Annotated in this window: 44 protein-coding genes and 1 rRNA gene (1 of these 45 running past the window's edge); 17 read left to right on the top strand and 28 right to left on the bottom strand. The window is 53.1% G+C overall.

Annotated features, from left to right (window positions below):
• The 3 genes from IK012_RS04880 to IK012_RS04870 all read right to left on the bottom strand — a co-directional run.
• On the bottom strand, positions 1–1,050 hold the 5' portion of the coding sequence (locus IK012_RS04880) for a hypothetical protein (RefSeq protein ID WP_290951308.1). It extends 63 nt beyond the left edge of the window; the window shows 1,050 of its 1,113 coding nt (coding positions 1–1,050); it begins with the start codon at positions 1,048–1,050; its stop codon lies beyond the left edge, outside the window.
• 28 nt (positions 1,051–1,078) lie between these two features.
• Complete coding sequence (locus IK012_RS04875; RefSeq protein ID WP_290951305.1) at positions 1,079–2,317, bottom strand: hypothetical protein; 1,239 nt, start codon at positions 2,315–2,317, stop codon at positions 1,079–1,081.
• A gap of 136 nt (positions 2,318–2,453) precedes the next feature.
• Positions 2,454–3,953 (bottom strand): hypothetical protein, encoded by a 1,500-nt coding sequence (locus tag IK012_RS04870; protein ID WP_290951302.1) that lies wholly within the window; start codon positions 3,951–3,953, stop codon positions 2,454–2,456.
• A 197-nt stretch (positions 3,954–4,150) separates the two neighbouring features.
• On the opposite strand from IK012_RS04870, the gene IK012_RS04865 reads away from it, so the two are divergent.
• Together IK012_RS04865 and IK012_RS04860 are read left to right on the top strand one after the other, a co-directional pair.
• Positions 4,151–5,197 (top strand): porin family protein, encoded by a 1,047-nt coding sequence (locus tag IK012_RS04865; protein ID WP_290951299.1) that lies wholly within the window; start codon positions 4,151–4,153, stop codon positions 5,195–5,197.
• Between the two features lie 130 nt (positions 5,198–5,327).
• Positions 5,328–6,155 (top strand): outer membrane beta-barrel protein, encoded by an 828-nt coding sequence (locus IK012_RS04860; protein WP_290951296.1) that lies wholly within the window; start codon positions 5,328–5,330, stop codon positions 6,153–6,155.
• Positions 6,156–6,366: 211 nt separating this feature from the next.
• On the opposite strand, the gene IK012_RS04855 is transcribed toward IK012_RS04860, so the two are convergent.
• From IK012_RS04855 to IK012_RS04835, 5 genes are all read right to left on the bottom strand, one after another.
• Positions 6,367–9,408 (bottom strand): spermine synthase, encoded by a 3,042-nt coding sequence (locus IK012_RS04855; RefSeq protein WP_290951294.1) that lies wholly within the window; start codon positions 9,406–9,408, stop codon positions 6,367–6,369.
• A 90-nt stretch (positions 9,409–9,498) separates the two neighbouring features.
• The gene (locus IK012_RS04850; RefSeq protein WP_290951291.1) at positions 9,499–9,870 is read right to left on the bottom strand and encodes a P-II family nitrogen regulator; all 372 of its coding nucleotides are present in this window, start codon (positions 9,868–9,870) and stop codon (positions 9,499–9,501) included.
• Positions 9,867–10,292 carry a hypothetical protein gene (locus IK012_RS04845; protein ID WP_290951289.1) on the bottom strand — a complete coding sequence of 142 codons (426 nt, stop codon included), beginning with the start codon at positions 10,290–10,292 and terminating at the stop codon, positions 9,867–9,869. The genes IK012_RS04850 and IK012_RS04845 overlap by 4 nt, the downstream gene beginning before the upstream one ends.
• Positions 10,293–10,300: 8 nt before the next feature.
• Positions 10,301–11,833, bottom strand: coding sequence for a DUF1538 domain-containing protein (locus IK012_RS04840; RefSeq protein WP_290951286.1), 1,533 nt, complete (start codon positions 11,831–11,833; stop codon positions 10,301–10,303).
• A complete protein-coding gene (locus IK012_RS04835) occupies positions 11,833–13,062 on the bottom strand; it encodes an FKBP-type peptidyl-prolyl cis-trans isomerase (protein WP_290951283.1) in 1,230 nt (409 codons plus the stop codon). The genes IK012_RS04840 and IK012_RS04835 overlap by 1 nt, the downstream gene beginning before the upstream one ends.
• Before the next feature lie 85 nt (positions 13,063–13,147).
• Between IK012_RS04835 and IK012_RS04830 the strand changes: the two genes are divergently transcribed.
• Both IK012_RS04830 and IK012_RS04825 read left to right on the top strand, forming a co-directional pair.
• The gene (locus IK012_RS04830) at positions 13,148–13,714 is read left to right on the top strand and encodes a hypothetical protein (RefSeq protein WP_290951280.1); all 567 of its coding nucleotides are present in this window, start codon (positions 13,148–13,150) and stop codon (positions 13,712–13,714) included.
• Entirely contained in the window at positions 13,707–15,890 is a 2,184-nt protein-coding gene (locus tag IK012_RS04825; RefSeq protein WP_290951276.1) for a PorV/PorQ family protein, read from the top strand. Before IK012_RS04830 ends, IK012_RS04825 begins: the two co-directional genes overlap by 8 nt.
• A gap of 46 nt (positions 15,891–15,936) precedes the next feature.
• On the opposite strand, the gene rsmG is transcribed toward IK012_RS04825, so the two are convergent.
• The gene (rsmG, locus tag IK012_RS04820; RefSeq protein WP_290951274.1) at positions 15,937–16,713 is read right to left on the bottom strand and encodes a 16S rRNA (guanine(527)-N(7))-methyltransferase RsmG; all 777 of its coding nucleotides are present in this window, start codon (positions 16,711–16,713) and stop codon (positions 15,937–15,939) included.
• 98 nt (positions 16,714–16,811) lie between these two features.
• Between rsmG and IK012_RS04815 the strand changes: the two genes are divergently transcribed.
• The 3 genes from IK012_RS04815 (at position 16,812) to IK012_RS04805 (ending at position 19,706) form a co-directional block, all read left to right on the top strand.
• Complete coding sequence (locus IK012_RS04815) at positions 16,812–18,416, top strand: hypothetical protein (protein WP_290951271.1); 1,605 nt, start codon at positions 16,812–16,814, stop codon at positions 18,414–18,416.
• A gap of 220 nt (positions 18,417–18,636) precedes the next feature.
• Complete coding sequence (locus IK012_RS04810; protein WP_173379903.1) at positions 18,637–19,029, top strand: hypothetical protein; 393 nt, start codon at positions 18,637–18,639, stop codon at positions 19,027–19,029.
• A gap of 17 nt (positions 19,030–19,046) precedes the next feature.
• A complete protein-coding gene (locus tag IK012_RS04805) occupies positions 19,047–19,706 on the top strand; it encodes an epoxyqueuosine reductase QueH (protein ID WP_290951266.1) in 660 nt (219 codons plus the stop codon).
• Here IK012_RS04805 and IK012_RS04800 read toward each other — a convergent pair.
• Genes IK012_RS04800 through IK012_RS04790 form a run of 3 tightly spaced genes read right to left on the bottom strand, consistent with a single transcriptional unit; the run spans position 19,703 to position 22,315 of the window.
• The gene (locus IK012_RS04800; RefSeq protein WP_290951264.1) at positions 19,703–20,464 is read right to left on the bottom strand and encodes an outer membrane beta-barrel protein; all 762 of its coding nucleotides are present in this window, start codon (positions 20,462–20,464) and stop codon (positions 19,703–19,705) included. The genes IK012_RS04805 and IK012_RS04800 overlap by 4 nt on opposite strands.
• A 29-nt stretch (positions 20,465–20,493) precedes the next feature.
• Positions 20,494–21,492, bottom strand: coding sequence for a hypothetical protein (locus tag IK012_RS04795; protein ID WP_290951261.1), 999 nt, complete (start codon positions 21,490–21,492; stop codon positions 20,494–20,496).
• Entirely contained in the window at positions 21,485–22,315 is an 831-nt protein-coding gene (locus IK012_RS04790) for a TIGR02147 family protein (RefSeq protein ID WP_290951259.1), read from the bottom strand. The genes IK012_RS04795 and IK012_RS04790 overlap by 8 nt, the downstream gene beginning before the upstream one ends.
• A gap of 193 nt (positions 22,316–22,508) precedes the next feature.
• Here IK012_RS04790 and IK012_RS04785 point away from each other — a divergent pair, with 193 nt between their 5' ends.
• Positions 22,509–24,593 carry a YgiQ family radical SAM protein gene (locus IK012_RS04785; RefSeq protein ID WP_173380034.1) on the top strand — a complete coding sequence of 695 codons (2,085 nt, stop codon included), beginning with the start codon at positions 22,509–22,511 and terminating at the stop codon, positions 24,591–24,593.
• 66 nt (positions 24,594–24,659) lie between these two features.
• Here the strand turns inward: IK012_RS04785 and glgA are convergent, their stop codons facing one another.
• The 3 genes from glgA to IK012_RS04770 all read right to left on the bottom strand — a co-directional run bounded on the left by glgA (position 24,660) and on the right by IK012_RS04770 (position 27,596).
• Positions 24,660–25,889 (bottom strand): glycogen synthase, encoded by a 1,230-nt coding sequence (gene glgA, locus IK012_RS04780; RefSeq protein WP_290951255.1) that lies wholly within the window; start codon positions 25,887–25,889, stop codon positions 24,660–24,662.
• A gap of 29 nt (positions 25,890–25,918) precedes the next feature.
• Complete coding sequence (folE, locus tag IK012_RS04775; RefSeq protein ID WP_290951252.1) at positions 25,919–26,491, bottom strand: GTP cyclohydrolase I FolE; 573 nt, start codon at positions 26,489–26,491, stop codon at positions 25,919–25,921.
• Between the two features lie 187 nt (positions 26,492–26,678).
• On the bottom strand, positions 26,679–27,596 hold the full coding sequence (locus tag IK012_RS04770) for a nuclease-related domain-containing protein (protein WP_290951249.1): 918 nt from the start codon (positions 27,594–27,596) through the stop codon (positions 26,679–26,681).
• A gap of 127 nt (positions 27,597–27,723) precedes the next feature.
• Here IK012_RS04770 and IK012_RS04765 point away from each other — a divergent pair, with 127 nt between their 5' ends.
• Positions 27,724–28,323: an alpha/beta hydrolase gene (locus tag IK012_RS04765; RefSeq protein WP_290951246.1), complete on the top strand. Its 600-nt coding sequence runs from the start codon at positions 27,724–27,726 to the stop codon at positions 28,321–28,323.
• On the opposite strand, the gene IK012_RS04760 is transcribed toward IK012_RS04765, so the two are convergent.
• The 3 genes from IK012_RS04760 to IK012_RS04750 are packed head-to-tail and all read right to left on the bottom strand — an operon-like array spanning position 28,316 to position 31,281.
• Positions 28,316–28,906, bottom strand: coding sequence for a nitroreductase (locus IK012_RS04760; protein ID WP_290951243.1), 591 nt, complete (start codon positions 28,904–28,906; stop codon positions 28,316–28,318). The two genes, IK012_RS04765 and IK012_RS04760, sit on opposite strands and share 8 nt — an antisense overlap.
• A 59-nt stretch (positions 28,907–28,965) precedes the next feature.
• On the bottom strand, positions 28,966–30,324 hold the full coding sequence (argA, locus tag IK012_RS04755; RefSeq protein WP_290951239.1) for an amino-acid N-acetyltransferase: 1,359 nt from the start codon (positions 30,322–30,324) through the stop codon (positions 28,966–28,968).
• A gap of 33 nt (positions 30,325–30,357) precedes the next feature.
• Complete coding sequence (locus IK012_RS04750; RefSeq protein WP_290951236.1) at positions 30,358–31,281, bottom strand: FKBP-type peptidyl-prolyl cis-trans isomerase; 924 nt, start codon at positions 31,279–31,281, stop codon at positions 30,358–30,360.
• A 257-nt stretch (positions 31,282–31,538) separates the two neighbouring features.
• On the opposite strand from IK012_RS04750, the gene IK012_RS04745 reads away from it, so the two are divergent.
• Both IK012_RS04745 and folD read left to right on the top strand, forming a co-directional pair.
• Positions 31,539–31,781, top strand: a complete 243-nt coding sequence (locus IK012_RS04745; protein WP_173380312.1) for a hypothetical protein — start codon at positions 31,539–31,541, stop codon at positions 31,779–31,781.
• Between the two features lie 103 nt (positions 31,782–31,884).
• A complete protein-coding gene (gene folD, locus IK012_RS04740; RefSeq protein ID WP_290951230.1) occupies positions 31,885–32,724 on the top strand; it encodes a bifunctional methylenetetrahydrofolate dehydrogenase/methenyltetrahydrofolate cyclohydrolase FolD in 840 nt (279 codons plus the stop codon).
• A 48-nt stretch (positions 32,725–32,772) separates the two neighbouring features.
• Here the strand turns inward: folD and IK012_RS04735 are convergent, their stop codons facing one another.
• On the bottom strand, positions 32,773–33,120 hold the full coding sequence (locus tag IK012_RS04735; RefSeq protein ID WP_290951227.1) for a hypothetical protein: 348 nt from the start codon (positions 33,118–33,120) through the stop codon (positions 32,773–32,775).
• Between the two features lie 33 nt (positions 33,121–33,153).
• Positions 33,154–33,393, bottom strand: coding sequence for a hypothetical protein (locus IK012_RS04730; protein ID WP_290951225.1), 240 nt, complete (start codon positions 33,391–33,393; stop codon positions 33,154–33,156).
• Between the two features lie 69 nt (positions 33,394–33,462).
• Between IK012_RS04730 and IK012_RS04725 the strand changes: the two genes are divergently transcribed.
• From IK012_RS04725 to recD, 5 genes are read left to right on the top strand one after another with little or no spacing between them, the layout of a single operon-like run.
• Positions 33,463–34,242 (top strand): hypothetical protein, encoded by a 780-nt coding sequence (locus IK012_RS04725; protein WP_290951223.1) that lies wholly within the window; start codon positions 33,463–33,465, stop codon positions 34,240–34,242.
• A 40-nt stretch (positions 34,243–34,282) separates the two neighbouring features.
• Positions 34,283–34,453 (top strand): hypothetical protein, encoded by a 171-nt coding sequence (locus IK012_RS04720; protein ID WP_290951220.1) that lies wholly within the window; start codon positions 34,283–34,285, stop codon positions 34,451–34,453.
• A 24-nt stretch (positions 34,454–34,477) separates the two neighbouring features.
• Positions 34,478–37,864 (top strand): exodeoxyribonuclease V subunit gamma, encoded by a 3,387-nt coding sequence (locus IK012_RS04715; RefSeq protein ID WP_290951217.1) that lies wholly within the window; start codon positions 34,478–34,480, stop codon positions 37,862–37,864.
• Positions 37,857–41,273 carry an exodeoxyribonuclease V subunit beta gene (locus tag IK012_RS04710; RefSeq protein WP_290951214.1) on the top strand — a complete coding sequence of 1,139 codons (3,417 nt, stop codon included), beginning with the start codon at positions 37,857–37,859 and terminating at the stop codon, positions 41,271–41,273. The genes IK012_RS04715 and IK012_RS04710 overlap by 8 nt, the downstream gene beginning before the upstream one ends.
• Positions 41,273–43,105, top strand: a complete 1,833-nt coding sequence (gene recD / locus IK012_RS04705; protein WP_290951211.1) for an exodeoxyribonuclease V subunit alpha — start codon at positions 41,273–41,275, stop codon at positions 43,103–43,105. Before IK012_RS04710 ends, recD begins: the two co-directional genes overlap by 1 nt.
• Positions 43,106–43,283: 178 nt before the next feature.
• Here recD and glmM read toward each other — a convergent pair whose 3' ends face one another.
• The 4 genes from glmM to IK012_RS04685 all read right to left on the bottom strand — a co-directional run bounded on the left by glmM (position 43,284) and on the right by IK012_RS04685 (position 48,274).
• Positions 43,284–44,624 carry a phosphoglucosamine mutase gene (gene glmM / locus IK012_RS04700; protein WP_290951208.1) on the bottom strand — a complete coding sequence of 447 codons (1,341 nt, stop codon included), beginning with the start codon at positions 44,622–44,624 and terminating at the stop codon, positions 43,284–43,286.
• A gap of 69 nt (positions 44,625–44,693) precedes the next feature.
• Complete coding sequence (locus IK012_RS04695; protein ID WP_290951205.1) at positions 44,694–45,029, bottom strand: cupin domain-containing protein; 336 nt, start codon at positions 45,027–45,029, stop codon at positions 44,694–44,696.
• A 94-nt stretch (positions 45,030–45,123) separates the two neighbouring features.
• On the bottom strand, positions 45,124–46,263 hold the full coding sequence (locus IK012_RS04690; RefSeq protein ID WP_290951202.1) for an alpha/beta hydrolase: 1,140 nt from the start codon (positions 46,261–46,263) through the stop codon (positions 45,124–45,126).
• A gap of 19 nt (positions 46,264–46,282) precedes the next feature.
• Positions 46,283–48,274 (bottom strand): hypothetical protein, encoded by a 1,992-nt coding sequence (locus IK012_RS04685; protein ID WP_290951199.1) that lies wholly within the window; start codon positions 48,272–48,274, stop codon positions 46,283–46,285.
• A gap of 99 nt (positions 48,275–48,373) precedes the next feature.
• Between IK012_RS04685 and IK012_RS04680 the strand changes: the two genes are divergently transcribed.
• The gene (locus IK012_RS04680) at positions 48,374–50,296 is read left to right on the top strand and encodes an ABC-F family ATP-binding cassette domain-containing protein (RefSeq protein WP_290951198.1); all 1,923 of its coding nucleotides are present in this window, start codon (positions 48,374–48,376) and stop codon (positions 50,294–50,296) included.
• A gap of 166 nt (positions 50,297–50,462) precedes the next feature.
• Here IK012_RS04680 and IK012_RS04675 read toward each other — a convergent pair whose 3' ends face one another.
• The 4 genes from IK012_RS04675 to rrf form a co-directional block, all read right to left on the bottom strand.
• Entirely contained in the window at positions 50,463–50,597 is a 135-nt protein-coding gene (locus IK012_RS04675) for a hypothetical protein (protein ID WP_290951195.1), read from the bottom strand.
• 13 nt (positions 50,598–50,610) lie between these two features.
• On the bottom strand, positions 50,611–56,445 hold the full coding sequence (locus tag IK012_RS04670) for a hypothetical protein (RefSeq protein ID WP_290951193.1): 5,835 nt from the start codon (positions 56,443–56,445) through the stop codon (positions 50,611–50,613).
• A gap of 189 nt (positions 56,446–56,634) precedes the next feature.
• Complete coding sequence (locus IK012_RS04665) at positions 56,635–57,258, bottom strand: hypothetical protein (RefSeq protein WP_290951190.1); 624 nt, start codon at positions 57,256–57,258, stop codon at positions 56,635–56,637.
• A gap of 315 nt (positions 57,259–57,573) precedes the next feature.
• Positions 57,574–57,671 (bottom strand): 5S ribosomal RNA (gene rrf, locus IK012_RS04660); the annotation flags it as partial.

Below are 57,671 nucleotides of genomic sequence, written 5' to 3'. Positions count from 1 at the left end.
AAGTTCGCTAACCTTACACGATTCTCCTGTTTTTCTCCACTCTCCGACCTCAAAGTAAGATCCATACCTGTACGTGTAATAATCCCTTTTGAATATACTTTTGGCAGCAGATTGATAGAAGATGCCATCATCTGACTCAGGGGATTCCGGATAGCAGCATAGATAACCACCATCACTAGCCGGACCGCAATATTCGCGAACCGCAATTTGCTCTGCCGTCTCAGACAGCATAACCCAACTCCCTGCAGTACACATCGCATAGCACGTATTTGAAGAATTTATCGACGTCATGGAGTCAATTTTTCCGGCGTCACACTGGGTGCACGCTTCTTTGGGCTCCGAACAGACATCATATTCCCGAACAACATCCTTGCATTCGGAATCGCTATAACTCGCTTTTCGTACCCATCCATAAGACGTCGTAAAAACAGAGAGGAAGCTTTTCTTTACACCCATGGAATCTGTGGCTATGCAGCATTCATCGCCATCTTTGGGATTGATTATGTTGCAATAGTTCAAATCCATATAGTTCCAAGTTCCCTGCTCACATTTGTAGCGACTATATTCTGCACAACGGCCCTTGGTTTCGAAAGTGCATACCGAATCGACAAGCCCTTCGTGTTCGGAGTTACATTTTTTTAGTTGCAATATAAGAGTTTCATCAATGTAGGGATCTTCATAATCAAAAATTGCTTTCGCATTAGCGGGAATATCCTTTGCGGAGACGACGGACCATTTATTGTGTTTGCACTTATAAATACAGTCTCCTTCCACATCCGCTTTATAATCAGAATCGATATAGAAGGCCCCATCCATTTCCAACGATTCATCACATTCATACGGAGGTCCATCAGGATGCTGGGCGTTGCAATAAGCGGCATCTCGAGCATTAAGCTCAGCAAACCTTTCGTCAACAGGACCTTCCGATGAGTCTGTAAGACCTTCCGACACTGTTCCAGACGAGGAGTCGGTGCATGCGCCAAGCGCGAACATCATGGAAACGGCAAGCGAACTCATCACAAAAGCGGAACTACAACGAACCAACTTCATACTGAAGCCTCCCTTGACTATTTAAAATCTACTCTGCCGCAGCCTTCTCTTCATACCGGTTCCAGAGGTATTCCACTAAGACAACCTCACCGGAAACGCATTGATAGAGCCTTTCTGGCTGATCAAAGGCATAAAACGTTCTCTGCGTCATCCCCTCTGTTTCCGCACAGCACCATGTGGATCCCCCACAGGGCAAGCTGTCTAGATTAACCTCATCTTCATGCTTGTCATCAAGAGTTTCCTTTGTCCAGGAACCATCTTCGCGATACCGGTAGTGATTGACAGAGTAACAAAAATCGTAGACATGCGATTCCAAATTTCCCATATCTCTGTTAAAATCACAATATTCGAGCAACCCATCCGCACGGTCACCGACCTTGGCGTCTTTGGGCAAATCCAGCTTGTCGTATTCCTCGTCCGTCAGGCCTTCCTTTCGGGGATCCGTGTATTGCCGCGGAACAAGGCTTGTCGGCAGCCATGCCGTGCCGGCGCAGTAATAATATTCCTCGCCCTTTTTAGCATACGGACGTTTCCAATACATATCATCGCGCACTGTACAAAAACCTAATTCGGGATCAAAAGTACCCTCGGTCCACCTGCCGACATCCGTATCAACGCTATCGTACCGGAAATAATATTTTTTACCGGACAGTTCAAAAGAACACGTATCTCCAACGGACTCTTTCCCCGTAGCGCAATAGTAATCCTCCATGCTCATTTCCGCCCACTTTTCGCCCATGCACTCATAAAAAATTGCATCGTTGGTTAAGGTAAGCTGTTCCCTTGCACCCTTGTTCTCTTCATTGCATTCTTTGTCCGGGCCTGCAGGGCAATCCGTTTCTTCCCAAGCGCCTTCGCCAGCATACTTGTAGCACGTCCAGGAACTTTTGCCGAACTGGGAACCGGCAAAATGCGTTTGCACACGACAAATTCCACCCTTAGATACCCCGGCGGTATCGCAAAGAACCGATGCCGGTTTTTCTGTCCAAGCACCCGTTTCACACCGGTAATACTTATAGCTGAAACCATACTTGGCATTGCCATCTTCTCTCGTCTCAATAGCGCCTTCCTTGTCGCATGCTTCCGGATCAGACGAAGATTCCGGTGCAGACGAAGATACCGGCGCAGTCACCGAGGAAGACGAATCGGCAGGTTCATCGTTACCTACCGATGTGGAATCATCGCAAGCGGCAAGGGAAAAGACGAGCCCGCAAGCAGCCACACTGGCTAAAGAAAACAACACACTTTTTTTCGATGCATCAGACATAGTACTCTCCTAATGTAAGCAAGGATTTATACAATGAATATACAAATTTATCCACATGGGAAAAAATTATTTTTTTTCGTATGAAAGCCCCGCAGTGCGGGGCCAGCTGCAAAGGAACCTCGTTTTAAGGCAACTTCTATTCCGTGCGGCCGAAATTGTAGCCAACAAGGGCGTCATCACAATAAATGAGTTCCCTAACGGCTCCGTTTACGTTGACTGTGTCGTATCGAATGCTGGTGCGTCTGTAGATTCTTCCCGGATCTCTCGACTCAGGCAAAAATCTAAATTCCGCGCCTTCCGTTCCGGGTGCGCATTCAAGATTATAATGCATGGCCGGATCATTTGTGAATTCTTCGTCCGTTTCCAGCGTCCAGGAGCCACTCTCACGATAGCGATAATAATTTTTCGACATGCAGTAGTCATACATCTCGTAACGCCACTCACTCGGCCCACCCAGTGGTAGTTCCACATTATCAAAACAATTTTCCAGCAGGCCGCCGACACGGTCCCCTACCGAAGCCTCGGACGGCAAGTCCAGCACATCGTATTCCTCGTCGGTCAACCCCTCTTTACGCGGGTCCGTATATTGATGCGGAACAAGATGAGCAGGTTTCCAATCTCCATACACACAGGTATAATATTCGTCGCCATGTTTTTTATACAGATACGGGCCATAATCCTCCGGGCAGTAGCCGAATTCAGGGTCAACGCTAGACTGCATCCAATTGCCTGAGTAATAGTAATAGGTAAACAAATCCGGTTTGGTAGTCACCGATTCGCTCATAATCCAATGGGACCTTTCTACCGCATTTTCATCCGGTTTGAACGAGCACGTATCGCCATCAGAATTGTTTCCCGTAGTACAATAGTAATCAATATCATTTAGATGATTCCACTCGCCACTGGAGCACTTGAAATATAGCGTAATCGCATCCGGCTCCGCACCAAAAACGAATTTTTCCTTCGCACCCTCATTTTCGGCGGTACATTCCTTGGGCATCTGGAAACCGGGACCATATTCCCATATCACCCCTTGTGTAGACATCTGGCGGGTCATGAATTCTTCCCAAACGCCGTCAGCTGAGTAAATGAGGTAAACATCGTGAAGATATTGAGTCGATTTTGCAATAACGCAAATGGTCCCCACAGTTTTTTCCCTCGCATTACAACGATCCCGAGCGTCAGCTTCCTTCCAGGCACCGTTGCCTTCATACACATAGTACCTCCACACGCCATCGCCAGAGCTCATCCAACTGGACGTTCCGACTTTTACTTTGCAAATATCGCCTACCTTGACTCCATCCGTGTTGCAGTTTACACTTGCGTCCGTTTCGTACCAGATTCCTTTCTTGCACTTGTAGTAGTACGTCTCATAGCCGTACTTGCTATTTCCGCCTTTTAGCGAATCAATGCGGCCCTCGTTTCCGGAACCGCATACTGGGAAATTCTCCAGTTTATCTAATTCCTCATCGTAAAAACTTAAATGTTTTTCATTTACCGGATATTTGTCGAAAACAGCCTTACTGCTGGCTCCGACCACAACGTCGCAAGCGGTCAGAGAAAATGCCAGCCCGAAGGTCGCCGCACAGGCCGTTCCGAGCGAGAATGAATGTTTTTTTGCCAAGAATCCCGACATAACGCTCCTCCTACAAACGCGTTTATGCTTCAAGAAACAACTTTCTTATGGGTAAAGCCCTCATTTTGGTAATTAAAATACCTAATTCGAATAAAGGAAGGCAACAAAACTGCATGTTTGTAAGAAAAATGTGCGAAAACACGGCCGATTTTGCATTTTCCACTTGCTCTTCGCGCTATTTTTTATAAATTCAAGATATGAAACTGCTTAGGGTACTTACCGCCATCTTTTTTTCGGGGATAGTCTGCTCCGCCCTCGCTCAGGACGAGTACCCCGCCGAAGTCGATTCTGCCTGGATTGCATCCCAGAACGGGGGCAGCACGGAACTGAACGACGGGAACAACGAAGAGACCCCCGCTTGTATCGGGGACGGCTGTGACGGGACAGAAACAGCTGCGACCTCCGAAACCGGAACGGCAGCCTCTGCCGAAAGCGATACCACGACTGCCGCCAAGGAAAAAACAGCCGAAAACGACAGCGACGAAGAGGACTGCACCCCGGCAGACTCGCTCCTGCCTGAATGCAGGGACGACAAGAGCGTCAGCAGGTACGACGACGACGATGACGACACCTACGACCGCTACGCCAACGAGAACGCGGAACTCAGCCGCGCAAGCCGTGAAGGCTTTTCCAACGGGTTCACGCTCGGTTTCCGGTTCGGCGGCGGTTTCAACACGCTCCTCCTGGGCGAAAGAACGGAAAACTGGAGACTCGGATACGAGGCCTCGGCCGCAATTGTCGCACAAACCAAAGTCGGCATCCCCGAACTGTCACTCTCCGTCGGGCTCCAGTTCAGCTACTTCCGCTACCGCTACGAGGCCAATGACGATTTCGAATATGACGATTACAGCGAGAAGGATGAAGCCCAGCTCAACGTGATTCTTTTCGAAGTCCCCGCCATATTCAAGTATGCCCTCGAAAGCAACGACATCACAGTCGGCATCGGATTAGACCTGGGAATCAAGCTCGCCGGGTCCTCCAATTTTGACCAAACTATCAGTACCAGTACGACGACGGAACACATCTCGTCAAAGGACGATCCGCTCCCCTCGGCTGGTGTCGAACTCAGTGCCATCGTGGAAATAGGCTACCTCGTGAACAGGAACTTCTCCGTTGACCTGCGGTTCCTGCAGAGATTCACGAATCTCCTGAACAACGACGTAGTCGAAGTCTCCGAAATCGCGCTCAAGAAAGCATCGCTGTACGGGTTACACGTGACCCTCGGGCTGTCGCTTTACCTCTAGCACCGAAAAACGCGAAAAAAAGGCATAAAAAGTTCCGTTATCAGGTAAAAATATATTTGCCACATCCTTTTTGCGGCAAATATATTTATAATAAGAAAGGTGTTTAACTTTCTTTTGTTATAATTCAAACATGAACCTGAGAATTGTACCCTTCATGGCCGCGGCCCTGCTCGCCGCAACAACGCCTTCCCTCGCAGACGAGTTTGACGATTTCGACAACGACGAAACGACCTCTTCTACCGACAACGGCAGTGCGGTGGAGTATGACGGTTCGGCAGCAAGCGAGTTTGCCGACGACGAGGAGTATGCAGCCGAATACGCCCAGTACAAGAAGGAAAAGACTTCCAAGGCCGAAATCAACAAGCAGCGTACCGAAGGGTTCGCGCGTACTATCCTGCTCGGCGTGCACGCAAGCGCCGGTACAAACACGTTCATCGGTCACGAAACCGAAGGATGGGGACTCGGATACCAGGGTTCCGCAGGCTTGCTGATGCAGCTGCCGCTCGGGGTCAAGAACTTGAACATTGTTCCCGAAGTGATATTCACCTACCGTCATTACCGCTACGCGGCCGAGACGGACTTCGGCAATGACGATGCGTCAATCGACATCATGATGTTCGAAATCCCGCTCATCGTTCGCTACACGTTTGTCGACAACAACATTTTCCTGGGCCTCGGCCTGAACCTCGGCCTCAAGCTCTCCGGATCGTCGGAATTCAACCAGGATGTAGGCGAAAAAATCACGCGCAGCAATACCATCCCCACGACGAGCTTCGAAATGGGTGCGGCTCTAGATCTCGGTTACATGGTGACCCGCTGGGTGCAGATGAACATCCGCATCGTGCAAGGCTTCACGAACCTGCTGGACAAGATCCTGATTTCCGGCGGCGAGAACGCCTTCAGGGAATCGAACTTCCTGACGACATACGCTACCGTAGGCTTCACAATCCTATTCTAGCAAATACAAAAATTTCGACCGAAAATCAAAAGCGCGGGCACAAACCCGCGCGATTTTTTTAGCCTAAAGAGCCCGAGAGCCCGACCCAGGTCGAGCCCGGTTTAAATCGAGCCCGCTTCCGTGAGCCGGAGGCGACCCGTCGTAACGGGTCGTCGAAGGCGAGAGCGAGCGCAGACCAGAAAAGCCACACCAGACTCTAGCGCGAGCGGTCTTATTTCCGGATGGAACCGCGGCGCAGCTTCACGATTTCGCGTTCGATGAGGAACTTCTCTACCGGGAAGAAACTTTCGTGGTTCTTGATGGCATCCTGGTAGAGAGCGTTTGCGAGCTCGGATTCACCCGCGAGGAGCGAGATGAGCAGCACGTTCCTGAGGAAGAACTCGTCCATTTCCTTGATTTCGTACTTCTCGTAGAAATCCGCCACGAGGCGCGCCGCCGTCGGGTAGTCCTTGACGCGGGCGACTTCGAGGATGTTGAACTCGTCGGTGAACGAGGCCGGGAAGGCGCCCACTTCCACGAGGTCGCGGACGCGGTTGTACACCTCGTTGCTGTCGCGGGCCTCCATCGGCACCCCGCGGATCCATTCTATATATTCCATGCGGAACTTAATCCATTCCGGCGAACGTTCCGCCACCATGAAGTGCATCGCGGGCCTTGTCGTGTCGGCGACCGCGACGCTGTCCGCCGTAGAATCGGCCGGAGCGGAGGACGCTTCCTGGGCCTGCGCGGCCTGGCGTTCGGCATTCGCGGTGACCGCGGAATCCACCTGGGCTTTCACCTTGTCGAGATAGGCCAGCAGGGCGAGCTTGCGGTACGGGTCGCCGTCACCCTGCATCATCTGCTTCACGCGGAACGGGCGGCGGAGTTCATTTTCTGCGGAGTCGAGGTATTCGGGCCAGCACACTTCGCAGCTGTCGAACACCTGCACGATATGCGCCTGCGAATGCACGAAGCGCGCCTCTTCAGCCTTGTTGTCTACGATGGGCGTGAAAATGCTGTTCGGGGCCACGCCGTCGAGGAGCGACTTCACCATCTTCGACGTGAAGAGGAAGTTCTGCTCGCCGAAGAAATCCGAATCGCGGTGGATACGCTTGAATTCCTTCACGAGGACGGAGTCGGTGCTGAAGCGCCCGATGCCCTTCTGGTACACGGGTTCGTCGCTCGCGATGATGATGATGTCCGGTTCCTCGGGCGCCTTGTAGAGGCTCACGTACGGGAAGGCGACGTCGAGCGCCTTCAAGATGTTGAGGAACAGCTGGTCGTTGAACTCGTACGTCTGGATCCACTGCACCCAGAGTCCGCCCGGTTTGATGTAACGGCGCATCTTGGTATAGAACTCGTGACTGAACAGGCTCGCCACGCCGGAGACCCACGGGTTAGAAGGCACGCTGATCATCAGGTCGTACTTGCGGCGGTTCGTGAGGAAGAAGGTCTGCGCATCGTCGATGTAAATATGAATACGCGGGTCATCGTATCCGCGGGAGTTCCACGGGTAGAAGCCCTTCGCGAGGTCCATCATCTCCTGCTCGATTTCCACGCAGTCGAAATCCTTCAGCAGCGGGTCGGCGAGCAGGTAATGCGCCCCCATGCCGCTCCCGAATCCGACCATCGCGGCATCGTAGGGTTCCGTCTTCATGGCCATCGGCATGAACGCGGTCGCGGCCTGCGTGAGCTCGTCGCCCTCGATGGGGTTCTCGCGGTTCTTGCCCAGGCTGGCATCGGCCTTGCCGTTCGTCTTGATATAATAATGCACTTCGGATTCGTGGAAACTGATGGTAGCGGTCTTGCCGTCGCGCACTATGATTTTTTCGTCCGGGTGGAGGTTCTTGTAGGCACGGAAGGCGCCCGAGGTAATCAAGTGCGGGTCGAACCCAATGAAGATGGAAGGCAAAATCATGAACGCGCATATCACGTAGAACGGCACGCTATAGCGGAAGCGCTTGCGGTAGATGACAAGCAGCGCAAAGCCTATTGCGAAGTCGAGAACGGCGGCCAGCACGAGGGCGCCCTTGAGCTGCAGGAACGGAAGCAGCAGAAGACCGCCACCCGCGGAACCGATGATGGAGCCGACGGTGTTCCAGCCATAAACTTTTCCAATCGGGGCTTCGCTCTTGAAGGCGCGCGTGAGGATAATCGTAATCAGCGGGAGCGTCATGCCCGCGAAGAAACTCGTGGGCACCATCCACAGCACGGAAAGCGCATACTTGAACAGGCTCCAGCACACATACCCGTCGTTCGTCGGGTTGAATATCTGGTTCGCCTCGTTCATCATGCCCCAGAAAGGCTTGTGGAAGTAAAGCGTGCACAGCGCGAAGAACGCCATGAGGATCTGCGCCATCGAAAGCACGACGAGCGAATCCTTCTTCAAAAGCTTGCCGCTCACGGCACTGCCTATGGCAAGCCCGAGGATGAACGCCGAAAGCATCTGGTCGAAGCTGTGGCTCGAGGAACCCATCAAAAGACTGAGCAGGCGGATCCAGACAATCTCGTAGATGAACGAGGTAAGGCCCGTGATGGCGGCAATCCAGAACCAGGTGGACTTCGGGGGCATCGCGAGCTTGTGTTCCGCCGCGTAGTCCTCGTTCAGCGGCTCCTGTTCGGCGCCCTCGCCCGCAGACGCTTCCTCGTCCTCTTCGCGGGTAGGCGACGTCATGAACCCGATAAAGCCGAACACCATCGCAAGCAAGAAGTTGATGGAGGCTGCTACACACAAAGTAATGTGATTCCCGAGTTCGGGAATGAGCATGTAGCTTGTCACCAAAATGCCGATGGCAGACCCGAGACTGTTCGTGAAGTAGAGCATCGGGAGCGAAACTTCGGCGCCGCTCTTGCGCATGAGACCGGCGGCAATGAAGGGGAACGTCATGCCCACCGCAATCGCAATCGGGAGCGTAGAGCCCGTCGCAAGTACGACCTTCGCGATTTCGGCGCCGGTGAACCCGAGGCCCGCCACCCAGTCGCTATCGAAGAAGAAACCCGTGAGCAGATTGTAGAGCGGGTGGTACGCCACACCGCCTATGCCGATGGCAAGTTCCACCGCGGCATACCCGAGCAGCGGCCGCTTGACCTTTTCGACCATCTTGCCCGCAATAAAGCTGCCGATGGCAAGGCCGCCCATGTAGATGCAGAGCGTGAGCACCTGGCCGTAGCTTGAATGCCCGAGAAAGAGTTTGAGGTATCGGGCCCACGAGCCTTCGTAAATGAGGCCCGCAAATCCGGAGAGGGCAAACAGGAAATAGACCAAAGCGTTCATAAACAAACAATATAGTAAACGATTTCGTTTGTTCGCTTTGCGAAAGTATCGATGCAATTAATGGCGGAGCAAAAGTCCGCGAGGAACCGCTTATTTCGCGTCGGCCTTCTTGGGAGCCTTCTCGGCTTCGGGCTTGACATCGGCCTTCCACGGCGTAAGCCCGACCACGTTCTCCACGGGAATCGAGAACGCGATGCCCTGCCCCATGGTATCGAGGCCGGCCTTCTGGTAGAGCGCATGCAGAACGGCGTCCTTGATTTTCGCGTCCACGAGAATCATGACGATTTCCTTTTCGGGCTGGATGGCGATATGGAAAAACGATTCCGCCTCCTTGTTCGCAGTCCCGCGGGCATTCAAGATGGTACCGCCACGCGCGCCGGCGTCCTTAGCCGCTTCCATCACGGTTTCCGAGAACCCGTTGTTCACAATGCACAAGATGACTTCGTGGTTAACTGCGCTCATGCTTCGTTCCTCCGTACCGCGTCGCGGTTGTCGCTCAGGAAGTTGAAAATGGACTTGCCGATAATGCTCGCCATCGGGATGGTGTAGGCGATGCCCTTGCCACCGACGATGGTATTGAATTTTTCCTCGATGCTGTCAAGCGCAGAACGGAGCTTGTCCTCGCCGATAATGCTGAAGATTACGGCACGGTCCGAATCCGCGAGGCCCATCGCCGTCGCAATCTCGCGTGGCGCGGTGCCCTTCCCGAAAACCACCATCTGCATGTTCACGCCGAAGGACTGGATATGGTCCATATAGAAATCGGCCTTCGCGCGGTTCACGATGGTCACGAGAATCTTGAGACGGTTCATGGTAACACGCGAACGCCCGCTCGCCTTCCCGTAAAACCTTCTCGCAATTCCTGTCCTTTTTGCTTCTGCCATATTCCAACCTACACAAAATCTATAATCTGTTCGTCGTCGGCATCCTGGATACGGCGCATCATCAGGCGGTTTTTAATCTTCTTCGACGCAATCGCCTTGAAGCCCAGCACCTGGATGGTGATAAGCGGGGTCATCGCGACCATCGCCACAATGCCGAACGCGTAGCTCAGTATGGAATCGCCGCCATCATGGATTACGGAGCACGCCCCGATGGCAAGCGGCAAAATAAAACTCGAAGTCAACGGCCCGCTCGCGACTCCGCCGGAGTCGAACGCGATCGCGGTATAAAGCTTGGGAACAAAGAACGAAAGCCCGAGCGAAATGAAATAGCCCGGAATGAGGTAGTAGACCAGCGGGAATCCGTAGAAGATGCGAAGCATCGAAAGCCCGATGGAAATGCCGACACCCACGGAAAGCGCGACAAGCATGGAGCGCTTGGTGACAAGCCCGCCGGTGATTTCTTCGACCTGCTTGTTGAGCACGTGGACCGCAGGCTCCGCGAGCACGACCACCATGCCGATGACAAAACCCGAAACAACCAGGAGCCGCGGGATTTTCGCGAGGGCGCACCCGAGCTCGAACCCGATGGGCATGAAGCCGACCTTCACCGCCGTGAGGAAGATGACGAGCCCGACAAACGTATAGCAAATGCCGAACGACATCTGGGCGATCTTGGCCCGCGAAATCTTGAGCGCGACAAACTGCAGGGCCAAAAAGAACACGATGATGAGCCCGAGGGCGATGAGCACTTCCTTCGCGACGCCCGCGACAGTCGGGATGAAATTTTCACCGAGGAAAGCATCGATGGAATAGCTCGATTCCACAAGGCGGTAAGTGAGCTCACCCTTCGAGAAGAGCACGAGCCCCATGAGCGCGATGATAGGCCCGATGGAGCAGAGCGCAATAAGCCCGAAGCTGTTCTCGTTCGCGTTCTTGCCGCCGATGGCGCCGGCGACACCGACGCCGAGTGCCATGATGAACGGCACCGTGATGGGGCCGGTCGTCACGCCGCCGGAATCGAAGGCGAGCGGCACGAACTGGGCCTTGCCGAACGTGAGCATGAGCATGCCGAACATGAACAGCACCATGTAGAAGAAGATGATGATGGTCGAAAGGTCCTTCTTCCAGACGATCTTCACGATGGCAAGGAGCAAGAAGAGTCCCACCCCGATACCCACCGTCACGATAAGCAGCATGGGTTCGACGGCGTTCTTCACCTGGTCGGCCAGTACCGAGAGGTCAGGTTCGGCCACCGTGATGAGCACGCCCATCATAAAGCATACAGAAAGGAGCAGCAGCACCTTGCGCGACTTGGTAAGGCCCGAACCCACATGTTCGCCCATCGGGGTCATGGCAAGGTCGGCGCCCAAATTAAAAAGCCCAATGCCCACCACAAGGAGCACCGCGCTCACGGCAAATACAATGAGTTCCCTGGCCGTAAAATCAACAAGAGGCGTAAACGAGAGTACCAGCACGATGAGCGTCACCGGCAAGACTGAAGCAAACGCCTCCCTCAGTTTTTCGGCCAGAATTTTGAGCATTATTCGCCCAGATACTCCACTGCAAATATGAGAGTTGCACCGCCCGGGATGGGGCCCGCGCCGCGGCTGCCGTACCCGAGTCCAGGCGGAATGATCAAGATACGCTTTTCACCCGGAAGCATGCCCGCCACGCCGAGGTCCCAGCCGCGGATGACACGACCACCGCCCAGAGGGAATGCAAACGCCTGGTCGCGGTCGCGCGAACTGTCGAACTTGTAGCCGTTCGTGAGCCAGCCCGTGTAATGCACCTTCACGTTAGCACCGGCCTTGGCGGGTTCGCCTTCGCCCTGCTGGATAATCGCATAGCGGAGACCTTCGGAACCATGTTCAAACGTGAGCGTCGTCGTGTCGGGGAAGAAGTCCATCTTGGCAGCGATTTCGGGGTCGATCATCGATTCCACGAGTTCGATGCGGAACACGAGCGTGGAGTTCGGCGGAATCATCGTGAACGCGCTCGCGCCATAACCCATGGAGGGGCTCACGCGCAGCCAGCGCACGCCGCCTTCGCGCATCCCGTCGAGGCCCGCTTCCCAGCCCTTGATCATCTTGCCCGCGCCAAGCACGACTTCGAACGGCTTGCCCAGATCCTTGGAACTGCCGAACTTGCGGCCCGAGACGAGCCAGCCGGTGTAGTGCACCTTGAGGTTCGTGCCCTGGGTGGCAGGCTTGCCCGTACCGGCCTTCTCGTCGAACACCTTGAGGCCCTTGCCCTTGTCCTGCCATTTTAGTTTATTCAAATCCTTGGGGAAAACGTCCGGTTCCATGGGCTTTTCGGCCGCGACAAGTTCCACCTCGAAATACAAATCGGAATACGGAGGGATGCCTTCGAGCGAGTTCTCGCCGTACGCCATCACATAGGGAATCGTGAGCTTGCGGATTTCGCCCACCTTCATTCCCACAATACCCTTGTCCCAGCCGGCAATCACCTGGCCCACGCCAATCGTGAATTCGAGCGGTTCTCCGGTTGCATAGGTATCGGCAAACGGCGTGAGAGTATCAGCATCGGCAGCGGCAGCGGAATCCTGCTTCGCCTTCTCGGCGGATTCGGCGGGCGCAGCGGCCTTCAGACTATCGAACTTTACAATGTCTGTATAGAGATAGCCCTTGTAATGCACCTTGATAAGTTGCCCCGAACGGATTTCGTCGCCATCGCCCGTTTTTACCACTTCTACATTGAAAGGGATGGCCCATACCACGCTGGAAAACAACAGAACAAGAAAAATCTTCATTTTTAACATAAAAACTCCTACCCCACAAGATAGAAAATGCTAGTTTTTGAGAAAAGAGGAATTCTAATATAGAACGGAAAAGATTATGCTATCAGTCATCATTGTCATAGTTATCATCATCCTGTCCGTCATCCTCGCAGGAATTGGAGCCTATGTGGTCATCCATAGCGCTGACGAAAAAGAGGAAGTCAAGCCGGTCATCGACGTGTCCGGCAAGTACGCCGTAGTCGTCCGCCCGGCCCGAGAATCCCTCACGGCGGTAAAACCCTCCGACAATTCCATCCGCGCATGGCTCGAAACGCAAGAGCAGCTCACCCCCGAGCAGCGGAAGGAATATCTCGACAACTGGAAAGCAGCTATCGAGGAAACCATCAAGACTATTGACGAAGGTGACCAGAACGGCACCGTCACCTACAGGATCGAACTCGGCCCGAAGGGCAAGCAATACGTGAAGTTCGTCCCCGAAGAAAATTTCATCACCCGCGAACAAATCCGGAACCACGCGGAAATCCTCCCGCCGTACGTGCTCGGCTGCGACTGCAAGCTCTTGCCTAAGCAGCCCTGGGAGAACCCGAGTAAATCCGGATGGAAAGCGGTCATACCTAATCACGGAAACACCTATGACGTCCCCGACTGGAGGCAGCTTGCGTAAGACTCTACTCTCGTTACTTTTTTTACCCGCCATATCACTTGCCGCAGGTTCGGCAATCATCACCCTCGAAATGCCCGTTGGCGCACGCCAGTTGGGCATGGGCGAAGTCGGCGCAGCGCTTGCCGACGATGCCTCCGCTATGTATTATAACCCAGCCGGACTCGCCTTCGGGCCCCTCGCCGACGAATGGAAGATGTCCTACGCCGCCGACGGCAAGAAGGCTCCGCACTTCACGCAGATGGCGAGCCGTTCCAAGAACGGGTTCTTCTCCAAGAGCGAACTCTGGGCCGGTACGGTCAACGGCATCCTGAAATACGACAGCGAACAGTGGGTGGACTACCACACCGTGACCCTGCAGGGCAACGCGAAGATCAGGGACGCCGTGCGCGTATTCGCGGGCACCGAACGCGGGCTCGACGAATACACCCGCCAGGTCAAGAAGTTCAACGACATCAAGAATGCCGACGACGAATCGCACGTGGTGGAAGTGAAAATCCCGTGGAACCTCGTGGTGAAGGATACCATCACCGCCATCCTCTACGAAGACCGCACCGAAAAGCTCTGGGTCGGTACCCCGAAGGCTCTCTACCGCTTCGACGGCAAGGCCTGGAAGAGCTACGAAAGCGAACTCGGCTCCCACCGCATCACCGCCCTCGCCAACCAGGGCGCCTCGCTCTGGATCGGTACGGACAACGGCCTGTTCCTGTACCGCAACGGGCAGTTCGAACAGAAAGGCAAGGTGCTCCCGAGCCAGAAGATGAACGCGCTCGTGTGGTCCGAGGAACGCAGGGAACTCTATGTCGCGGTCGACGGCGCGGGCATCGCAAGGCTCGTACCCAAGAAGAGCGTGAACGACAAGGACCGCTGGAGCCTCTTCACCGAAGAAGACGGCATCATGGACCTGCACCCGACGGCACTCACCGTAGACAGTTCCTCGCACGTATGGGCGGCGCACAAGGGCGGCCTCAGCCACTTCAACCTGCGCAAGTGGGAACAGGTGAAATTCGAAGGCAACGTGGTGAACGACCTCTCGGTGGACCAGAAGGGACACATCTGGATCGCGACAGACAAGGGCGTATGGCGCCACCTGCCCGACTACGCCACCGCCAGCGGACGCAAGGCCGAACTTGAACGCGGAGTCGCCGAACAGGAAGGCAGCGTCAAGAAGGACGACGAATGGCTGCACTTCCATTCGGGCAACGGACTTTCGTCGAACAAGGTATGGAAGGTTTTGCCGCAGGGCAACGACGTGTGGTTCAGCACCGCGAACGGCATGGAACTCTACAAGGACGCCGACTACCAGCTCGTCGCGTTCTACGAAAAGCTCCTGCCCATCTTGAACATTCCTGACCTCTACCACCTCTTCGGTGGCATGACCATCCCCGTCGCCGAATGGGGAACCCTCGGATTCTTCGTGAACTTCGTGAGCTTCGGTTCCACCGTCGTCTCGGGCGATATCGAAGCCGAGGACCTCGTCGCCTACAACAGTTCCGAAATCGTGGGCGGTCTCAGCTACGGCACGCGCTTCCCGAACAACTGGGGCCTCGGCCTCTCCATCAAGCTGTTCTATTCCGACCTGAGCTCCGGTGCAGCAGTGGGCGAAGAAGAAGCGACCACCTTCGGTTACGCGTTCGACATCGGCATCTTGAAGAAGGACCTCTTCATCGACAAGTTGAACTTCGCCCTCGTTCTCGCGAACATCGGCCCAAGCGTCTACTACGTCGACAAGACCATCGAAGACCCGATTCCGCTCACCTGGCGCGTGGGACTTTCTTACGAAATCCTCTCTCTCGCCGACTACAAGCTCACCATCGCCGCCGACTACAACCGCGAAGTCGTGTACGATGACGACAAGGGCGATCCGGAACCCTTCTACATCAGCTGCTGGAAGTCCATCGGACATCCAGAACGCGGCGGGCACGGATTCACCGCGTTCAAGAACTCCCTGCTGCAGGGCGTGTTCAACGTCGGTACTGAATTTATTTACGCGAACACCGTCGCTATCCGTCTCGGTTACCTCTACGACCAGACCGGCAAGCGCAACGAAGCCGATTTCGGTATCGGGTTCATGATTTCGGACATGCTGCAGTTCGACCTCGCCACCATCATGGACGTGGGCGACAACGACGGCGTGCGCGACGGCCAGATGCGTTTCGGCGCGCTGTTCAAGTTCTAAGGATTAAAGAAAAGTCGCCCTTTGCGGCGACCTCAAAACAGAGTCTTTATTCGACGCGCTCTAAGATAATTAGGGCGCGTTCTTGCGTACTGTTCGGGATGGTGTAGAAATGCTTCCCGACGAACTTGTAGCCGAAGTCCTCGGGATGGAACGTCTTCAGTTCGTCGGCCACGGCCGGGCCCTTCATGAAGAACACGCGGCCACCGACCTTCAAGGAATTCGCGAGGCGCGGGAGCGTCTTTTCCATCAATTCGAATGCGCGGCTGATGACTCCGTCCACCGGGATATCCATGCTCCTGCTCGTGACCTTGTGGCCGAACACGTCGATACCCTTTAGGCCCATCTTCTCGATGACCATGTTGAGGAAGTTGATGCGGTTCGGACGCGGCTCGCACAGGGTAAGGCGGATACGCGGATTCACCAGCTTCAACGGGATTCCCGGGAAGCCGGCGCCGCTCCCCACGTCGATCATGCGGGAGGGCCATTCCGGAACGAACGCGTTGATGAGCGTGCAGTCCGCATAGTGGCGTTCCACCATCGTCTCGAAAGCGTTCAAGCGCGTGAGGTCCTGGTCGTCGTTGTTGGCGCGCAGCAGCTGATGGAATTCCCAGATCTGCTTCAGGGTCGATTCCTGGAGTTCCACGCCGTAGTAATGCAACAGCTTGTCGAGGCCCTCGAGCGAGGGCTTCACGCGCTTCCCGTTAAAGAGCGGGAATTCGGTGCGCGGATTTTTCAGGTGCGGTACGAACGACTTGCCCAGCGCGTCTGCGGCGCGGGCGGGAGCGTGTCCCGACGGTTTCTTGGACCAGGAAGACTTAGCCATACCCCAAATTTAAAAAAGAAAAGAAAAAAAGTCATCAAACGGCATATTTTGCCCGCGAAACCGTCTTTATAGATAGAGACACCTAACGCAGGGAAAATATGGGCAAGAGACTTTTCTTGATAGCGCTGCTTGCGGCAGCGCGGGCACTGACAGCGGAACTTACCGAGGCCAGGATATTCGAATGGTGGGACGACGGCATCGTCACCCCGGAAGAGGCGGACGAGATGCTCGCGCTGATGGACGAAGGCGACATGCGGGAGGCGTGCGCCCTGGCGGAAGTTTACGCCGGCGAGGCATGCGACGTTTTTTCCGGACCCGCGCTCGATTCCGTGCGGAAGCATTACAGCGGGCACTACATCGCGAAACTGCGGTTCGATTCCTCGGGCGCGCTCTCGGCACAGCGCCACGATTTCGAGTTCGAATTCCGCAGGCTCACCCTCAAGCTCGGCGCGCAGGAACTCCTCACCTACAAAAGCAAGCGGGGCGAAGCGCACTTCGGGCAAATCTCCACGCGGGAACTGCATTCCGAAATCCCGCTCGACACCCTCTGGGGCGCAGCAATCGCATACGCGCTCGGCAAATTCAGGCTTTCGGCGATGCTCGATACCTCCAGGGCGGCAAACTTCGGGCTTGCCGCCGGACCGTTCTCCAAATTCTCGGCACAGGCGGCGTTCTGGGCCGGCGCAGGCACTATTCCCGCAACAAGTACGAACGTCGCAACAAGCCCCGCAGCAACCACGGGCCCTGCGGAAAATGCGGGCACGAACCCCGCGTCAGGTGCAGACCCTGCGGCAGACGCAAGCGCGAACGCCGCGGGAGACTCCGCGCAAGTCCTTCCCGCAGCCGCGCCGCAACCATCAGCAAGCCTCACGCTCGTCGCCCCCTCGGGAAAAATCTCCGCGTGGTACCAGGCCGGACAATCCTTCCCGCTGGTGCGATTCTCGTTCCAGGGCCGGGACGCCGCCTTCTCGTGGAGCACCACCGGCTACATCCACGGGGATTCCGTCCCGGCCCCCGCACGGCTAAGCCCGAGCATCCTCAAGAACAGTTTCTGGTCCACGCAGAACGTCTCGTTCCGCGCGAAGGAATTCTTCGACACCAAAGCCACGGCCAGCGCTCGGGTCACGAAGCCCCTGCATTCCGACAGCATCTCCGGGAGGCTCTCCCTGGACATCGCCGGCGGGCCGGAATTTGCGCGCCCCGCCCTGAAATTCACATGCGTCGAGGCGGCAAGCGAATGCGACCAGGCCCTATACCAGGCAAACTTCTCCTCGTCGCACGCCTTCGGGCAGACAACCGCGACGCTTTCCGGCGGGGCGCGCACCCGACACGAGCGCTCCGAGCATTCCTGGCAGGCGCCGCGTCTCGAAATCGCCATCGCGCTCACCGAGAAGGCCGCGCTGTCTTTATCCAGCAACAAGGCGCAGTCTTTTACCAGCAATAAAGCGCGGTCTTCAATTAACAATAAAACTCTGTCTTCCTCAAGCAAAAAAGCGCCGTCCTCAACTGGCAACCGCAGGAACTCCTTCCGCATATCGTTCGTCGCCCCGGAGGCCCGTCCCGACAAAAAGATGCAAATCCGCACCGAAACACGCATCTACGGGGACCACCTCGAGTTTTCGCTCACGGCCGCCTTCCAGCGCTCCGAAAAAACGAATTTTCACCCCACGCACGCGCAAGTAACCACCGGCTTTTTCTTCTGAAATCACCAAAACTACCGATTTTGAACGAAAAACGGCAATTCCTGTATACACTGTTGTTCACGGGTGTAAACAAGAAAACCACGTTTTTTTCCGTCGGCGCCCCCCTAAATAGGTATCTTATAGGTACCCAAACACTCCCAGACCCCTTTAGGTTACCTCCTTTACCTAAAGGGGTTATTTTTATTGTCATCCTCGCGCTTTAATTCTAGATTTGTCGCATATGATTATCGCGACCATCATCGGAGCCGTTTTCTTTTTCCCGTCCATCGCCCTGAACGTGGCACTCGCATTCGGCGCCCCGCTCGGCATGTACGCCATGAACGGACGCAACAAGGTGGTGCCCAAGGAAGTGCGCAAGGCGTTCATCGTCCCCATCTGCATGCAATTTGTCGCGATGTTCGTGCTGCTCAGCGCGGGCCACATCATTCCCGAAGTCATCCCGTTCGCCATCACGCGCATCCTCGCCTTCTTCTTTTCCCTCTACCTCACGTTCTATACCGCGACGGTACTCTTCAGCACGAGCCGCAAGGAACGCATGGTGATGGGATTTTTCGCGATCGTCTCGACGGTCTGCTTCTGGATAACCGCGTTCGGATCGCTCGACTGGACTTAGCGAAAAGGACCCGCAAGATGCCCGAAGCGTACCACAATTACCAGCGCGATCTAGGTTACATCATCCGGTGGAACCAGCGCAAGGGAATCGTCCCCACGCTCCTGATGCACGCCTGCTGCGGGCCATGCAGCACCTACTGCATCGAATACCTCTCGCAGTTCTTCAAGATAACGATTTTCTACTACAACCCGAACATCGCCCCCGCCGAAGAATACGCGCACCGCGTCGCCGAAATCAAGCGCTTCGTTGCCACATTCAAGACGAAGTACCCGGTGGAATTCATCGAAGGTCTGTACGAACCCAAGAAGTTCTACGACATCGCGCGCGGGCTCGAAGACGAGAACGAAGGCGGCAAGCGCTGCCGCAAATGCTTCGAGCTGCGGCTCGGCGAAACGGCAAGACTCGCGAAAGAAATGGGGTTCGACTACTTCACCACCACGCTCACCATCAGCCCAAAGAAAGACGAACAGGTATTGAACGTGGTCGCCAAGGAACAAGGCGAAATCTACGGCGTCAAGGCGCTCCCCAGCGACTTCAAGCGCAAAGGCGGCAACAAGCGTTCCATCGAGCTCTCCGCCGAATACAACCTCTACCGCCAAAACTACTGCGGCTGCGCCTATTCAAAACGCGAAGCCGAAGAGCGCGAAGCCAAGAAGAACGAAGGCGCCACGCCCTAGAACCAGTACCCGATTCCGAACTGCACTTTCATCAGCTTGTAGTAGGAACCGCCCATATACTCGTTCGATCCCTCCACCTTCCTATAGCTTGTCTCTTGCGTCTCCATGTCATAATGCCATTCGTATTCCTCGGCATGAGCCGTAAGAGTTTTCTTGTCATCATCAACGACATCCGTAAACTGGAACGACACGCGTAAATCTATGGAAAGCCCGAAATCGAATATGTGTCCGAGCCCTGCGGCAAAGCCCGTTCCAAATCGCTTATCCTTGTAACCGCGCTTGGTGCGGTATTTTTCGGGCAAAATGTATTCTTCATCCACCCTCAGCAGGATATCGAAAACAGGACCGAGTTCAAGAAACAGGGCAGGCGTGCGCCACTGCGCCATCAAGGGGATTTCAAGATAAAACAAGGAAATCTCGTCGTTGCCTTTCCAGTTCCCGCCACACGGTTCGCCATCGATGCTCGCACAGGGAATGCCGATTTCACCATAAGTGTAAAAGTTGCGGTAATCCAGCCCGACTTCGGCATGTACGTAAAAATATTCGGAAAAACCGTAAGCCATATCCAACGAGAACACGCCTCCCCGTCCAGAAATATCAGGATACGGACCCCAATGAGCATCGGTATAGAGAGTAGAAATCTGCGCACCCAGGCGAGTGCCCAGTTCAAGGGACCCTCCATCCGTTTTTTCAGCCGCGCCAGCCGCCATGTACAGACAAACTAACGTTAACGAAGTTATTTTTATCAGACATTTCATTTTTTCTCCTTCTTTATATCATGTCAAAATCAATCGTTCTGTTCGCGACCGAGGATGCCGTCGATGCATTTCTCGAATTCGTCGGAATTCTGCCGCACGAACTCAAGCGCCCCCGAATCCTGTTTGCGCAGGTAATCCGCATTTTCGACAGAGCAGACTTCTTCCGAAACGTCGTCGTTCCTGAAATACGTGCCGACGCAGTTCGTATTGCCGGATTTCAGCGACACCGCCACGCTGTCCCTGTACCGGGCGAATTCCACTTGCAATTCGAAAGCGCGCCCGTCGAATTCGAAATTCACGCTCCGGTTCGTCTTTTCCTGAACTTTAACTCCAGATTCCTCTAGCCAATTCGTCCAAGCATAACGGTAGAATACGTCCCCGATATCAATCGATGCCGACGGGCTTTCCAAGAAGTCGAACAATTCGCGGACAAAATACGTCGTGATATAGTCGTAATTTACACGATCGTCGATACGGATTTCGACAGAGCTTTCATAGAACTTGAAATACTTGTCAAAGCCGTCATCGTAGCACTGCATTTTTCCCTCGGCATACTGGCACTGGGTCAGCCTCCATATCCCTTCCAGCGAACCCGGGGTTCCGCCAACCAATATCACCGACACGTCGAACGTGTCCTGGTTGGCTTCGAACCTGTCCGGGATGCGCGTATACGTGAGCAAAAGCGTATCTTCGCGGAAACTATAGGCGTAAGTCCTTTCGTTCACGTAATAAAAGTCACCGTCCCATGCATACCCGCCGTTATCCTTGAGGCACCCGCCGAAGATTTCCAAAATTATCGTGACCGAATCGTGTTCGCTGTCCACATCAATTTTGCCGGACTGTACAAAGCGTGCGGCCTTGAATTCGGGTTCCAGAGTCGCCACGACAGACATGGGCTCTTCGTCACAGGCATCGCCAAAGCGGAACCAATCCTCGGTAAAACCGACGCAACCGGAAAACACCAGGCACATGGCGACCAAAACATTGGACAACACTTTCTTATTCTGAATAAACTTTATTCTAGACATCTTTTTCTCCAAGGGGCCTGCTGAGCGGGAATAGATGTAAATTTAATCGATATATGCGGTCGTAATCCTGAACATCCGAGACAATGGCGGCGATTTTACGGCGGAAGGCATCCAGTTCCACGGCAATGCGGTTGAAGGTATGTTCGTCGGCACCTACGGTCAAGCCCGAAATACGACGTTCCTCGGGTTCGAACGCGTCCACCGCATCGGCGGCAAGGTAGGCGTACTGCTTCTGCATGGAACGGACTGCCGAAGGAATCGCCGCGGAACACCCGGAAACACCCTTGTCCGTCTGCACGTAACTGCCATCGGGCCTGCGGATAAGCAGACCCATGCGCACCATGAGTTCGAGCGAGTTGCGGACCTCCCCGGCAGAGATTTCGGGCACGCATACCTTCCCGATATCCGAGGGTTTGGCCCCCTTCATAATCGGCGCTAGTTCGCGCACCACCGAGTTTGCCCATGAACTGAAATAGCTGAAAGCCTCAGTTCCCAAAATGCGGACCCCGTTCTCCTTCGCCAGGGCCCGCATTCGGGAATAAGCGTTCATGCGGACTGTATCATCCGGCGCATCACAGAATTCCACCATCAGACAAAAGTAATCTGCATGGAACCCCGCGAGCCCCATCGCCGGAGCGACCTTGGCTGCACCGATCTTGGAGAGCCTGGTCTTGCCGTCACAAACGAGCTTAAGGTAACCCGAAGACGAAAAACCAGCAAGTTTCGCGAACTCGCGCCACGAGAAAACGGAAGTCCTCTTCCGCTCTTCGTAGAAATCCCGCAAATAAAGGCGGTAATCTTCGTATTCCGTTATCGGTTTCATGTCCATGAAATAATATAGGTTTTCCATGAAACGATATTCGCAAAATTTTAACGTATTCGAACGATTTTTTAAATTTTTCGCATTTTTGCATGTTTTTATGAAACACAGCGTTTCATATAGGGCCATACCGCAGTCGCCACGTGCGCCAGGAACTTCCGCCGGAAAGGGGACATCATTTTCTATTTTTGTATTTATGTACGATCCACGATTCCTCCCCATATGCAAGGAAGACCTAGACGAACTCGGCTGGGATTACGTGGACGTAATCATCATCAGCGCCGACGCCTACGTGGACCATCCGTGTTTCGGGCACGCCGTGGTCGGGCGACTCTTTGAACACGAGGGCTTGCGCGTCGCGATTTTGCCGCAACCCAACTGGCGCGATGATTTGCGAGATTTCAAGAAGCTCGGACGCCCCCGCATGTTCTTCGCCATCTCGAGCGGCATGGACAGCATGGTGAATCACTACACCGCCGCGAAGCGCCTGCGTAGCGACGACGCGTTCACTCCGGGCAACAAGGCGGGATTCCGCCCCGACTATGCGACTTACACTTACGCGAAAATTCTGAAGCAGCTCTATCCCGACGTGCCGCTGATGATCGGCGGGCTGGAATCGAGTCTGCGCCGCGTGACACATTACGACTACTGGAGCGACAGGCTCAAGCCGAGCATCTTGTTCGACACGCAGGCAGACCTTCTCGTGTACGGCATGGGCGAAAAACCGCTCAAGGAAATGATTCGCCTCCTCAAGAAGGGCGTGCCGTTCTCCAGCCTGAATTCCATCCCGCAAACGGCCTACCTGGCGCCCAAGGGGAACGTCCCGAAGAACAACCACTGGGAAGACCTGCGCCTCGCAAGCTACGAGGAATGCCTCGAAAGCAAGCGCACGCAGATGGAGAACTGCCGCAAAGTGGACATCGAATGCAACAAGTGGTTCCAGCGCCGCATTTTGCAGGATGTGGGCGAACAGACCGTGGTGATAAACCCCGCGTACCCGCCGCTCGAATACGGCGAGCTCGACGAGAGTTTTGAATACCCCTACGCGCGCGAACCGCACCCGCGTTACAAGAAGCGCGGCAACGTGCCCGCGTTCGACATGATCAAGTTCAGCATCAACACGCACCGCGGTTGCTTTGGCGGTTGCAGTTTTTGCGCCATCAACGCGCATCAGGGCAAATTCATCGCGAGCCGCAGCCGCGAAAGCATTCTGCGCGAAGTAGATTTGATTACCAAGATGGACGGTTTCGCCGGCACCATCACCGACTTGGGCGGCCCGAGCGCCAACATGTACAACATGCGCGGCCGCGACCAGAGCCGTTGCCAGAAGTGCGCACGAGCCAGTTGCCTCACGCCCAAGATTTGCGACAACATGGACACGCACCACAAAGAAATTTTGGAGCTCTACCGCGAAGTGCGCAACCACCCGAAGGTGAAGCACCTGTTTATCGGGAGCGGTGTGCGTTACGACATGTTGCTGCAAGAAACCGACGACGAAGAACTGCGCAAGGACCACGAGGAATACGCCCGCGAACTCATCGACTACCACGTGAGCGGCCGCCTGAAAGTCGCGCCGGAACACACGAGCGACGAAGTGCTCAAGCTCATGCGCAAGCCGAGCTTCACGCTGTTCCACAAGTTCAAGGAATTCTTCGACGACGAATGCAAGCGCATCGGAAAGCGCCAGCAGATCATCCCGTACTTCATCAGCAGCCACCCCGGATGCACCGAGGCCGACATGGCCGAACTCGCACTCGAGACGAAGCAACTCGGGTTCCAGCTGGAACAGGTGCAGGACTTCACGCCGACCCCGATGACCATCGCGACGGAAATGTTCTATTCCGAACTGTCGCCCGACGGAAAACCGCTCTACGTGGCGAAAACGCCGGAGCAGAAGCGGAGCCAGAGGCAGTTCTTCTTCTGGTACATTCCGGAGAACCGCCCGCAAATCCGCGCGACGCTGGAACGCTTGAAACTCGGAAAAATCGGGCGTCTGCTATTGAGCCGCAGCGCCAAGGCCGAGGGCAAGGAATTCTTCCCGAGCAAGGAACGCGAAAACAACGCCGAATACCGCGAACGCGAACAGCAGAAGCGCCACGAACGCAGCACCGCGCTGATCCCGAAAAAGGAAAAGCCGCGCTGGACCGAGGAAGAACGCGAAAAATTCCGCAGGGAGCGCGAAGAACGCGCCGAGCGCCAGCGCCGGGCGAAGGACCCCGCGTTCAATTACGGGCCCAAGAAGAAGGTCCGCTTCGGCAAGAAAAACCCCTGGGGCAAATAACCCTACAAAAGCAAACGGGCCGCCGCTCAACCGCGACGACCCGAAATTTTTTTGCAGCGAATTCGACTAGCGCTTGCCTTCGCGCTTGTAGCGTTCGATGCATTCCTGGTAGAAGTCGAACGTCTGCTTGGCAATGGACTTCCAGCTGAACACGTCGATAGCGCGCTTGCGGCTCACCTCGCCCATCTTCTTCGCCAGTTCCGGATTCGCGAGCACCTTGTTTAACTTGTTGGCAAAATCGGTCTGGAAGGCCTTCGGGTCGGCCGGTTCAAAATCCGTCTCGGACTTCGCCTTGAGCGGCACCAGGAATCCGGTTTCGCCGTCCACGATAATCTCGGGAATGCCGCCCACCGCAGAACCCACCACCGGGGTACCGCAGCTCATCGCTTCGAGGTTGATGATACCGAACGGCTCGTACAGAGAAGGCGTCGCAAACACGGTCGCATGGCTGTAGAGCACGCGGAGTTCCTCGTGCGGGATAGCTTCCTGAATCCACACCACGCCATCGCGGGTCGCCTGCACGCCCTCAATGAGGTTCTTGCATTCATCGGCAAGTTCGATCGTGTCGGGAGCGCCCGCGCAGAGCACCACCTGGGCGCCCTTGTCAATCTGCGGAATCGCCTGGATAAGCTGGCTAATGCCCTTCTGGCGCGTAATGCGGCCCACGAACAGCACGTACGGGCGCTTGGGATCCACGCCCCACTTGGTCAGGATGCTCTCGTCGAATGTCGGCGCGTAGAAGTCCGGGTCGATACCGTTGTAGATAACCTTCACGCGGTCCTCGGGCACGCCGTAGAGTTTCATCACGTCGCGCTTCATGCCCTCGCTCACCGCGATCACGCCGTCGGCAGCCTCGTAGGCCGTGCGTTCAATCCAGCAGCTCATGGCATAACCGCCGTTGCCCAGCTGTTCCGCCTTCCACGGGCGGTGCGGTTCCAGCGAATGCGTCGTGAGAATCAGCGGGCACTGCAGAAGCCTGCTCGCGAGCACGCCGCCAAAATGGCTGTACCAGGTGTGGCAATGAATCACGTCGATGTCGTCAAGTTCGGCAGCCCACTGGATGTTGATATCGAGCGGCTTGAAAATCTTCTGGAACCGGTCGTCCTTGGGATCGAGGCCCAGCTTGCGCGAGAAACCGAGAGCGCGGATGTTGTCTTCATCGACATCCTGGTCACCAAAGCAACGGGCCTCGACATGGCAAAGTTTCGCAAGTTCCTGCGTCAGGAACTTCACGTGGATGCCAGCGCCGCCGTAAATATCCGGCGGAAACTCATTGGTAAGAATAGCAGCGTTCATACAACAAATCTCCGGTTACACCATTAAATTTACTTTTTCGAGGAATTGATGGTCGCCATGAATTCCGCGCGGGTCTTCTCATCAGTCTTGAAACGCCCCAGAAGCTGGGTCGTGACCATCGTCGCGCCGGGTTTCTTCACGCCGCGCATCGTCATGCACATGTGGCTCGCCTCGAGCACCACGGCGACACCCCTCGGGTTCAGTTCCTTCTGGATGAGTTCAGCGATCTGGCGCGTCATGCGTTCCTGGATTTGCGGGAAGCGCGCGTAGTATTCCACCACCCTCGGGATCTTGGAAAGCCCAACGACGCAGTCGCCCGGAATGTACGCCACGTGGGCGCGGCCCGTGAACGGCAAAAAGTGATGTTCGCACATGCTCGCGAATTCGATATTCGGGACGACAATCATCTCGTCGTACTTCTCGTGGAAACGCGTCTTCAGGATGTCCTCGGCGCGGGTTTCACCCGAAAGGCCCGTCATGAGTTCGGCATACATCTTCGCAACACGCTTCGGCGTATCGACAAGCCCCTCGCGGTCCGGATTCTCGCCCATGCCTTCCAGAATCAACCGGAAGCCGTCTTCCATTTTCTTAAAATCCATCATGCGAGCAATTATAAAAAAATATCAGGAGGCAGGCAACGAACATGCCAATAGTTCTGCAGTGGACAACGAGTTCTAGTGCTACAGCTTAAACCGCAGAATCAGGAATCTGCATATCAGGCAAAATATCTTCAGCTATTTCCGTTCCATTCACAGGCGAAAAATCGTCAATTTTTTGTCCCGGTTATTCCTAGCATAATTTGCCATAATTATCGCATTGTTCACAGCCAACAACAAATGTTTCTTTATACTTATGAATTTTAAGTTCACCTCGGCATTTTTTGCACTCGAAATTCATTTTTCTTACTGAGCCACATTCTTTACAAATTAATTCATATTGTTTTGAAGTTCCATTGTATTGAATGGCATACGCTTTTTTGCAAACATCGCAAATTGGAATTTTCACTTCTTCTATTTTGCGATACACTGGTTTTACATGATGTAAACCGACAATATACTGAATCGTCTTTCCTACATCTTCATCAGGCAGAACATAACCTGGTTCTCGATCCAATAGAAGATTTTTTACAGTGTCTCTTTTTTTGTAAGAATCATAAATCTCAAGAATTCTATTTGGAATCAAATCTGCCTTCAATACATTCTTACAGTAATCCTCGTTTTCAGAGCAATAATCAATTATCCCCGAATCCGAAATAGCAACCAGCGTATAAATCGGCAAATTCAAAAAACCACCTTGCATATGCAAAAATTTTTGTCTCAACTCCAGGCGTTTTTCTTGCAGAACCTTTCTCAACGCATCACCCTGCATTTCCGCCTGTTTCATTGGACTTTTCATTCCAACCCATTTTTTCTCTGTTTGCCTATAGCAACTCCACTGTAAGTGCTGATCAAATTTCAAGTGAGAATTGCAGGTTTTCGATTCTACTATGACAAAACAGTATTTGGTTACGACAAGATGGTCTATTTGAAAATAGCTCTTACCATCAACAGTCTTTATATAGAGATTATTCAGAACATGAATTTCTTGATTATCAAAAAATTTTCGGTTCAAATAAAAGGCCATTTGTTTTTCAGATTCATACCCTTTTTTTTGATTTTTATCTAAAAACTCAATATTCACCAAAGGCTCAAGGTCTTTATCTATCATAATATTATCCTTTGCAGCTCAATCATTCACTTTTTAAATATATCTTTTAATAAAGTTAATTGAACAATAAAGCTATTTTTCTTTCGAATATTTTAGTTGTAATGACAACCACACAAGAGTTTTCAAAATGAAAAACCTCGTTATTTACATCCATGGGAAAGGCGGCAACGCGGACGAAGCGCTGCATTATAAAAGCTTGTTCCCAGATTGCGATGTGATTGGTTTCGATTACAAGTCAAACACGCCTTGGGACGCAAAGAAAGAATTCTCGGACTATTTCGATTCCGTCGCAAACGGCTACGACGAAGTCTACCTCATCGCCAACAGCATCGGCGCATTCTTTTCGATGAACGCGCTGGCCGAGAAGCCCATCAAAAAGGCCTTCTTCATTTCGCCGATGGTCAACCTGGAAAAATTGATTTGCGACATGATGATGTGGGCCGGCATCTCCGAAAAAACTCTCCGCGAAAAGAAAGAAATCGCGACGGATTTCGGTGAAAACCTTTCGTGGGAATACCTTTGCTACGTGCGCGAAAATCCAATCGAATGGCGCATCCCGACGCAAATTCTGTACGGTTCAAAGGACAACTTGACAACACTCGAAACCATGCAGGAATTCGCAAACAAGGCGGGCGCCACCCTTACCGTAATGGAAGGTGGAGAACACTGGTTCCACACAGAAGAACAAATGGAATTTTTAGACCGCTGGATTACCGGTATTAAATGAACACGGCTTCGTTGCCAACGCGCTCGGGCATCTTGCGGTTAGGCAGGCCGCTTTCGGTATCGGCGTAGCCAATCGCCACGGAACCGTAAATGCGTTCGCTGTCCTTGAGGCCGAGTTCCTTGAAATACGCAAGGAGTGCCGGGTCTTCGTTCAGCCATTTGAGCTGGTTGATGTAGCAGCTGCCGAGGTCGAGTTCGTTCGCCGCCACCATCATGTTCTCGAGCGCACAGGCAACGTCGGCCATGTTGTTGCCGTAATCCTTCTGGCATGCGACCACGACAAGCGCGGGCGCATTGTAGTCGAACACGTAGCCGCCCTTCTGCGAGAGGCGAATGGAATTCTGCAAACTCTTGTAGAGGTCTTCGCGAAGTTCCATGGCCGCGAACGCGGACTGCACCAGTTCCACGAGCTTCCTGAGCACATCGGGATTGCTAATGGCGAAGAAGTGGTTGCTCTGGCAGTTTCCGCCGGTCGGCGCAAAGCGGCCCGCTTCCACGATCTTCTGCAGTTTCTCGAGTTCCACGGGCTTTGCCTGGAACTTGCGCGTACTGCGACGAGTCAAAATAGCATCTAACGTATTCATAGTATTAACCTTTTAGTGGATCCTATCGGCCTTCGGCCTCCAGGATGACACGTAGGGTGTTACTTCTCCAGAGGGAGCACGAGGATACGAGAATTCCGCTTCTGGTTGTAGTTGTCGCGCTTGCTCTTGGGCAAGTCCTCGACAGTCCCGTCTTCGAATCCGAACGGGTAGAACCAATCGAGCGCCTGCGTCGTGAGCAAGAAGAGCTTCTTGTAACCCTTCATGCGGCCGATGGAAATCAAGTGCCGCACGATGGCGTCGCCGATGCCCGACTTGCGGTAGTTCGCGCCCACGGCAATGCCCGCGATTTCGGCCATGCCGTCTTCGAAGGCGTGCAAGGCGCCACATCCGTGAATGCTGTTGTCGATGCTGTAGACGACGTAATCCTTGAGCTTCTCGGAAATGCTTTCCTGCGTGCGCGGCACCAGGTAGCCCTTCGCGATATAGTCCTGCATAATCCGGAGGATATCCGGGATGTCCTCGATGTTCGCGGGCCTGATACTGGAGTACTGGTTCGCATACACCATGGTACCGTCACCCCGCGCACTGAAGACTTCTTGCAGCACGCTGCCCTGGAACTCGCCGCTCAGGAGGTGAACGCGATTCGCGCCCGCCTCGCAGGCATGGATGGCGTTCATCAGGTAGTCCATCTGCGCAAAGTTCAGGATATCGGAATTGAGTTCCAGAAGTTCCTTCGCCTGGTCCACGTCCAAAGCCGAAATCACGCCCGACTCGGTGGGTTCCAGGTACTTGGTGTTCTTGCCGGTCACAAGCCCCTTGAGCTTGATACCGTTCTCGTTACCGATGAAGAACAGCTTGCCCACCTTCATGTACTTGCAGATTTCGGTCGCAAGTTCGGTGGAGCTGATGTTGTAGGCGTGCCCGAGCTTGTTCCAGCCGATAGGCGGAATGATGGGCACGAACTTCTCGTTCAAAAGCTGGTCGAGGATGTCGCGCTGGATGCGTTCGATCCGGCCCGTCCTCATGTAGTCCACGCCGTCGATGACGCCGAGGCTCCGCGCCAGCACCCAGTTACCCTGGATACCGCTGAGGCCGCTCGCCGTGAGGTGGCTCATGATGCGCTGGGCAACGCCCAGAGACGCCTGCTCGATAAGGGGCAGGGCTTCTTCGCTCGTAAGCCGCACGCCGTCGTGGAACTTGGATTCGATTTCCCAAGCCTTGAGCTGCGCGTCAATACTCTTGCGCGTACCCGGCACGATAATGATGCGGATACCCGCCTTGTGCAACAGGGCGATATCTCGCATGAGCACCGGGAACAGGGGGTGGTCCATCAGGCTGTCGTCAATCTTCAAGATGAAGAGCTGGCCCTTGAACCGGTCCATGTAACCGAAGACTTCCCGGATGAATCCGGCGACTTCGAAGTGCTGAGAGTAGAAATCAGACGCAGACTTGTTCATGTCGAAAAAGATAGAAAGTCGAAAGCGGGAAGCTTACTTCTTCGCCTTCTTTTCGGCCTTCTTCGTCGGCTTTGTGGCGGGTTTTGCTGCTTCGGGGGCGGGCTTCGCCTCTTCGACAGCGGCAGCTTCCGGCTTCGCGGCGTCAGCAGCGCCTTCAGCAGGTGCAGCAGCAGTCGTATCGACAGCCGGAGTTTCGGTAAAGACCTTCAGTAGCTCGACTTCGAACACGAGGAGCGCATTCGCCGGAATCATCGGCGGCACGCCGGCCTCGCCGTAGGCAAGGGCGCTCGGGATCCAGGCCTTCACCTTCATGCCTTCCTTCATCACCTGGAGCAGGTCCTGCCAGCCCTCGATGACCGCGCTTACCGGGAACTCGAGCGGTTCGCCGCGCTTCACGCTGTTGTCGAACTCGGTACCGTCGAGCAAGGCGCCGACGTAATGCACCTGCACCTTGTCGGAGGCCTTGGGCGTAATGCCCGCGCCGTCCTTGATTACCTTGTACTGCACGCCCTTCGTGGTGACCTTCACCGTGGAATCCACGATGTTCTTGGCGAGGAACGCGGCCTGTTCGTCAAGCGCCTTCTTCGCGGCGGCCTTCTCGTCGGCTTCCTTCTTCTGCTGCATCTTAAGGAGCAAGTCCTGCAGGGCCGCTTCCGCAGCGGAATCCGCCAAGAGCACCTTGCGGCTCGAATCCACCTCGTCCTTGATGGCCTCGATGATGACGTCGAGCTTGAGGGGCACGCTGATATTCGCGATAGCCTTGCCCAGGTCCATGCCGAGCGCATAGCTGTAGCGGTCGACCGCGCTATCCAGGGAAATCGGCTTCTCGGTCACGGGAGCCGCGGCAGGGGCCGGAGCGGGAGTCGGTTCCGTCTCGGGGACAGCGTTCTTGTTACCGCCGCAGGCAATCACTGCTGCGCAGGAGACGGCGGCAAGGGCAAAATGGGTAAACTTCATAAAAAACCTCGTTTATCGTATGGCCAGGGGCACTTCTAAAAAAATAGGATTTTCGGGAGGGAAAATACCACTTTTGCGGGCCGGAATCGGCATTTTTCGTACAAATTACGCCAAAAACGCCATTTTTCGCTCAAAAAAGGGCATCTTGGAATCGCGTGACGCATTTCACGGAAAACACGCATTGTAAAAAACGAGAAACAAACGGCTTGCAAAGAGGCCGAGAGGTTGCTATTTTTATGAGTAGGAAGAGAATAGCTATGAAACGCAATTTCATGGACATAGTATCGCAGGCCACGGCCAACAAGAGCCGGTTCGATTCCTCCGTCGAGGAAATCGTGGACGCTCTCGATATTTCCGTGAAGGCGGCATCGCGCAGGGAATGGGTCGCCCCGGCCCAGCGAGCCCCGATTCAGACGACCGGATGGCTCCGCGGCGCTCTCTCCTACCCCTGGGTCGTCGTAACCGCCATCATCCCCGCCGTCCTCGACGTGGTGATGTAACCCCGGCCAGAACACTTTTTAATGCCGCCCCGCCTTCCGCGGGGCCTTTCCATTTTCTATCTTTGTCGGCGTAAAACAGCGCAACCCGCGCACCGGAGACATTATGGCAGCACTCATCCTCGACGGCAAGGCACTCGCCAAGACCACTGAAGAAGAACTCAGCGCCCGCGTGGCGAAACTCAAGGAAAAGACGGGCAAGACCCCCATCCTCGCGACCATCCTGGTGGGCGACGACCCGGCCAGCGCCACGTACGTGAAGATGAAGGGCAACGCCTGTGGGCGCGTGGGGATGGAAAGCATCCGCGTGGTGCTCCCCAAGAACACCACCACCGAAGAACTCCTGAACAAGATCCAGGAACTCAACGACAACAACGACGTGCACGGCATTTTGCTGCAGCACCCGGTCCCGCGCCACATCAATGAACGCGCCGCCTTCGAAGCCATCGACGCCCGCAAGGACGTGGACGGCGTGACCTGCCTGGGCTTTGGCCGCATGGCGATGGGTGAACCCGCCTATGGTTGCGCGACGCCCGCCGGCATCATGCGCCTGTTGAAGGCCTACAACATTCCCCTCAAGGGCAAGCACGCCGTGGTCGTCGGCCGCAGCGCCATCTTGGGCAAGCCCATGGCACTCATGCTCCTGAACGCCGACTGCACCGTGACCATTTGCCACAGCAAGACAGAAAACCTCCCCGAATTCGTGAAGCAGGCCGACATCCTCGTGGGTGCGGTCGGCAAGCCGGAATTCATCAAGAAGGAATGGATCAAGCAGGGCGCGGTCGTGGTCGACGCCGGTTACCATCCGGGTGGCGTGGGCGATATCGAGAAGGGCCTCGACGACGTGGCATCTGCCTACACCCCGGTTCCGGGCGGCGTGGGTCCCATGACCATCAACACGCTCATCTACCAGAGCGTGGAAAGCGGCGAAAAATATTTGGGATAAGAGCCCAGACTCTTTATGCAATTATCCCCGCACAAGCGGGGATTTTTTTTATCGCTTCTGCCATTCGCGTTCGACGGCATCCGCTTCGGCGGAGTTCGGCGACAGCATGTTCTTTATCGTCTGGCCCACAAATTCGGCGCCAATCCCGATCACAGTCCCCATCGTAGAATCGTTGGAATACTCGCGGCTGTCCATAGAGGCCGTAGCTCCGTTTGCAGCCCTATCGTTGCGCAGCGAGGCGCTGTCCGAATAGACCAGCGGGCGCTTCTTCGTCCCGCCGGATAGGTCCACGGAATCCACCGCAGAAGGCTTCTTCTGCACCAGCTGGGCGTTCGCAGTTGTCGCGCAAGCAAGCATCGCCACAAGCAAAGCAAAATCCCTAATCATTTTCATCATGGTTAAAATATAGGTAGGCAACGCACCTTTTGGCTAGTTAGACTCCATAATAATCGAACCTTTCGCTAATAAAGAATCCACAAGTTCATGGTAAACCTCGGAGCATTCGACCTGCATGATGGTCATAATCTTGTTCCCGCCATCTTTAGATGAAACCCCACCTTCAGGCTGATACACGACAATTTCATTCTTGCCGGCAACCGGCAATATCTCTTTTTCGCACACGACTTCAAAATGACAGTTTTTGTCGCGGGTATTTTGTATATTGGTCATGGTTATGCATATATTGATATATACGCATAAAAAAAGAAGTCAAACATAACCACATACACGAGGTACTTTATGGCAACCATCAGAATCGACGATTCCGAGTCGTTCGTATCAATGTGCAAGCGGCAGGCAGCGGGCCTGAAGCTAATCAGCGACGAAATTGAACAAGAAAACAGGGAGCAGAAGGAACTGCGCGAACTCCAAAAAAAGAGTTTCGAGCGCAAGAAAAAACTGCTGTACGATAACCTGGACCTTATCATGCGACATAAGGAAGAGATTCTCGCGACACCGCGCTACGCCAACATTGACGCACATTACGCTATTAGGGGCGGCGGGCTCTATGTCGGCCCCCTGAGTACAGCAAGGTGGTTCAGCTTTGCAGGCACATTCGTCACAATCAATCTCAAGCTGGCAACCCTCCTCCGCATCTGGGACACCGACCAGTTCAAAGTCCAGTGCAAGTGCGGGGGCACGGCCGTCATCCGCAGCTTTACCGGGTCGCCGCTTTCGGGCGGTTCCCAGGCAACAGCGTATTGTCCCGAATGCAAGAACGAGCCCCATGTCGCCAACCGCAGTTTTGGCAAGTATTTCTGGTTTTTGCAGGCCAAGCTTTCCGAAGACATCGAGACCGTCGCAAGGGATTTTATCGCCAAGTGGACGCTCGCCGAGGTGGAACACGAAAAGAAAACCACCAAAGAGAATCACAGAGATTCCAAGCCAGGCGCCGAATTCCACGGTGACGGCACGCCGTGCAATCTCGAAACGATGATCAACGAATTGCGGCTGAAGGAATTCGACGAATCCGTATATACGCAAAGAACAGGAAATGACAATATTTGTCACAACATATAATTAAATTTACAACAGGGGCGACCCGACAAAAGGAGCGATCATGATTACCATGGACGAAAAAATTCGCGAGCTCTACTATGCGCTCAAGCCCAAGTGCGAAGCCGAGAATCTCTGCCTCGCATGGGAAGTGCACAAGGCGCTGCGGCGCTTCGTGAAGGAACATCCGGAATATGACAAGGAATGGTACGGGAAACTGTATGAAGGCCAGTAATTCTTTTTATATTCCACCAATAGCATGCTGCACCTGAATTTCGCACTGAGCCTGGAACATCTCGCCGACAAGATGATCGACGAAGTTTCATCGTGTTGGAAGGATCCGTTCGAGGCGCCCATCGTCATATTCCCGGACCCCAAACTGGAACAGTGGTTCCGCCTGCGCTGGGTGCAAAAGAAAGGTGTCATCGCGAATCTCGAAATCACGACGATAGACAAGTTCCTGTTCCGCGTCCTTTCGCACGGGGATACTTCGAAGCAGAAAATTTCGACAGATATCCTCCGGAACGTACTGCTCGCCTTCCTCAAGGGAGGCGCCCTACAGCAGAATACCCCAATCCTCAAGGAGCTCCATTCTTACTTGGATGGTGAAACCGGCGAAATCGACGATGCCAAACTTTTCGATTTTGCCAACACGCTTGCGGGCCTCTTTTTGGAATACGAGACGAGCCGCCCGGGCAACTTCATTTCTCCGCTGCAGAGCGACCATCACGAAGGCCTGCTCGCCTACTGGAAACAGGGCGACCTGCGCGACTTCTTCTCGACCAAGGAGAGAATCGTTCCCAAGGAGAAATGGCAGCGTCATATCTACGCCAAGCTGTTCCACAACGACGGTGGCGAATCGCTATTGACCAAGACGTTCAAGGCCACGGTAAAGCGCACCAACCAGAAAACTGAATTCCTGACGCTGCCCTACCTGTTTTCGCAATGCAACAACAATTTTGACTGCGACAGGCCCATCTTTATTTTCGGGCTCTCCGGAATGGGGCAGTTCTACCGCGTCATCCTGCAAGAAATCGCGAACCAGAAAGAGGTTTACGCCTATATCCAGAACCCATGCATGGAATTCTGGGAAGACATCGACGTAAGGCACGTGAGGCATTGGAACAAGGCAAACGCGCCCGCGGGAATCGCGCTGCCCAAAACGGCGGATGACGATACCGAACAGAACCTGGACGAAAACGAGAACATGCTGCTGAAAAACTGGGGCCGCACCGGGCGCGAAAACATAAGGCTCTGGTGCCTTTCCAGCGATTACACGTTCGATTTTGCCGATGCGGATTTCCGCCCCGACACGTTGCTGCACCAGGTGCAATATCTGGTTGCGCATCGCAAGAATATTTTTGATGCGGAACTCCCGCAAAGCAATGCGGACGATATGACGGACCGCACGCTTTCCCTGACGGCGGCGCCATCGACACTGCGCGAAATCGAGGCCCTCCATACGGAGGTCTGCCAGCTGCTGCAAAGCGGAACGCGCCTTGACGAAATGGTCGTCGTCTCCCCGAATCTCGACCAGTACAGGACTCCCATCGAGCAAGTCTTCAATGCGGCCAAGAAGGATTCCCCGTTCTACATTCCGTTCACCATTACGGATTATCCCGAAAAGGATTCCCTGATTGAAAACGCCATTGGCAACCTGTTCGAAATTCACCAGCAGGGCTATATTTCCAGGCCGGCATTTTTCAGTCTCGTAAAAAATCCCGTAGTCCAGGCATCGCTTTCCATAAATCCCGATTACATTTCCGCATGGGAACAATGGATCGTGAACATGAACGTGTTCCGTCACGGCGGCAAAATCCGCGAAGACGACTGGGAGCATTGCGTCAACCAGCTTTTGCTTTCGCAGGTGAGCGCAAGCCCGTTCCGCTCGGAAAGCGACGGCTACGTGCCTTATTCGGATATCGAATCGGGCAATTCGGATTCCGTGCAGAAGTTCATCGATTGCATTGACGGCCTTCGCAAATGGATCGCCTTTGCGCGGGAAGGCCTCGATGCAGGCGACAAGAACGGCATCCCGCAATTCGAAAAAATGCTTTCTCACTGGGTTTCCATCCCGGCAAACGAAGAAGAATTCGTGAACGAGAAAAGCATCTGGCACAAGGTCCAAAGCGCCATTGATTTGCTGAACATCCAGTTCGATGCCGGAGCCGAATACATTTCCTGGAAAATTGTCCAGCAGACCATCCAATGCGCCTGCAAGAACTCCCGCGGAGGCAACAATCGCCTGTTCAATGGCGGCCTCACATTCATGAAGTTCTCCGTCAACCGGACAATCCCCGCCAAGCACATCTTCTTCATTGGGGCAAACGCTAGCGTATTCCCCGGCCGCAAAAGGCAGAACACGATGGATTTGCGCTCGCAGGCCGCGCGATGGCCCGGCGACGATTCCGTCATCGACCGCAACTGCTATACATTCCTGTGCCAGTTGATGAGCGCCACGGAAGGTTTCCACATCAGTTACATCAACAGGAACCTGCAAAAAGACGAGGAACTTTTCCCCGCATCTGTGGTACGCGACCTGCAGTTCTTCATCGCATCTTCGGGCGTGCCATGCGCGAAGGAATTCGACGAGAAGAAAATCCCGCTGGACGAAACGCGCCCGGCCGACGAACTGTTCACGCAGCGCGCGCTTCGGAACAAGAAGAGCCTCCACATTGGCGCCAACGTAAATACTCCGCAGGAAATTCAAATCGAAGGCAAGCCGATAATCCTCCCGGACAAGGTATCCGTACGGGAACTCAAGTTGTTTTTTGACGACCCGTTCCGATTCCAGCTGGCGAAATCCGTGCGCCTGCCCTCTATCGAAGAAAACCCGGAAAAGGAACTCTTTGAACCCATCGACCTGAAGGCCTACGACAAGTCGAAACTGCTCAAGGAATTTGTCCATTCCATATTGAGCGAAGACTTTAGCGGATACACGAAGACAGAACAGGAATGGATTCTGAAAAGAAAGTTCCCGAACGGAATCTTCGGTGAAATGGTCCAGCAAAAGTACAACGATTTGGCGATGGATGTTTCGCACAAAATCCAGAGCGGTGACTTCTTGATTCCGGCGACTTACCAGGAAAAGCGGGAAGCCCTGCTGAGCAACGGCGCCCACCTCTGGACACTCACGACCACGCTGGACTGGTATTCGCAACTGGACGAACACAGGCATATCCTTTTCACGGTAAAGAAGAACGGCGGCTCCGCCGCAGATTTTGTCAAGCCGTATCTCGACGCCCTCCTTATGGCAGCATCGAGCAACACGAAAGACACCGCGGAAACCTTCATCCTCCGCATTTACCTGTGTTCCAGCGATAAAGCACAAGAAAAACAATTTACGGTACGGCCCACGGACGCTGCGCTAATACTGGAAGAGGTTTTCGACCGTGCCTTCATTAAGAAATACGGGAAATGCGCCCCGCTACAATTGCTCGATGACCCATTGATTCAATCCTTCGCAGATTATCGCTACAAGCTGACAAGCCAAAACGGCCCATGGGAATATTTTGACGGAAAAAACCTTTTTGCTCCGGAAAAATTCTCGGGTTTCTCGATAGACAATTTCAGGGAAGAATGGATTACCGCCGTCAAGGAACAGACTCTACTTCTTGCGCCCATTTGGAGTGGTGAAAATGGATAATTTCAACATCGATGAGTTCAAAGAAGACGAGAACCTGTTCATTGCCGCTTCCGCAGGGACCGGCAAGACGTACACGATCCAGCAAGTTGTTGCGCGGCTCGTTTTAAACGGCCTTTCGCTCGACCAGATTCTGATTGTCACCTATACCGAAAAGGCGGCGGGCGAACTCAAGGACCGCATCCGCAAAAAAGTCGAAGAAGAATCCTTGAAGTTTCCGGGGAACGCCATGCTGCAGCAGGCGCTCCGCGACATCCATAGCGCACCCATCGGCACCATCCATTCCTTCTGCGAAAAAGTTTCCGCCGAATTCGCATACGAAGCGAGCGTCCCGTTTGAACAGGAAATGATCGACGAGAGCGCCGTCGAGGACCTGATAGAAAAACTGATTCGCGACAACTGGATTCACGAAGAACTTTTCATCACGTTCTTAAAGAGCGGCGGCAACGTAGAAAGGCTTTCTGCGCTCCTGAAAAGTTCCATACAGACATACATTCCCGAAACTATAGTGCTTCCGCCCGATTCCGACATCACCGCGGGCGGCACCGTACTCCCTTACAGCGAACAGGGCAAGATAAGCGAAGCCAAGAACTACGAAGACCTGCTACTCGTAAAAAGCTTTGCCGCAGCGGTCCATGTTCTGGAAGGATGCTCTGATCAGTATATCACCAAGAGCAAGACCGTCAAAGATCTGCTCAACGCCATCAAGGAATGGCGCAAAGGAAAGGCCCTTTATAGCGGGACCTCGTTCCGCATCAATATCGAAAGGCCGCAAGACGATTTTGAAGTCGCCCTGAAAACCATTGTCGATTTCAAGAACCTGCTCAATTCCCAAAAGGGTATCGACACGCTTCTTTCGCAAAAATGCCTGTTCACCTACATTCCCCGATTGTACAGGGAATGGGAAAAGGAAAAACGAACCAAGAAGATACAGTCGTTCAACGACATGATCCGTAACGTGCGCAACGCCGTCATGGTCGAAAATTCTCCGCTGGTCCGTTCCCTCAGGCAAAAGTTCAGGTACGCCATCATCGACGAATTCCAGGACACGAACGCGCTCCAGTGGGACATCTTCAAGAAGATTTTTGTCGAAGCCGATGACGGGCAGCACCACATTTTGGTAGTAGGCGATCCCAAGCAATCCATCTATTCGTTCCAAGGCGCAGACCTCAATATCTACGAGAATGCCATTTCCGAAATCGGCCACGGGAAGGCGCTTACTACCAACTGGCGTTCCAGCAACGTGATGATTGAGGCGTGCAACACGCTGTTCGAAACGAGCCCGCATTTCAATCTCGATTTCACGCCGTCCAATTGCCCGCCAGATGCAAAGCCCGACGCGGAATACAAGGGAAAGCCTGTAAAGCCCTTCTGGATTAGCGCAGAAGACATCGAGCCGAAGGAATACGCCGAAATCGTCGTCAACAACATCATCGATTTTTGCACCTTCGAAGGCGGCAAGACAAGGTTGCAAGTTCCCGATAAAAAGACGGGCGCACTGCGGAGCGTGAAATTCTCGGATTTCGCCATTCTCGCCCGTACCCGATCCGAACTTGAACATGTCGAATACAAGTTGCGCAAGGTCGGGCTCCCGTTCTTGCGCTACAAAGACGACAACTTGTTTACCAGCAGGGAATGCGCCGAATGGAGCGCATTACTCAAGGCGATTGATGCGGATAATTACTCCGAAAGGAACCGCAATCTTCTGTTCGCCGCATTGCTGACGGATTTCTGGGGCAAGGACCTGGATTACATAAACGCCATCTCTGCCGGAGAAAAATCCATCGCGGAAATTTCCACGTTCGTCAAATGGCATGCGCTTGCGGAATCGCGCCGCTGGGCCGAACTGCAAGAAAGCATCTACGCAGAATCCCCCAACATGGGAGAACTCTACCAGCCCGAAAATCTCCAGAGCCTAAACAAGATTCGCCAAATCGGGGATTACGCCGTCGAATACCTCTACACGACCAACTGTTCGCTCGAAGAGTTGGTCCGCCACCTGGACGCCCTCGTCACCCATTCCGAAAACGCGCTGAAGGATTCCAGCATCGTCGCGAAGGGAACCGACCTCGACGTCATCCAGACCATGACCATCCATGCGTCAAAGGGGCTCGAATATCCGATCGTGATTTCCGTAGCGGGCGAACGCGGCCACGCGGGTTCCTCGGGGCCCTACCTGGTACATTCCAATACAGACTCCAAGAGGAGCCTGTCCTTCAACGAAGACGCGAAGGAACTTGCGAAGTTCGAATCAGAAGAAGAATGGCGCCGCCTGTTCTACGTCGCATTTACGCGCGCGACACACATGCTTATCATGCCCCGTTTCGCAAAGATGAAAAAGAGGGCCGATGGAAAAACGCAGGAGCGCAAGAGGGAGATGACATGGCTTTCCAAAACCATGGATGACTTCTGCCAGAACAGCTCAAACCAGGAACAGTTTTACGAGCGGCTCGTTCAAAGGCCTGTCGAGAACGTAAAGGAGCGAATCTCCCTGATTCTAGACGGCATGAGCAAGGGCGAAAAAGATACGGGCGCGATTGATGTCGCGACATTGGCCGAAAAGATGGCTGCCTGGAAGGTCTGGGGACGGTTCCCGCATTCCACGTCGTACTCGCAAATCGCGCACGGCACGCAGGAGCAGGAAACCGATGAAGGCCGCCTGCAAAAAGACGAAGGCGATGGCGCCGCACGCACCGCGAAGGACACAAGCACATACCCGCGCGGAGCGGAACTCGGTAACGCGCTGCACAAGATTTTCGAACTCGTCGATTTCCAAAAGATTGGCAAGGCAGACCCGAAAAAGCTAAAAGAAGATTCCGCGTTCAAGGAACTGATAGTCTCTTCGTTCTTGCACGAATCGCTGGATATCGATTCCCATCCCGACTGGCTCGACACGACCATCGCATTTGTCTGGAACACGCTCAACGCAAGCCTTACCGTTATCGAAGGCAATACAAAAACTGGGGAAGCCTTTAGCCTAAGCGAAATCGCAAACGATTCCCGCCGGAGCGAAATGCTCTTCTTCATGGATTTAAAATCCGAACGCGAAAAGGAAGTGATAAACTTGTACTGCAAAGGCTTTATGGACCTCCTGTTCAAGCGAAACGGGCGCTACTGCGTTCTGGACTGGAAATCGGACTACATCGATACATACGACGAAGCCGCCATGAAAAACCAGATGCTCCTGCGGCGTTACAATGTACAGCAGGTCCTCTATTCCTACGTGTTGATCCGCTGGCTAAAATCGTTCTACCCCGAGATGAGCGAGCAGGAAATTTTCAACAACTACTTTGGCGGCATCTACTACGTGTTCTTCAGGGGTTGCCGCGCAAACGAAAATAGCGGTATTGTAGCAAGCACATTCGGCTCCTTCAAAGAACTGGAAAGCCTTTACAAGGAGATTATCGCCTGATGCGTGATTCGTTCATCAACACATTGCTTGAATACGGCGGAATATCTTCGCTCCAGGTGCGGCTACTCAAATTCTTGACCGGCATCCAAAAGAATTTGAACCAAGATGCGCAAAATCTTTTCGCCCTGTTGCTTGCAAAACAGAACGACGGCGATACGCGAATTTCCGTCGAAGAAGCGCCTTTGCGCCAGGCGATCAACAAGAAAATGCAGAACCTAGGCATTGCGGATTTTGGCGAGTTCTCGGAATCCATCGTGAACGGGGCGGTTTCCATCAAGCAGGGCGCCTACGGGAATATTGTAGACAGCGCACCGGACGCCAATTCTTTTTATCAAAAGCCTTTCGTGCTACAGAACGGGTTCCTGTACCCCTCCAAATATTATTTCGCGAAAGTTATCGTAGAAGACAAGGTCAAAGAATTCTTCAATCACGTTCCCTATGATGAAGCGGAAATCCCGCAATGTGTGCAGACCATCAAATCTATCACGCATGGCCCGCAAGGGAGCGGAATCACGCTGGAACAGGAACAGGCGCTGGCCGTAATCCGCGGCAGGCAAGAAAACCTGATTGTCACCGGCGGGCCGGGCACCGGCAAGACGACCGTCATATTCTTCTTGCTACGCGAGCTCTACCTGAATTCCGAAAAGCATCTGCAGGCGCCCCTTTACCTTGCGGCACCTAGCGGCAAGGCGGCCGACCGCATGAAGGAAAGTATCGAACAGTCCGTCAACCTGATTGGTGCCGACGAATTCGAAACGAACCTCGTAATTTACAACAAGATGTCGAACGCAGACTCCTATACGCTCCATAGGCTGCTGGGCTACAAGCCCGACGACAACAAGTTCATCTATAACTCCGAAAACCGTTTCCCGGAAAATTCCGTTTTCGTTATCGATGAATCGAGCATGATTGACCTGACGCTTTTTGCGAACTTCTTGCAAGCACTGCCGCACAGCGCGCGCATATTCCTCCTGGGCGATGCGCACCAGCTGCCTTCCGTCGATGCGGGCGCCGTCCTCGGCGAACTTCTGGAATCCAAGGCTGATTCGACCGTCAAGCTCACCGTTTCAAGGCGTTTCAACGAAAACTCGGCCATCGGGCACCTCGCCAAACTCGATTTTAGCGAATCCCCCTGCACGTTCGTTCCGCCAAGCGAATGGAACATGCGCAGCGAAGTGCAATTGCTGAACCTGGATACGCGAGAAAAATCCGCCCAACTGCAGGGAATCCTCGAAATATGGGCCGACGAATATCTGGGTTCCTTCGTGGAGCTTGCCGCACAAGTCGTTCCGAATCAGTCGAACCAAGAAGAATTGCTGGAACGCGTCTGGAACTTTTGCACCAAGGCGCGCATCCTTTCTGCCGAACGTTCAGGGGCCGCAGGCGTCCAAAACATCAATGCGGCGATAGAGCGCCTTCTGCTTTCCAAGGCGAAAGGGGCAAACATCAGCAAGATTATCATGCTCAACCGCAACCAAAGCAGTTTCAAACTTTACAATGGCGACACGGGAATTCTATTTACGCAGGGCAACGGCGAAAAATTCATCCTGTTCAAAAGCAACAGGGGGTTCGTTTTTTACCCGGAATACCAATTCGCGCCTAATGTGCTTGAGACCGCATTTGCGATTACCATCCATAAGGCACAAGGCTCCGAATACGACCATGTGCTGATGTTTATACCGACAAGGCCCGAGCACCCTCTGCTCAACCGGCAGATTCTCTACACGGGCATCACGCGCGCGAAGGAATCCGTCACCATCGTCGCGACGCCCGAAACGTTCAAAGCCGCCTGCGAGACGGTCATCGAGCGTGACACGGGAATTGAACTGTAAAGGAAATAAACGCTGCATAGCGAAGGTTTTGTAAGCAAAAAGCGCCTCGTTAATACGAGGCGCTTTTGCGAGAGCACTTTGACCACTTGGCGCTTTAGCGCTTATGTGGTCATGGTCCCCCTTGCGGGGAGAGTGAGAAACCGGAGGTCCAGTCCCCAATATGACGAACGAGCGGTCGCTATATGAGTTTTTCGACCTTGCTGCAAAGCTCTTCGGCCTCAGCAGCCGTCGGCGCTTCCGCAATCACGCGAATCACCGGCTCGGTATTGCTCGCGCGCACATGCACCCAGGACTTTTCACTGCCAAGCCAGAGGCCGTCGCGTTCGTCCATGGTCCAGCCGGCAAATTCCGCCTTCACCTTCGGGAGAATGTCCGCCACCTTCTTGTCGCCGAGTTCAAACTTCTTCTTCGGCATCACATAGGCAGGGTTTTCAGCCACGAACTTTTCGGGGCCGCCATCGTGATGAGCCATCCAGCTCAAGACAAGAGCCGCGGCCACAAGGCTATCGCGCCCGTAGTGAAGCGCCGGCAGAATCACGCCGCCGTTGCCTTCGCCACCGATAACGCAGCCGTTTTCGATCATCTGCAGGCTCACGTTGATTTCGCCCACCTTCGCACGACTGAAACCGCAACCGTACTTCGCGGCGACATCTTCGTTCATGCGGCTTGTAGAAAGGTTCACGCAGACGCTTCCCTTCTTCTGGGCAAGCACTTCGTCCGTCGCGATGGCAAGCGTATATTCCTCACCGATACTTTGTCCCAAACCGTCCACGAGGGCGCAGCGGTCGGCATCCGGGTCCACGGCAAATCCCACCGCACAGCCGTTCTTCTTTACGGCTTCACGCAGGTCGCCCAGGTTCTCCGGAATCGGTTCCGCACCGCGCGGGAACGTGCCATCGGGTTCGCAATGCACGCGCACCACTTCGCAGCCGAGCTGTTCCAACAGGCGCGGAACAATGTAGCTGCCCGCACCATTCACGGCATCCACGGCCACCTTGAAATGCTTCGCCTTGATGGCTTCCACGTCCACGAACGGAATCTTGAGCGTGCCGTCGATATGAATGCCGTCGGCATCCGGCGCGACTTCGTACTTGCCCATCGTGCGGTAATCTGGATAGGTGAAGTTGTCCGCATCGGCGAGCTCGAAAAGCTTCTTCACGTCATCGGGCCCGAGGAAGAGTCCCTTGTTGTTGAGGAACTTGAGCGCGTTCCATTCGAGCGGGTTATGGCTTGCGGTAATGATGATGCCAGCATCCGCCTTGAAATGCGTCGTGAGGAGTTCCACGGACGGCGTCGTCGAAAGGCCAACGTCCACCACGTCTACGCCGGAGAGGCGGCAGATGCCCGCGACAAACTGCACGATGGCATCGCCGGTGGGGCGGCTGTCGCGCCCGATAACAACGCGTTTCGCCTTCGTGATTTCGAGGAAGGCGCGCACATGGCTCTTGAGAACCTGCGGGGTGAGGGTGTCGCCGACAATTCCGCGAATGCCGGAAATAGAGCGCATCAACTTAGACATATCAATTCTCCGTTTTTCCGCCACGTCATTGCGAAAGAGCGCATCGACCGCGGCAATCTTAAACTTAATCTATCCGAGTTCCGGGACGCAGGCGTAGAACTCCAGCGGTTCCTCGTTCTCGTTAATCAAACTGTGGCTATGACCCTTCGGGCAAAAATGGCACTGGCCCGCTTCCACGTATTCCACGCCGTCGTCAAAGAGCACCTTGCCCTTGCCCGCAATGAAGAACATGATTTCGCTGTTGCTCTCGTGCTTGTGGTAACCGATGGAAGCGCCCTGTTCAAGAGTCCCGCGCATAATGCGGGTCGTACCGTCAAAGTACATCTTAGCCTTGTATTCCTTCTCGCCGCCCTTGAAATTCGGCAGCACGGTCGTTTCCATGCCTTTCAAATCAATAATCATCATAACCTCGTCTTTCAAAAAATGAAGGCGTCATGAAAAATAGCATTTTCTGGCGCAGGGCGCACGACAATACAAAAGCGACTTCAGGGCACGTGAATCAAAGCCTGCTGTCCAGGAATTGGAACATCTTCCTGTAGGCGTTGTCGCGGGCCGGCAAGTGCGAAAGGAACAGGTCGTGGAGGCCGCCCTCTATTTCTTCGAGCTGCACGCTCGGTCCAAGATTGCGGCCATATTCGCGGATATGCTCCACGTTCAGCACACCGTCGCAACGGGTATATTCCTCGCTCCAGTCGTCATCGATAAAACTGCAGCCGCTGTGCATCACCAGAACCGGAGGCGAAAGCCGCAAGCCGGCCTGCACGCGCACATGGCCCTGATGGATAGCATGGAGCCACCCGAAGTCAATCGCCAAACTACCGCGAACCTTCAGCTTCGAGTCGTATTCCCACTCGCCATAGTCGGCCTTCAAAAGACTCTTGTCGTAGTTCTCGTTCTTGCTGCGCGGAATTCCCAGATTCGGGAAAATCGCCCCCACCGCCGAAAGCACAGGAGCGCCAATACGGCGAATCGGCCACACGTAATTCATTTCCAAGAAGGGACTGTTCAATACGATAGCAGCAAAGCCAGCACCGTTTTCGCGGTCTGCCGCATAAAGGCATGCGATAAGCCCGCCGGTGCTATGCCCCAGCATCACAAGCGGCACGGAATCGCCTTCAACCTTGCGGACAAACGCAATCGCAGAATCGAGTTCGGCGTAGTACTCCTGAATATCGCGGAGCTCACCCATCGTTTCGCCTTCACGGTACGAACGTCCGTACTTGTGCAGGTCTATCGCATAGAAGGCATAGCCCGCGGAATCCATCTTTTCGGCAAGGTTCCGCTGGAAGAAATAGTCATTGAATCCGTGGATATACAAGACGGCCGCCTTGCGTACAAGCTTGTCTTTCAGGGCAGCAGAATCACTTTCCACAACAGCGCTGTCATTATTCAGGGAATCAAGCGAGCCGGCAAACGCCACACTGCCCGCCGCAGGGCCGCAATACCTCACAATCGTCGCATGATACTGCGCACTGTCACCCGCATCGAAGGGGTAGATTACAAAAGGCTTTCCGAGTAACGGATCCTCCTGTACGCTCCGTTCAACACCGCCGCACTTCAGCAACTCAGATGCGAGAGAAAACTGCACAAACGCAAATGAAACCAGAATAACGGCAACCAGCGCAACTTTATTTTTCATATCCATTCTCAATCATTTTTTATTTGAGCGCCATAAACCTAGAAATTTTTTCAGACAAACTGAATTTATGCTTGGCATTTTTTTCTTCGACAAATGTATAACTCGTCTGGCCGATGCCAAACTGCAGCGAAAACGCGAGGGTATGCCCGTCAAGGCCCTCGGTCTTTTTCGGAGAACTGTTCCAATAGTATTCCGCCTTGAACCGGACATCTTTCAGCATTGAACCATCTTTTATCCCGCGGTCGGAATCGAAAAAGATATACGTAACTGCTGCACCGACGCCGAAGTTCGGAGTAAAGATGCTCTTGACGGTAGAATCTTCCACAGAGTACCCCGCCAAGTTCATAATGCCGTACAATTCCAGGTCGCCATGCCTATGGATGATCGGCCTTATTCCGAGACTCACGAGGAAAGAGACATCACCCGTCAACGACCTGTCATACTCTTCGCCATCGTACATTATAGTCTCCTCGCCGTCAACCTGACCATATACGGTGAACCCGACACTGAGACACCCATACAGCAGGCAGCCCTGAATATTCATTTCACCGCCTACAGAAGCGGGGCCAATCACATCATGTATAGAGCCTTCATAGATATTCACCCTCGGGCCGAAATGTGTCCGGAAGCCCATGCGGTTGTCCGGAAGTTTTCCGACGGAACTGTAGAAAGGCTGCTGCGCCATATTTATCAAGCTTATCTTTTGTGGCGACGGACTTACCTTGTCAAAAAATTCATCCGTAAACACATACGGGTACGAACGGTACGCAATCAGGAGCTTTAGGGAATCGTTCACACGAATGTCCTCTAGCGGGTCGCGCAGAGACGCCCCCTTGCGGGCGGTCACCGTATCTGCCAGCGCCCCGGAATCCAGGAGTGAAATCCGCACGTACTCGCCATCGCTCAAGGGTTTTTCGCCATAATGCCTTTCCAGTTCCAAAGCCATGTTCAAAAATGTGCGCAACGAATCGTACTTGCCTTCAGCCAGGGCATGTGCTATACTGGAACGGACCGGAGTTTCAATGGGCGAAGGTTCAACATAATGCCGTTCCTGATAAGGCTTGAACGTTAACTTTTCCGGCGCAGCGTCCGCCAGTTCCTGCTCGGTTAATTTGTCTGAATAACTACGCATTGCAAGCGAAGCATTCCTGAATGCGTAGGGTTTAAGCCAGAACACCCGCGCCGAAGAATCCGGAATAGACGGGATTCCAAGTTCTACAAGGCGACTTGCTTCTGCGTCCAGGAAAAGCCCCTCACGTTCGACAAACGAAAAACGATAGACGGAATCCTTGGGCGGAGCGACCCATTTCCCAGAAGCTTTGTCAAAGATTTTAAGGACCTTGATTTCTACCTCGACATATCTCACAGGAGCATGACTTTTTATGTAGTGCCGGTAAAGTATAAGCCTCTCGTTTTCCGGCAAGACATCCGAATTTAGCATACTGTCCACAAATTCTTCGTTTGCACTCGATATAGAGACATCACACCATTCCGGTTCCAAGCGGAAGCCCCAATCATTTTTAAATGAAACAAGTTTTCCATAGATAAAACTTTCGCGAAGGGAAGTGTCCGGTGTCGCAGCTACGGAATCCGACGGCACCGCAGTTACTGAATCAGATGTCGCAACCGCCGGGAAGCGCGGGACGGGATTCTTCTCGTAGAGTTCCCTGTACTTGGCATAATGCTTGACGGCGCTCTTCACATTGCCCTTCCATATTTCGGTCAGGGCAAATCCCATGTATACGTGCGGGTTTAGCGAATCCAGCAGCCACGCCTTGTTGAAATCCTCCACCGCATAGCTATGAGCCCCTCGCCTGATTGTCTTGAAGCCTTCTTCGACATAGTAGCTTGCGCCATTATGCGACGAATCCGCCATGCGAGCGAATTTCAATTCGCGCTGGTAAATACTGTCGGCCTCTATTTCTTCCCATGCAATTTCATTGCGGCCGTATTCCGGAAGTTCCTTGATAGGAGGGCGGTAGGTACAGCCTCCCAAAACAAGAAGGCTCAAAATGCATAGAATTGCAGGCAAAAAGAAGCGCATAACTTGTCTTGAAATATACTTAATAGTAGCTTTGCTTTACCATCATTTTTTCTAAATTTACATTCCGTGATTCAGGTACAAAACGTCTCTAAATCTTTTGGCGAGCAGGTGCTGCTTGACGGTGCCAGCTTTTTGGTGGCAAGCCACGAACGCGTAGGGCTCGTAGGCCGCAACGGTTGCGGAAAATCGACACTTTTCAAGATGATCCTGGGTCAGGAATGCATCGACGGCGGATCCATCGACATTCCGAAGAACTATACCATCGGCTACCTGCAGCAGCACATCAACTTCACGCACGCGACCGTGCACGAAGAGGCATGCAGCGTACTCAAGCCCAATGAAGACGGCTGGCTCGAAGAGCACAAGGTGGAGGCCATCCTTTTCGGTCTCGGATTCGACGAAGAATCCATGCACAAGAGCCCGATGCTCCTCTCGGGCGGTTTCCAGATCCGCCTGAATCTCGCGAAAGTCTTGGCGAGCGAGCCCGACATGCTGTTGCTCGACGAACCGACGAACTACCTCGACATCGTATCCATGCGCTGGCTCAGCCGCTTTTTACGCGCATGGAAGGGCGAAGTGCTGCTGATTACGCACGACCACCACTTTATGGACGAAGTCTGCACGCATACGGTCGGCATTCACCGCCACAAGATGCGCAAGGTGAAGGGGACCGTCGAAAAGCTCCGCGAGACCATCGCCGAAGAAGAAGAAGTGGCGATGCGCACGCAAGAAAACGAGCAGCGCAAAAAGGAACAGCTCGAACGCGTCATCGAACGCTTCCGTTACAAGGCCGCGAAGGCCGCCATGGTGCAGTCCAAAATCAAGGCGGCGGCAAAGCTTGCGACCGGCGAGCGCCTCACGCACGAAAGGAACCTGGATTTCAGCTTTACCGAAGCGGGTTTCCCCGGCAAGAGAATGCTCCAGATCAAGGGGCTGCATTTCGCGTATCCCAACCGTAACGATGACGGCACTGCGCAGGGAATGGGCCCGGAGCTCATCTCCGACCTCACGATGGAAGTATTCAAGGGCGACCGCATCGCAATCATAGGCCCGAACGGCCGCGGTAAAACGACGCTCCTGAACTTGATCGCCAAGGAGCTGCAGCCGACCGAAGGCGAAATCACCTACAATCCGAATTTGCAGATAAACTATTTCGGGCAGACGAATATCAACCGCCTGAACCTCGACAACACCGTCGAAGAAGAAATCGCATCGGCCATTGCGGAAGTCTCGCAAAAGAGCCGTGCCCGCGGACTTGCCGGCCTCATGATGTTCAGCGGCGATGCCGCGCTCAAGAAGATAAAGGTCCTCTCGGGTGGCGAAAGGAGCCGCGTGCTCCTCGGAAAAATTCTCGCAAGCCCCTGCAACATGCTTTTGCTTGACGAACCGACGAACCACCTGGACATGGAAAGCATCGAGAGCCTTATCGACGCGCTCGAAGACTACGAAGGTACCGCCCTCGTGGTGACCCACGATGAAGAACTGCTCCATGCGTTCGCGACGAGGCTCGTGGTATTTGACGGCGGAAGCTGCCGCATTTTCGAAGGCACGTATGCGGACTTCCTCGAGAAGGTGGGTTGGGCATCCGAAAAGAAACCCGGCGGCGCAAATTCCGCGAACATCAAGGTTTCGAACATCGACGTGGAAGGCGACGCCTCCAAATCCGCGAACGCCGCCGCAACAAACGCCTCGCCTCGCGCCTCCATGGACCGCAAGGCCCGTGCCGACTACATCGCCGAACGCTCCAAGGTCATCAAGCCTCTCGAAAAGAAGCTCGCAAAGATCGAAGAAGACATCGCGAAAGCGGAGGCCCTCGGCGGCGAGCTCGAAGCCAAACTCGTAACCGCATCGGAAAGTGGCGACGGCAACGCCATCACCGCCATCGCAAAAGAAATGGACGACAACAAGAAACTCGTTGACGAACTTTACGATGCATGGGAAAAAACGAGCGCCGAACTCGAAGCCGCGAAGGATAAATATCCGATTTAGACCGTTCGTTCGTCGTCTCTGGTATTGAAACCTCCGGTTTCTCACTCACTCTCGCAAACACGCCTCGTTAAGACGAGGCGCTTTTTGCTCACAGTAATCCAAAGATTTCTTATACAAGAAGCGCTCCGTTTTCACGGAGCGCTTTTCTTCTGCAAGCCAGAGCCTGCTAGCCAAACTCGCCACCCCATTCTTCAGGGTCGCTCGGATCGCTATCCTGCAACAGGCACGCGCCCAAATTAAGACGAATCTCTTCCATTTCTGGAACTACATATTCTTTTTTCTGTTTCACTTCGATTTCCATTTTCAATCCTCCCTTACTTTACAATCTTCTTTTTACCGTAGTACATGCCGCGTACAGTCGGCTTCCCGTTCAGTTTACGGCCCTTGAGGTCGTAATTACGTTCCATCGTGAATTCGCCCGTACGGGTATTTATGCGCCCGATGACTGTCGTATGTTCTTCACCATCATCCGACGGACGGTCGACAATTACTACTTCCATTTGGTCAGGAATAGATGCATCTACGGCAGCAGGCTTTGCAGCCGAACCCAAGCCCCTTGCGTACGACGCAGGATTCCTGATGATATAAGCACGCAAGGCTGTAATCCACGCACCCGGAGCAGCCTTCACGAACTTGCCTACGAGGCCATCGTCACCGCTTCCCGCAGCAAAGCCGTAGACCTTGCCAAGATCCTCATGACCATCGTACCACTCCATCTTACCCAAGGTTCCCCGGAATTCCCATTCTCCAATCTTGGTAACGGGTTCCACAGTCGGCTGCAGCGTTACAGCGCCATGGAATACAAGTGAGGAGCCAGACATCTGGATTACATAGGGCGTATTCGCCTGTAGTTCACCATTCACGCGGTACATTACAACCTCTTTCTTGCCTGTTTCCGGATTGATTCCAATACCTCCAAACTCAGCGACATCCGCCAAGCCCTCAATCTTATCGCGAGAGATATTGAAGGGCAGCACAATCGTGGAGTAGCCGGTCTGATTGCTGAACGTACGGTTCAGCACGACTGTATCGACCGGAATCTCAACCGGGATTTCAATTTCGTCATAATCATCATAGTTGCCGTCAATTGTCGCCACCATGTGACCATTTTCATCTTCATTGACGTTGACAGCCGCATAGTGAGTAGACTTCACCAGCGTCGCTGTTATGTCAAGCCCGGAATAAGACCCTACGCACAACTTGTCATCGCACGGAGTAAATCTCAACTGCAGATATCTACCTGTGATAGTTCCAATATCCGTTGTCAACCCTTCTCCAGCACTCATGACATTATATTCAGAAGTTTCACCATACATATTATCAGCGGCATAAATCTGGAGGGAGCCACTCTGCGATGTTGTCATCGTTCCCGACAGCCTTATGGCAAACCCTTCTGGAGGGAACAAAACAATCGAACTCCCAGTATACGTAGAATAATTACCATCTACGCCGCCATCATCATATATCTTAAACGACTTAACATTTTTCGGAATAGTCGCATCAACTTCATTCCATCCACTCGGCATATCGATAAACAGCCCATCTTCTGCGGTAAGCGCATCGCTAAATACCGGGGTAATCGTCACATCTGCAGCCGGCATCGTGAAATAGACATCATTAGAACGATACCAAGCAGTCTTAATTGAGGAGATAATACTAGGATTGTCGGCAAGGAGCCTTTCTATCACATGATTATTATCTGGAGTTATCGACAATCCCACCCGTTCGCCCGCAAACGCTGTTTCCTTATTGCTTGACACCGTACCACCGGTAGCACTAGCAATCGCCACTGTATACGATGTAGCAACACCACCGACTGTTACTGTCAAATCCAGATCTTGACAGCGATCATAAGAAATCGTCACTGTACCACTCGTACTCTGATATTGACCTATATCTGTAGATGTATAGCCGCTATATTGCCGAACCGGCATGGGAGCAAATTCACCATCCGATATCTTTTCACCTATTTGCAGCCAAGAATCCTCTGCTATCGTTCCTTCAACCAGGAAATTACTCCCATTTGAGGAAGAAAGTTCAATTGAGTTGGTACTCGATTCTTTACCACTGCAGAGGCCCTCATCAATATCAGCTGCATAAAGCTTGAACGAAGTCACCCCTTCAGGAACAGTAAACGTCTTCGACGCTCCTCCAGAAGGCAGTCTCAGATAAAGCCCACCCGCCGCAGTCAAATCGTTCGTAAAGTTCGGTGTAACCGTAACACTTGCATTCGGCATAGTAAATGTCGCTGTATTGTCGGCATCCCATGTGGTTTCCGACACTTTTATTGTGTTGTGTTCAGCATCTTCAACATTGACTCCGGCAAGCAAATAGCCCGTTTCTGAATGAGTCGTCAACGTCACCGTTTCACCAGGATAGGCCGTCGCCTTGTCAATAGAAGCCATTCCGCCTGTATACTCACCCAAAGCAACTTCGTGTGCCTCAGCCGCAACAAGCGTCACGACCAACCGCATATCTGCCGGATTTCCATTTCCCATCATCATAGTCCGGCAAGAAAAATCTAGCGTCATCACGTTCCCAGAACTCGTCACAGTTGCGACATTCTTCGTCCCGCCCATAAATTCAGACGAGACCGTTGTAATTACAGAGGCGGAAGAATCCCCATCATGAATAGACAAACTCGCTATTCCCATATAACGACCGGTTATTGAGCCCAAAGCCTGCAAAGTATACCCAATGGGCGCCCTCAATACGAGATGTCCATTCGCGTTCAAAGCACTGCTCGCATTTATTCCACCATCATCATATACCAAGAACGAGGATACGCCTTCAGGAATATCTACAGTCATATTCCCCGATGCAGGCATATTGACATACAGCACAGATGAAGTCCAATTATCCGTAAAGACGGCCTCCGCGTTAACATTCGAATAAGGCATCATGAATGTCGCGGTATTCGATGTCGCCCATGTACCGCCAGTTACCTTCTTAGAATTTCCATTCGCATCCGTAACGCGAATTTCCTTTAGCAAATATCCCTCTTTTGGGACAGCATTCAATGTAACCGTTTCGCCTGTCGCTGCACTTGTCTTATCCGAAGTCAATGTTCCCTTTGAACTGTTCTGGGCAAGTGTTATTGTATGTTCCGTAGAAGCATCGACAAGTTCTACAGTCAAATCCAAGCCATCAAACGGGCTTCCGCTACTACCTGTATAGAACATCAATGTCATCAGACGGCCCGAACTATAATAAGTTCCAACATCTTTCCCGTATCCGCTCAAACCATTCAACAGAATGTCTCCGGAACGATCCCCGTCAATAATACGCAGATAATCATTCTCCGACCCCGTGGACACAGAACCCGTTATCCGGAAAATAAATCCCTCAGGAGCATTCATCACTATATAGTTGGATCCGGAAGACTTGGTATATTCAAAATCCGGACCGCCATCATCGTAAACCTTGAACGAGGTTACGTTGGCAGGAATATTCGCCATAATTGTGTTTCCATCAGTAGGCATATTGATAGAAAGGTTACTTAGGTCATCCGTAAATGTAGGCGTGACTGTAACATGATAGGCCGGCATCTTGAAATAAGCCGCACCTTCAGAATACCATAGGCCATTGTCAACTTTCACCACATTCCCGACAGAATCAACGACATCAATGGAAGCGAGCAAAAAGCCCTCATCAGGTGTCGCCGTCAAATTCACATACTCTCCCAGCATAGCGGAGCTAACTTCACTTTGGACACTTCCACCCTGTATGCCTGTAGCAATATTAATAGCATGCGCCTTTGTCGCATCGACAAGAGTCACCTTCATGTCTAGGGTAAATTCTTCCTCCTGTGCTTCAACACGCATCGTTAGATTGTCGCTATAACTAGAAACCGACGACGATACATTACCGCACCAGTATCCCCAAATACAATTATCTCCATAATCACTATAATCAAGAATCTGGAAATACTCCGCTGACACGTCGTCCTCTAGATCCTCAACCCGGAAGACATACCCTTCCGGAGCATACAGGGTCAAATAAGTAGAGGAATAATCGGCATATTCTTCGTACTTGACCCTAAACGAGCGCACTCCTTCGGGCACATAAACATATTGTTTATAAGCATTAGAAAGCATATCTACTTTTAATCCGCCCTCTGCCGTAAGGTCATTCGTGAACACGGGAGTCACAGTCACATTCTCGCGCGGCATTTTAAAGTAGGCCATATCATTGTCAGAGTACCATTCCCCACCATTAACCTTAATAAGCTGTTGATCTTCCGTTCCCTTGACTTCCAGTCCACTCAACAGGAATCCTTTATTCGGTGTAATCGACAAGGCAATTTCATCGCCCACTTTGGCTGAAGAAACATTGCTGGTTACAGTCCCTCCAGGAGCGCTATTCACTGTCACTGCGTACTCCGTATTCATGTCAACAACAGTTACGGTCAAATCAAGACCTGAATAAACAACACTTCCATCCGATTCGAACCGAATCATCAAGCCGCCCAACGTGCTGACCACCGGATCTATATCCTGTTCTCCACCAGTTGTTCCAAAAAGCGTTTCATAACCATATTCGCCATCTAGGATTGTAATTTCATCGCACCCTTCGGTCTTCATCGTTCCCGAAATCATCAGCTGCATTCCTTCCGGCGCAACAAGAGAAAGAGTCCCATTTGCATTGTCGCTATATTTCCCGTTCTTGCCGCCATCATCATACACCTTGAACGACGTCACGCCCGCAGGAATTGTAATATGCTCCTCTCCTGAAACAGGCATATTAATAAAGGAGCCTCCTTCAGCCGTAACTGCGTCTACGAATACGGCTGTCACCTGAACCTCTTGGAAAGGCATCACAAATGTCGCCGTATTTCCAGAATACCAGTTTCCTCCTGTCACTTCTACCGGTGTTCCATCAGCACCGATAACCGAAACATTACTTAACAGTTTGTTTTCACTCGGAGCCAGAGTCAATGTTACCGTTTCCCCCATAGCTGCCGACGACTTGTCGCTGCTGACGGTTCCCCCTTCAACACTATTCAGCGTAATCTCATGAGGAACAGTCTTATCCACAAGAGTCACTGTCAAGTCAAGGCCCGCTTCTACAGGGCAATTATCTGAACTGAATCTAATTGTCATCACATTTTCCGTGCTGACAGCAGGCCCAACGTCCGTTTTCAAACCCGTTTTTTCATCTAAAATCTGGTAATTCGCACTAATGCCATCATAAACTGTAACATAACCGCATCCTTCGCTAGAATTCACAGTACCCGACAAAGCCAAAGAATACCCCGTCGGAGCGAAAAGCTCAAGATATCCATCAGCATTATAGTCATGGTTTCCGTCCTTACCGCCATTGTCATACACCTTGAACGATGTCACGCCCGCAGGAATTGTGATAGACGTTGTTCCCGATGCCGGCATATTGATAAAGTCCCCATCAGCCGCAGAAATGCTCCCCACAAACTCTGGCGTTACAGTAACATTGCTGCCAGGCATGATGAACTTCGCCGTATTAGTACCAGAATACCAATTGATTTTCGAAGTTTTCACAACGTTCCCGTTTTCATCAACAACGGAAACCCCCTTTATCACATTGTTCCCGCTCGGGGTCAGCGTCAAGGTTATTTCTTCGCCAAAAGCAGCTTCCGTTTTGTTGCTAGTAACAGTCCCTCCCGTAGCGGTATTCAATGTTACCGTGTGTGAAGCCGAAACATCGCCCACAGAAACATTCAATTCAAGCCCTGAATGCGTTACACTTCCATCCGACATGAATAGCAACGCAATAGTAGCATCAGCGATGATCTGTGTTTCAATTTCAAAACCTTCTCCTCTTCCATTCAAAAGACGTTCATCATTATTAATATCGCCTTTATAAATGGCTAAGGCATCACAGCACGATTCTGTATTCAACGTTCCAGAAACAGCAAAAGATAACCCTTCTGGCGCAATCAAAACCAGAAGCCCGTCTACATTATTACTATAGTTTCCATTCTCCCCACCATCATCATACACGGTGAAAGACGTCACGCCCGAGGGGATAACGAGTGTATCCGTCCCGGAGGTCGGCATATTGATGTACTGGCCATCATCGCTCGCTTGCAGCGTTACCTGACCGGCGTTTGCTATCGCAGTGAACATGGCGATAAGCACAAACACGAAAAACACATGAAAACTCTTTTTCATGGAAGCCGTCCTTTTTGACGTTGTTATAAAAATGTCACTTCAAACTTACAGAAATAACATTATAATGTCAAGCATGTTCGTGTACAGAAAAAGCCTGCATTTCGAATAAATGCAGATTTTGCCATTTAGTAAACAGATTTTTACATTTTAAGGAAAGCGGGCGTCGCAAGTGATAAATGCGGTTTTCAGTTAAAACCCGAGCTGCATAAAAAGCCCGCCGCCAGGTTCCTGCAGGTTTATCGCCGGCGCAATGCTGAGTTTGTACCGTTCCTTGTACCGCTCCGCCTTTTCTTTGTAACGTTTGCCAAGTTCTTTTTGCCTAGATGCATTTGAAATCGCGGACGAGCCCAACCAAAATTCAAATGGACTTACAATCAAAAAGCCAATCCCTATCGTACGCCCCGCTATAGCCGTTCCTAGGTGGTCATAGTCAACAAAGAAAGTCAAGACCGTTCCAAGTGTAGCAAGAGCCACACCTGCCCCAATAACCTTCCACCCATCAATGGACTGCTTCGACGAGTATTCTGCACAACTGTTCGCCCACCCCTCATAAATGGCAACACTGTCCGAGCTAGGAGCACTTCCATAAAGAATCGAGAGGAGGGAATCCTGCGGAAGATCCTTGTCGAGCACGGAATCCTGCTTTATCCAGTCGGTGCGGCAACCATGCCTGACTGCTATATATGACTTTTCACTGGAAACACGTGTCACAAATACAGTGTCGGTATACGCAGTTCCATAAGAAACTGGAACGGCAAAGGACAACGCAGAAAAAAGAAGTACGAACAAAAGAAAATGTTTTAAGCTAGTCATTGCTTAAAAAATAAAGCACGCAAACGACTAGCGCAATAGCATTCATCGGCTATCTCTGCATTCCATCCAGAGAGGGTATGAATTGCTGACCCTGACCAATGTCATGCTGAAGACGCTCAGCATCGTCAGGGTGACATTCAGGGTATAAAAAAAGCCCCCACGAGTTTTACTTCAAGGGGCTGTGAGCGACAAGCGACTCGTACTGACGAGTCGTGGAGGCGATAGCGAGCGCCTGCCGGAGCATTCATGCCGGGACGCGGCGCGAGCGGTATAAAAAAGAAGGGCCCCTCGAGCGTTAGCTCAAGGGGCCCGTGAATCCAGCGGCGCCCTACTCTCCCGGGCCCGGGGGCCAGGTACCATCGGCGAAGGGAGGCTTGACTTCCGTGTTCGGAATGGGAACGGGTATGACCCTC

This window comes from Fibrobacter sp., assembly GCF_017551775.1.
Taxonomy (GTDB): Bacteria; Fibrobacterota; Fibrobacteria; order Fibrobacterales; family Fibrobacteraceae; genus Fibrobacter.
The sequence above is the reverse complement of the archived record's forward strand: the minus strand, read 5'-3'. Positions and strand labels throughout refer to the sequence as shown.

Coding starts and splice junctions, on each gene's coding strand:
- IK012_RS04875 (WP_290951305.1), bottom strand. CDS start 2,317: ATGTCTGATGCATCGAAAAAAAGTGTGTTGTTTTCTTTAGCCAGTGTG.
- IK012_RS04870 (WP_290951302.1), bottom strand. CDS start 3,953: ATGTCGGGATTCTTGGCAAAAAAACATTCATTCTCGCTCGGAACGGCC.
- IK012_RS04865 (WP_290951299.1), top strand. CDS start 4,151: ATGAAACTGCTTAGGGTACTTACCGCCATCTTTTTTTCGGGGATAGTC.
- IK012_RS04860 (WP_290951296.1), top strand. CDS start 5,328: ATGAACCTGAGAATTGTACCCTTCATGGCCGCGGCCCTGCTCGCCGCA.
- IK012_RS04855 (WP_290951294.1), bottom strand. CDS start 9,408: ATGAACGCTTTGGTCTATTTCCTGTTTGCCCTCTCCGGATTTGCGGGC.
- IK012_RS04850 (WP_290951291.1), bottom strand. CDS start 9,870: ATGAGCGCAGTTAACCACGAAGTCATCTTGTGCATTGTGAACAACGGG.
- IK012_RS04845 (WP_290951289.1), bottom strand. CDS start 10,292: ATGGCAGAAGCAAAAAGGACAGGAATTGCGAGAAGGTTTTACGGGAAG.
- IK012_RS04840 (WP_290951286.1), bottom strand. CDS start 11,833: ATGCTCAAAATTCTGGCCGAAAAACTGAGGGAGGCGTTTGCTTCAGTC.
- IK012_RS04835 (WP_290951283.1), bottom strand. CDS start 13,062: ATGAAGATTTTTCTTGTTCTGTTGTTTTCCAGCGTGGTATGGGCCATC.
- IK012_RS04830 (WP_290951280.1), top strand. CDS start 13,148: ATGCTATCAGTCATCATTGTCATAGTTATCATCATCCTGTCCGTCATC.
- rsmG (WP_290951274.1), bottom strand. CDS start 16,713: ATGGCTAAGTCTTCCTGGTCCAAGAAACCGTCGGGACACGCTCCCGCC.
- IK012_RS04815 (WP_290951271.1), top strand. CDS start 16,812: ATGGGCAAGAGACTTTTCTTGATAGCGCTGCTTGCGGCAGCGCGGGCA.
- IK012_RS04810 (WP_173379903.1), top strand. CDS start 18,637: ATGATTATCGCGACCATCATCGGAGCCGTTTTCTTTTTCCCGTCCATC.
- IK012_RS04805 (WP_290951266.1), top strand. CDS start 19,047: ATGCCCGAAGCGTACCACAATTACCAGCGCGATCTAGGTTACATCATC.
- IK012_RS04800 (WP_290951264.1), bottom strand. CDS start 20,464: ATGAAATGTCTGATAAAAATAACTTCGTTAACGTTAGTTTGTCTGTAC.
- IK012_RS04795 (WP_290951261.1), bottom strand. CDS start 21,492: ATGTCTAGAATAAAGTTTATTCAGAATAAGAAAGTGTTGTCCAATGTT.
- IK012_RS04790 (WP_290951259.1), bottom strand. CDS start 22,315: ATGAAACCGATAACGGAATACGAAGATTACCGCCTTTATTTGCGGGAT.
- IK012_RS04785 (WP_173380034.1), top strand. CDS start 22,509: ATGTACGATCCACGATTCCTCCCCATATGCAAGGAAGACCTAGACGAA.
- glgA (WP_290951255.1), bottom strand. CDS start 25,889: ATGAACGCTGCTATTCTTACCAATGAGTTTCCGCCGGATATTTACGGC.
- folE (WP_290951252.1), bottom strand. CDS start 26,491: ATGATGGATTTTAAGAAAATGGAAGACGGCTTCCGGTTGATTCTGGAA.
- IK012_RS04770 (WP_290951249.1), bottom strand. CDS start 27,596: ATGATAGATAAAGACCTTGAGCCTTTGGTGAATATTGAGTTTTTAGAT.
- IK012_RS04765 (WP_290951246.1), top strand. CDS start 27,724: ATGAAAAACCTCGTTATTTACATCCATGGGAAAGGCGGCAACGCGGAC.
- IK012_RS04760 (WP_290951243.1), bottom strand. CDS start 28,906: ATGAATACGTTAGATGCTATTTTGACTCGTCGCAGTACGCGCAAGTTC.
- argA (WP_290951239.1), bottom strand. CDS start 30,324: ATGAACAAGTCTGCGTCTGATTTCTACTCTCAGCACTTCGAAGTCGCC.
- IK012_RS04750 (WP_290951236.1), bottom strand. CDS start 31,281: ATGAAGTTTACCCATTTTGCCCTTGCCGCCGTCTCCTGCGCAGCAGTG.
- IK012_RS04745 (WP_173380312.1), top strand. CDS start 31,539: ATGAAACGCAATTTCATGGACATAGTATCGCAGGCCACGGCCAACAAG.
- folD (WP_290951230.1), top strand. CDS start 31,885: ATGGCAGCACTCATCCTCGACGGCAAGGCACTCGCCAAGACCACTGAA.
- IK012_RS04735 (WP_290951227.1), bottom strand. CDS start 33,120: ATGATGAAAATGATTAGGGATTTTGCTTTGCTTGTGGCGATGCTTGCT.
- IK012_RS04730 (WP_290951225.1), bottom strand. CDS start 33,393: ATGACCAATATACAAAATACCCGCGACAAAAACTGTCATTTTGAAGTC.
- IK012_RS04725 (WP_290951223.1), top strand. CDS start 33,463: ATGGCAACCATCAGAATCGACGATTCCGAGTCGTTCGTATCAATGTGC.
- IK012_RS04720 (WP_290951220.1), top strand. CDS start 34,283: ATGATTACCATGGACGAAAAAATTCGCGAGCTCTACTATGCGCTCAAG.
- IK012_RS04715 (WP_290951217.1), top strand. CDS start 34,478: ATGCTGCACCTGAATTTCGCACTGAGCCTGGAACATCTCGCCGACAAG.
- IK012_RS04710 (WP_290951214.1), top strand. CDS start 37,857: ATGGATAATTTCAACATCGATGAGTTCAAAGAAGACGAGAACCTGTTC.
- recD (WP_290951211.1), top strand. CDS start 41,273: ATGCGTGATTCGTTCATCAACACATTGCTTGAATACGGCGGAATATCT.
- glmM (WP_290951208.1), bottom strand. CDS start 44,624: ATGTCTAAGTTGATGCGCTCTATTTCCGGCATTCGCGGAATTGTCGGC.
- IK012_RS04695 (WP_290951205.1), bottom strand. CDS start 45,029: ATGATGATTATTGATTTGAAAGGCATGGAAACGACCGTGCTGCCGAAT.
- IK012_RS04690 (WP_290951202.1), bottom strand. CDS start 46,263: ATGAAAAATAAAGTTGCGCTGGTTGCCGTTATTCTGGTTTCATTTGCG.
- IK012_RS04675 (WP_290951195.1), bottom strand. CDS start 50,597: ATGGAAATCGAAGTGAAACAGAAAAAAGAATATGTAGTTCCAGAAATG.
- IK012_RS04670 (WP_290951193.1), bottom strand. CDS start 56,445: ATGAAAAAGAGTTTTCATGTGTTTTTCGTGTTTGTGCTTATCGCCATG.
- IK012_RS04665 (WP_290951190.1), bottom strand. CDS start 57,258: ATGACTAGCTTAAAACATTTTCTTTTGTTCGTACTTCTTTTTTCTGCG.